This window comes from Mesorhizobium sp. M0998, assembly GCF_040318885.1.
GTDB lineage: Bacteria > Pseudomonadota > Alphaproteobacteria > Rhizobiales > Rhizobiaceae > Mesorhizobium.
Genome location: NZ_JAMYND010000011.1, coordinates 113,403 through 169,126 on the forward strand (window position 1 = coordinate 113,403; position 55,724 = coordinate 169,126).

Annotated in this window: 56 protein-coding genes (2 of these 56 cut by a window edge); 32 read left to right on the forward strand and 24 right to left on the reverse strand. The window is 62.6% G+C overall.

Annotation, left to right across the window (positions count from 1 at the left end; all coding sequences use genetic code 11):
- The 4 genes in view from NKH59_RS13140 to NKH59_RS13155 are tightly spaced (at most 37 nt apart) and all read left to right on the forward strand, a layout consistent with a single transcriptional unit that may run on beyond the window.
- Nucleotides 1-627 carry the 3' portion of an ABC transporter permease gene (locus tag NKH59_RS13140; RefSeq protein WP_352540617.1) on the forward strand. The gene continues 558 nt to the left of window position 1, outside the view, so only the last 627 of its 1,185 coding nucleotides appear in the window; the start codon falls outside the window, past its left edge; its stop codon occupies nt 625-627.
- Nucleotide 628: 1 nt separating this feature from the next.
- The gene (locus tag NKH59_RS13145) at nt 629-1,447 is read left to right on the forward strand and encodes an ABC transporter ATP-binding protein (RefSeq protein ID WP_352471729.1); all 819 of its coding nucleotides are present in this window, start codon (nt 629-631) and stop codon (nt 1,445-1,447) included.
- A gap of 13 nt (nt 1,448-1,460) precedes the next feature.
- A complete protein-coding gene (locus NKH59_RS13150) occupies nt 1,461-2,834 on the forward strand; it encodes an MlaD family protein (RefSeq protein WP_352540616.1) in 1,374 nt (457 codons plus the stop codon).
- 37 nt (nt 2,835-2,871) lie between these two features.
- Nucleotides 2,872-3,525 (forward strand): ABC-type transport auxiliary lipoprotein family protein, encoded by a 654-nt coding sequence (locus tag NKH59_RS13155; RefSeq protein WP_051406244.1) that lies wholly within the window; start codon nt 2,872-2,874, stop codon nt 3,523-3,525.
- A gap of 41 nt (nt 3,526-3,566) precedes the next feature.
- On the opposite strand, the gene NKH59_RS13160 is transcribed toward NKH59_RS13155, so the two are convergent.
- Nucleotides 3,567-4,022 carry a macro domain-containing protein gene (locus tag NKH59_RS13160; RefSeq protein WP_352471799.1) on the reverse strand — a complete coding sequence of 152 codons (456 nt, stop codon included), beginning with the start codon at nt 4,020-4,022 and terminating at the stop codon, nt 3,567-3,569.
- Nucleotides 4,023-4,153: 131 nt separating this feature from the next.
- Nucleotides 4,154-10,540 (reverse strand): apolipoprotein A-IV repeat region-like domain-containing protein, encoded by a 6,387-nt coding sequence (locus NKH59_RS13165; RefSeq protein ID WP_353022148.1) that lies wholly within the window; start codon nt 10,538-10,540, stop codon nt 4,154-4,156.
- 285 nt (nt 10,541-10,825) lie between these two features.
- Here NKH59_RS13165 and NKH59_RS13170 point away from each other — a divergent pair, with 285 nt between their 5' ends.
- The 3 genes from NKH59_RS13170 to NKH59_RS13180 all read left to right on the forward strand — a co-directional run bounded on the left by NKH59_RS13170 (nt 10,826) and on the right by NKH59_RS13180 (nt 12,723).
- The gene (locus tag NKH59_RS13170) at nt 10,826-11,194 is read left to right on the forward strand and encodes an Hpt domain-containing protein (protein ID WP_292660938.1); all 369 of its coding nucleotides are present in this window, start codon (nt 10,826-10,828) and stop codon (nt 11,192-11,194) included.
- A 97-nt stretch (nt 11,195-11,291) separates the two neighbouring features.
- On the forward strand, nt 11,292-11,612 hold the full coding sequence (locus tag NKH59_RS13175; RefSeq protein WP_023674833.1) for a 2Fe-2S iron-sulfur cluster-binding protein: 321 nt from the start codon (nt 11,292-11,294) through the stop codon (nt 11,610-11,612).
- Between the two features lie 82 nt (nt 11,613-11,694).
- Entirely contained in the window at nt 11,695-12,723 is a 1,029-nt protein-coding gene (locus NKH59_RS13180) for an NAD(P)/FAD-dependent oxidoreductase (protein WP_352540614.1), read from the forward strand.
- A gap of 26 nt (nt 12,724-12,749) precedes the next feature.
- Here the strand turns inward: NKH59_RS13180 and NKH59_RS13185 are convergent, their stop codons facing one another.
- Both NKH59_RS13185 and NKH59_RS13190 read right to left on the reverse strand, forming a co-directional pair.
- Entirely contained in the window at nt 12,750-14,231 is a 1,482-nt protein-coding gene (locus tag NKH59_RS13185; RefSeq protein WP_352540613.1) for an MDR family MFS transporter, read from the reverse strand.
- A gap of 201 nt (nt 14,232-14,432) precedes the next feature.
- Nucleotides 14,433-15,050, reverse strand: a complete 618-nt coding sequence (locus NKH59_RS13190) for a DUF922 domain-containing Zn-dependent protease (RefSeq protein ID WP_023674836.1) — start codon at nt 15,048-15,050, stop codon at nt 14,433-14,435.
- A 96-nt stretch (nt 15,051-15,146) separates the two neighbouring features.
- On the opposite strand from NKH59_RS13190, the gene folP reads away from it, so the two are divergent.
- Genes folP through folK form a run of 3 tightly spaced genes read left to right on the forward strand, consistent with a single transcriptional unit; the run spans nt 15,147 to nt 16,863 of the window.
- Nucleotides 15,147-15,992, forward strand: coding sequence for a dihydropteroate synthase (gene folP / locus NKH59_RS13195; RefSeq protein ID WP_352540612.1), 846 nt, complete (start codon nt 15,147-15,149; stop codon nt 15,990-15,992).
- Nucleotides 15,993-15,995: 3 nt separating this feature from the next.
- The gene (gene folB / locus NKH59_RS13200) at nt 15,996-16,355 is read left to right on the forward strand and encodes a dihydroneopterin aldolase (RefSeq protein WP_352471721.1); all 360 of its coding nucleotides are present in this window, start codon (nt 15,996-15,998) and stop codon (nt 16,353-16,355) included.
- The gene (gene folK, locus NKH59_RS13205) at nt 16,339-16,863 is read left to right on the forward strand and encodes a 2-amino-4-hydroxy-6-hydroxymethyldihydropteridine diphosphokinase (protein ID WP_352471720.1); all 525 of its coding nucleotides are present in this window, start codon (nt 16,339-16,341) and stop codon (nt 16,861-16,863) included. The genes folB and folK overlap by 17 nt, the downstream gene beginning before the upstream one ends.
- Before the next feature lie 24 nt (nt 16,864-16,887).
- Here folK and NKH59_RS13210 read toward each other — a convergent pair whose 3' ends face one another.
- A complete protein-coding gene (locus tag NKH59_RS13210) occupies nt 16,888-17,439 on the reverse strand; it encodes a DUF924 family protein (protein WP_502908700.1) in 552 nt (183 codons plus the stop codon).
- Nucleotides 17,440-17,456: 17 nt separating this feature from the next.
- Nucleotides 17,457-19,292, reverse strand: coding sequence for a monovalent cation:proton antiporter-2 (CPA2) family protein (locus NKH59_RS13215; protein ID WP_352682898.1), 1,836 nt, complete (start codon nt 19,290-19,292; stop codon nt 17,457-17,459).
- Nucleotides 19,293-19,426: 134 nt separating this feature from the next.
- Between NKH59_RS13215 and NKH59_RS13220 the strand changes: the two genes are divergently transcribed.
- Nucleotides 19,427-19,591, forward strand: a complete 165-nt coding sequence (locus tag NKH59_RS13220; protein ID WP_352471718.1) for a hypothetical protein — start codon at nt 19,427-19,429, stop codon at nt 19,589-19,591.
- Nucleotides 19,592-19,655: 64 nt separating this feature from the next.
- On the opposite strand, the gene NKH59_RS13225 is transcribed toward NKH59_RS13220, so the two are convergent.
- The 4 genes from NKH59_RS13225 to NKH59_RS13240 all read right to left on the reverse strand — a co-directional run bounded on the left by NKH59_RS13225 (nt 19,656) and on the right by NKH59_RS13240 (nt 23,433).
- Nucleotides 19,656-20,210: a hypothetical protein gene (locus tag NKH59_RS13225; RefSeq protein ID WP_023674843.1), complete on the reverse strand. Its 555-nt coding sequence runs from the start codon at nt 20,208-20,210 to the stop codon at nt 19,656-19,658.
- 87 nt (nt 20,211-20,297) lie between these two features.
- Nucleotides 20,298-21,392, reverse strand: coding sequence for a YcjF family protein (locus NKH59_RS13230; RefSeq protein ID WP_352471717.1), 1,095 nt, complete (start codon nt 21,390-21,392; stop codon nt 20,298-20,300).
- Nucleotides 21,389-22,867, reverse strand: a complete 1,479-nt coding sequence (locus NKH59_RS13235; protein WP_352540609.1) for a YcjX family GTP-binding protein — start codon at nt 22,865-22,867, stop codon at nt 21,389-21,391. Before NKH59_RS13235 ends, NKH59_RS13230 begins: the two co-directional genes overlap by 4 nt.
- Before the next feature lie 62 nt (nt 22,868-22,929).
- Nucleotides 22,930-23,433 carry a SixA phosphatase family protein gene (locus NKH59_RS13240; protein ID WP_352613780.1) on the reverse strand — a complete coding sequence of 168 codons (504 nt, stop codon included), beginning with the start codon at nt 23,431-23,433 and terminating at the stop codon, nt 22,930-22,932.
- 260 nt (nt 23,434-23,693) lie between these two features.
- Between NKH59_RS13240 and dksA the strand changes: the two genes are divergently transcribed.
- The gene (dksA, locus tag NKH59_RS13245) at nt 23,694-24,110 is read left to right on the forward strand and encodes an RNA polymerase-binding protein DksA (RefSeq protein ID WP_023674847.1); all 417 of its coding nucleotides are present in this window, start codon (nt 23,694-23,696) and stop codon (nt 24,108-24,110) included.
- An 82-nt stretch (nt 24,111-24,192) separates the two neighbouring features.
- Here the strand turns inward: dksA and NKH59_RS13250 are convergent, their stop codons facing one another.
- Nucleotides 24,193-24,951: a hypothetical protein gene (locus NKH59_RS13250; protein WP_353022150.1), complete on the reverse strand. Its 759-nt coding sequence runs from the start codon at nt 24,949-24,951 to the stop codon at nt 24,193-24,195.
- A gap of 203 nt (nt 24,952-25,154) precedes the next feature.
- Here NKH59_RS13250 and cckA point away from each other — a divergent pair, with 203 nt between their 5' ends.
- Both cckA and NKH59_RS13260 read left to right on the forward strand, forming a co-directional pair.
- Nucleotides 25,155-27,728 (forward strand): cell cycle histidine kinase CckA, encoded by a 2,574-nt coding sequence (gene cckA, locus NKH59_RS13255; RefSeq protein WP_352540608.1) that lies wholly within the window; start codon nt 25,155-25,157, stop codon nt 27,726-27,728.
- A gap of 83 nt (nt 27,729-27,811) precedes the next feature.
- Nucleotides 27,812-28,522: a purine-nucleoside phosphorylase gene (locus NKH59_RS13260; protein WP_352502496.1), complete on the forward strand. Its 711-nt coding sequence runs from the start codon at nt 27,812-27,814 to the stop codon at nt 28,520-28,522.
- 42 nt (nt 28,523-28,564) lie between these two features.
- On the opposite strand, the gene NKH59_RS13265 is transcribed toward NKH59_RS13260, so the two are convergent.
- Nucleotides 28,565-28,960 (reverse strand): hypothetical protein, encoded by a 396-nt coding sequence (locus NKH59_RS13265; protein WP_352502497.1) that lies wholly within the window; start codon nt 28,958-28,960, stop codon nt 28,565-28,567.
- A 301-nt stretch (nt 28,961-29,261) separates the two neighbouring features.
- Here NKH59_RS13265 and urtA point away from each other — a divergent pair, with 301 nt between their 5' ends.
- The 6 genes from urtA (at nt 29,262) to NKH59_RS13295 (ending at nt 35,450) form a co-directional block, all read left to right on the forward strand.
- Nucleotides 29,262-30,572, forward strand: a complete 1,311-nt coding sequence (gene urtA / locus NKH59_RS13270) for an urea ABC transporter substrate-binding protein (RefSeq protein WP_352540607.1) — start codon at nt 29,262-29,264, stop codon at nt 30,570-30,572.
- Between the two features lie 100 nt (nt 30,573-30,672).
- Entirely contained in the window at nt 30,673-32,289 is a 1,617-nt protein-coding gene (urtB, locus tag NKH59_RS13275; protein WP_352540606.1) for an urea ABC transporter permease subunit UrtB, read from the forward strand.
- Nucleotides 32,286-33,518, forward strand: a complete 1,233-nt coding sequence (urtC, locus tag NKH59_RS13280; RefSeq protein ID WP_023674854.1) for an urea ABC transporter permease subunit UrtC — start codon at nt 32,286-32,288, stop codon at nt 33,516-33,518. Before urtB ends, urtC begins: the two co-directional genes overlap by 4 nt.
- A 7-nt stretch (nt 33,519-33,525) precedes the next feature.
- Nucleotides 33,526-34,272, forward strand: a complete 747-nt coding sequence (urtD, locus tag NKH59_RS13285; protein ID WP_023674855.1) for an urea ABC transporter ATP-binding protein UrtD — start codon at nt 33,526-33,528, stop codon at nt 34,270-34,272.
- Between the two features lie 70 nt (nt 34,273-34,342).
- Nucleotides 34,343-35,038: an urea ABC transporter ATP-binding subunit UrtE gene (gene urtE / locus NKH59_RS13290; RefSeq protein WP_126041867.1), complete on the forward strand. Its 696-nt coding sequence runs from the start codon at nt 34,343-34,345 to the stop codon at nt 35,036-35,038.
- Nucleotides 35,039-35,249: 211 nt separating this feature from the next.
- Nucleotides 35,250-35,450, forward strand: a complete 201-nt coding sequence (locus tag NKH59_RS13295; RefSeq protein ID WP_353022152.1) for a hypothetical protein — start codon at nt 35,250-35,252, stop codon at nt 35,448-35,450.
- A 46-nt stretch (nt 35,451-35,496) separates the two neighbouring features.
- Here NKH59_RS13295 and NKH59_RS13300 read toward each other — a convergent pair whose 3' ends face one another.
- The 9 genes from NKH59_RS13300 to NKH59_RS13340 all read right to left on the reverse strand — a co-directional run bounded on the left by NKH59_RS13300 (nt 35,497) and on the right by NKH59_RS13340 (nt 43,162).
- Entirely contained in the window at nt 35,497-36,303 is an 807-nt protein-coding gene (locus NKH59_RS13300; RefSeq protein WP_352455697.1) for a DUF72 domain-containing protein, read from the reverse strand.
- A 28-nt stretch (nt 36,304-36,331) separates the two neighbouring features.
- Entirely contained in the window at nt 36,332-36,802 is a 471-nt protein-coding gene (locus NKH59_RS13305; RefSeq protein ID WP_353022154.1) for a GNAT family N-acetyltransferase, read from the reverse strand.
- Entirely contained in the window at nt 36,799-37,209 is a 411-nt protein-coding gene (locus tag NKH59_RS13310; protein ID WP_352872479.1) for a DUF302 domain-containing protein, read from the reverse strand. The genes NKH59_RS13305 and NKH59_RS13310 overlap by 4 nt, the downstream gene beginning before the upstream one ends.
- Nucleotides 37,209-40,130, reverse strand: a complete 2,922-nt coding sequence (gene uvrA / locus NKH59_RS13315) for an excinuclease ABC subunit UvrA (RefSeq protein WP_353022156.1) — start codon at nt 40,128-40,130, stop codon at nt 37,209-37,211. The genes NKH59_RS13310 and uvrA overlap by 1 nt, the downstream gene beginning before the upstream one ends.
- Nucleotides 40,131-40,826: 696 nt before the next feature.
- Nucleotides 40,827-41,225 (reverse strand): hypothetical protein, encoded by a 399-nt coding sequence (locus NKH59_RS13320; RefSeq protein ID WP_352682877.1) that lies wholly within the window; start codon nt 41,223-41,225, stop codon nt 40,827-40,829.
- Entirely contained in the window at nt 41,222-41,827 is a 606-nt protein-coding gene (locus tag NKH59_RS13325) for an ATP-dependent Clp protease proteolytic subunit (RefSeq protein ID WP_352455702.1), read from the reverse strand. The genes NKH59_RS13320 and NKH59_RS13325 overlap by 4 nt, the downstream gene beginning before the upstream one ends.
- Nucleotides 41,828-41,853: 26 nt before the next feature.
- Nucleotides 41,854-42,378, reverse strand: a complete 525-nt coding sequence (locus tag NKH59_RS13330) for an SRPBCC family protein (RefSeq protein ID WP_353022158.1) — start codon at nt 42,376-42,378, stop codon at nt 41,854-41,856.
- Entirely contained in the window at nt 42,375-42,689 is a 315-nt protein-coding gene (locus NKH59_RS13335; protein WP_353022159.1) for an ArsR/SmtB family transcription factor, read from the reverse strand. Before NKH59_RS13335 ends, NKH59_RS13330 begins: the two co-directional genes overlap by 4 nt.
- A gap of 83 nt (nt 42,690-42,772) precedes the next feature.
- The gene (locus NKH59_RS13340) at nt 42,773-43,162 is read right to left on the reverse strand and encodes a cupin domain-containing protein (protein WP_353022161.1); all 390 of its coding nucleotides are present in this window, start codon (nt 43,160-43,162) and stop codon (nt 42,773-42,775) included.
- Nucleotides 43,163-43,370: 208 nt separating this feature from the next.
- On the opposite strand from NKH59_RS13340, the gene NKH59_RS13345 reads away from it, so the two are divergent.
- Nucleotides 43,371-43,883 carry a single-stranded DNA-binding protein gene (locus NKH59_RS13345; RefSeq protein WP_352448761.1) on the forward strand — a complete coding sequence of 171 codons (513 nt, stop codon included), beginning with the start codon at nt 43,371-43,373 and terminating at the stop codon, nt 43,881-43,883.
- Nucleotides 43,884-44,005: 122 nt separating this feature from the next.
- A complete protein-coding gene (locus tag NKH59_RS13350; RefSeq protein ID WP_023674868.1) occupies nt 44,006-44,431 on the forward strand; it encodes an OsmC family protein in 426 nt (141 codons plus the stop codon).
- Nucleotides 44,432-44,439: 8 nt separating this feature from the next.
- Here the strand turns inward: NKH59_RS13350 and NKH59_RS13355 are convergent, their stop codons facing one another.
- A complete protein-coding gene (locus NKH59_RS13355; protein ID WP_023674869.1) occupies nt 44,440-45,069 on the reverse strand; it encodes a MarC family protein in 630 nt (209 codons plus the stop codon).
- A gap of 74 nt (nt 45,070-45,143) precedes the next feature.
- Entirely contained in the window at nt 45,144-45,674 is a 531-nt protein-coding gene (locus tag NKH59_RS13360) for a hypothetical protein (RefSeq protein WP_352455708.1), read from the reverse strand.
- Between the two features lie 86 nt (nt 45,675-45,760).
- Here NKH59_RS13360 and NKH59_RS13365 point away from each other — a divergent pair, with 86 nt between their 5' ends.
- Both NKH59_RS13365 and gyrA read left to right on the forward strand, forming a co-directional pair.
- Nucleotides 45,761-46,588: a helix-turn-helix transcriptional regulator gene (locus tag NKH59_RS13365; protein ID WP_353022163.1), complete on the forward strand. Its 828-nt coding sequence runs from the start codon at nt 45,761-45,763 to the stop codon at nt 46,586-46,588.
- A 148-nt stretch (nt 46,589-46,736) separates the two neighbouring features.
- Nucleotides 46,737-49,541 (forward strand): DNA gyrase subunit A, encoded by a 2,805-nt coding sequence (gene gyrA / locus NKH59_RS13370; protein WP_352979692.1) that lies wholly within the window; start codon nt 46,737-46,739, stop codon nt 49,539-49,541.
- 53 nt (nt 49,542-49,594) lie between these two features.
- Here gyrA and NKH59_RS13375 read toward each other — a convergent pair whose 3' ends face one another.
- Nucleotides 49,595-49,747, reverse strand: coding sequence for a hypothetical protein (locus NKH59_RS13375; RefSeq protein ID WP_352502504.1), 153 nt, complete (start codon nt 49,745-49,747; stop codon nt 49,595-49,597).
- 196 nt (nt 49,748-49,943) lie between these two features.
- On the opposite strand from NKH59_RS13375, the gene coaD reads away from it, so the two are divergent.
- From coaD to NKH59_RS13415, 8 genes are all read left to right on the forward strand, one after another.
- Nucleotides 49,944-50,444, forward strand: coding sequence for a pantetheine-phosphate adenylyltransferase (gene coaD, locus NKH59_RS13380; RefSeq protein WP_352448768.1), 501 nt, complete (start codon nt 49,944-49,946; stop codon nt 50,442-50,444).
- A 76-nt stretch (nt 50,445-50,520) separates the two neighbouring features.
- A complete protein-coding gene (locus tag NKH59_RS13385; RefSeq protein ID WP_352471695.1) occupies nt 50,521-51,111 on the forward strand; it encodes a peptidylprolyl isomerase in 591 nt (196 codons plus the stop codon).
- A 29-nt stretch (nt 51,112-51,140) separates the two neighbouring features.
- Nucleotides 51,141-51,653: a peptidylprolyl isomerase gene (locus NKH59_RS13390; RefSeq protein WP_254817363.1), complete on the forward strand. Its 513-nt coding sequence runs from the start codon at nt 51,141-51,143 to the stop codon at nt 51,651-51,653.
- Entirely contained in the window at nt 51,650-52,048 is a 399-nt protein-coding gene (locus NKH59_RS13395; RefSeq protein WP_352540594.1) for a hypothetical protein, read from the forward strand. The genes NKH59_RS13390 and NKH59_RS13395 overlap by 4 nt, the downstream gene beginning before the upstream one ends.
- 12 nt (nt 52,049-52,060) lie before the next feature.
- A complete protein-coding gene (queA, locus tag NKH59_RS13400; RefSeq protein WP_352540593.1) occupies nt 52,061-53,146 on the forward strand; it encodes a tRNA preQ1(34) S-adenosylmethionine ribosyltransferase-isomerase QueA in 1,086 nt (361 codons plus the stop codon).
- Nucleotides 53,136-53,405 (forward strand): hypothetical protein, encoded by a 270-nt coding sequence (locus NKH59_RS13405; RefSeq protein ID WP_352471691.1) that lies wholly within the window; start codon nt 53,136-53,138, stop codon nt 53,403-53,405. Before queA ends, NKH59_RS13405 begins: the two co-directional genes overlap by 11 nt.
- An 8-nt stretch (nt 53,406-53,413) precedes the next feature.
- On the forward strand, nt 53,414-54,544 hold the full coding sequence (gene tgt / locus NKH59_RS13410) for a tRNA guanosine(34) transglycosylase Tgt (RefSeq protein ID WP_352502505.1): 1,131 nt from the start codon (nt 53,414-53,416) through the stop codon (nt 54,542-54,544).
- Between the two features lie 221 nt (nt 54,545-54,765).
- Nucleotides 54,766-55,724 carry the 5' portion of a glycosyltransferase family protein gene (locus NKH59_RS13415; RefSeq protein ID WP_352682859.1) on the forward strand. The gene runs 421 nt beyond the window's last position, so 959 of the gene's 1,380 nt are visible here — the first part of the coding sequence; its start codon is at nt 54,766-54,768; its stop codon lies beyond the right edge, outside the window.

The following is a 55,724-nucleotide window of genomic DNA, read 5'->3' on the forward strand; positions in this document are numbered from 1 at the left end:
GGCGCTATACCGGTAGTCGTGCTGATGTCGGCCATCGTCGGTGCGATCGTCGCCCAGCAAGGCGCCTATCAGCTCAGTTATTTCGGCGCCGACATCTTCGTCGTCGACCTGGTCGGCGTGCTGATCCTGCGCGAGCTCGGCGTTTTGATGACGGCGATCATGATCGCCGGCCGCTCCGGTAGCGCGATCACCGCCGAGATCGGCTCGATGAAGATGCGCGAGGAGGTCGATGCGCTGAAGGTGATCGGCCTTAATCCAATCGGCGTGCTGGTGTTTCCGCGGCTCGTCGCGCTGGTCGTCGCGTTGCCTTGCCTGACGATCATCGCCAACTTTGCCGCACTGGGCGGCGGCATTTTGGCTGCATGGCTCTACTCCGATATTGCACCGGCAGCGTTCATCGACCGGCTGCGTGTCGCAATCGACCTCAGCACCATCTTTGCCGGCCTGATCAAGGCGCCGTTCATGGCCATGATCATCGGCATAATTGCCTCGGTCGAGGGCATGAAGGTTGGCGGCAGCGCCGAATCGCTTGGCCAGCATGTGACCGCCTCAGTGGTGAAGTCGATCTTCGTGGTTATTATCCTCGACGGGCTTTTCGCCATGTTCTATGCAGCGATCGAGTTCTGACATGGCGCTGCCGGGCACAAACACGACCAAGGTGGCGGCGAAGGCCAAAGAAGACGAGATCGTGCTGTCGGCGCACGACATCACGGTGTCGTTCGCCGACCAGGTTGTTCTCGACAAATTGTCGCTCGATATCTGGCGCGGGGAGATTCTCGGCTTCGTCGGTGCCTCGGGTGCCGGCAAATCTGTTCTCTTGCGCACCATCCTTGGCTTGACGCGCAAGCAATCGGGAACAATCAAACTGTTCGGCGTTGACGTCGAGAAGGCAACCGAAAGGGAGCGCCTTCGCATCGACATGCGGCTTGGCGTGCTGTTCCAGCATGGCGCCCTTTTTTCGGCGCTGACGGTCCTCGAAAACGTTCAGGTGCCTATGCGCGAATATCTCGATTTGCCGAAGAAGCTGATGGACGAACTTGCCATGCTCAAGGTCGAGCTGGTCGGATTGCCGCCGGATGCGGCGCAGAAATTCCCCTCCGAGCTCTCGGGCGGCATGATCAAGCGTGCTGCGCTGGCGCGCGCCCTGGCACTCGACCCGGACATCGTTTTTCTCGACGAACCGACGTCCGGGCTCGATCCGATCAGCGCGGCTGAGTTCGACGAATTGGTCGTCAAGCTGCGCGATACGATGGATTTGACCGTGTATATGGTCACGCACGATCTCGACACGCTGTTTACGGCGTGCGACCGCGTGGCGGTGCTTGGCAAAAAGAAAGTGCTGGTCGAGGGCACGATCGACGACATGCTCAGGAGCGAGGAACCCTGGGTAAAATCCTATTTCCGCGGAAAACGCGCCCGGCAACTTGATCTTGCGGCGCGCGCATAGCCATAAGTGAGCAATGGAAACCAGGGCCAACTACGTCATTGTCGGCATTTTCACGCTGGCCGCGATCCTCGCGGCTTTCGCTTTCGTCTATTGGACGGCGGCAATCGGCGAAAAGGGTGAGACGACGGTGCTGCGCGTGCGCATTCCAGGCTCCGCTTCGGGGCTCGGCCGTGGCAGTTTCGTGCTGTTCAATGGCGTCAAAGTCGGCGACGTGCGCCGTGTCTATATCGACGTCGACAATCCGACCGCTGCTATCGCCGACACCGAAATAGACCGGAATACACCTATCACCAAGTCGACGCAGGCCGATATCGGGCTTGCCGGCCTCACCGGCCAGGCCAACATCGAGCTCAAGGGCGCCGACCCCAAGGAGCCAAAACTTCTCGACGAGGCGGAAAAGGAAGGCCGTGTCGCCGAGATCGTCGCCAATCCGTCGGCGGTCACCAACCTGCTGCAGACGGCGCAGAACATCTTCACCCGCGCCGACAAGGTCCTTTCGGAGCTCGAAGGCTTCACCAAGGATGTTCGCGGGCCGCTGACGCAAACCGTCAACAATGTCCAGACCTTCTCCGATGCACTGGCCAGGAATGCGGACGGCGTCGACAAGTTCCTGGCCAGCGTCAGCTCGCTGGCGGACGAACTGAAGGGTGTTTCGGGCAAGCTCGACGGCACCCTGAAGGCGGCGGAAGGGCTACTCAACGCCGTCGACAAGGACCAGATCAAGAGCATCGTCGCCAATGTCGACACAGTCACTTCCAACCTCAAGGAAACCAGCAAGCAGTTCGACACGGTCATCAAGAACGTGGACACCGCGGTCGGCTCGATCAACGACTTCGCCCAGAAGACGCAAGGCACGCTGGCCAAGGTCGACGGCGTTCTCGACGGCATCGATCCGGCTGAGGTTCGCACCGCGCTTGCCAATATCCAGAAGGCCAGCGAAAACGCCAACGAGGCTGCCGCCGACATCGCCAAGGTGACCAACAAGTTCGCAAACCGAGCCGACGACATCGATGAAACCATCAAAGACGCGCACCAGCTCGCAGGACGCCTCAACGATGCCTCGGTGCGAGTCGACGGTATCCTTGCCAAGGTCGACAAACTGCTCGGCTCCGGTCAGGCCGACGGCGTCATGGCCGATGCCAGGGCGACGCTCAAATCGTTCAAGCAGGTCGCCGACACGCTGAACGCCCGCCTCGGCACCATCACCGACAATCTAGCGCGGTTCTCGGGACAGGGGCTGCAAAACGTCGAATCGCTGGTCCAGGACAGCCGTCGTTCGATCAACCGCATCGAAGAGGCGGTGACCGACCTCAGCCGCAATCCACAGCGGATCCTGTCCGGCGGCGAGGGTGAGGTCCGGCAGTTCGACGGCAGGGTGCGCCGTTGACTTCGGCCTGCGCCCACCGCAAGAACATAGCTTGCGGATGCGCGTTGTTTCCACGATCCGGGGGGGATCGCGTTTGAAGTCGATCAGTTCAGGCAGCGTCAGATCGAGTGGGTTCAAGGCCGGAGCGGCACTGCTGGCGCTTTCGCTCGCCGGCTGTGCGGCGCTGGGCGGCAAGCCGGCGCCGCTGGATACGTTCGAGCTTTCGGCGCCGTCGCTGGAAGCGCGTGCCCACAGCCGCCGCCAGATCCTCATCGCCCAGCCATCGGCGCTCAAGGCGCTGGACAGCCAGAACATCGTCATCAAGCCATCGCCGCGATCGATCCAGTATCTCAAGGGCGCGCAATGGGCCGACCGGCTGCCGATGATCGTACAGGCGCGGCTGGCAGAGACGTTCCAGCGCTCGGGCAGCTTCACCGGCGTCGGCAAGCCAGGCGAGGGGCTGGCGATCGACTATCAGGTGATCGTTGAGATCCGCTCGTTCGAGGTGCGTGTCGATGGGGGCGAACATGCCGAGGTCGAGCTGTTCGTGCGCCTATTGAATGACCGCAACGGTGAAGTGCGCGCTTCGAAGACGTTTAGCGCCATCGCGCCCGTTTCGGGCAATGGCAACCAGGCCTATGTCGGCGCGCTCGATGCCGCGTTCGGCGATGCGGCCGGGCAAATCGTCCGCTGGACGGACACCGTGATCTGAACCGGGCTAGCTGCTGTGAGGCGGCTGGAGACCGAAGCAGCTCACGGAGCGTATTCGACAAGCGTATGATCTTCGCCCGCGAGTTCATCGTTGATGATTGAGGCTATGGTTTCCCAATCACCTCCAGCCAGCCCTGCGCCAATTTTCGGGTAGCCGATTCTTTTGCCCGCGAATTTACCTTTGACGGCCTGCATGACTTTTCGAATTGCCTGGTAGTCGGCTTTCACGCCTTTGCCCTGCCAATGGAACTGAGTGTAGCCGTTGACAACATGGAAAATGCGGCTGCCTCGCTTGATTTCGGCAACGGATATGCTTCCCAGCTTGGCTGGGTCACCCTTCAATGTCGCGCAATCCGCAGCATATGCTTCGGGAAAAGGCTGCTTTATGGAAAGAGCAATTCCTTTGCCCATCTGGCACTGGCAGTTGCATCCATGCACAATGACATCGAACGTTCCGTCGAGCGCAAGCTGAAGCAGATCACCGCGAATTGTCTGCATTGCCACGAGATACCGGCCTCTGCTCTGGGCGCAAACATCCGACCAAATCAGGAGATTTGCGGACTATCTTTTTCAGTATCGGGTCTAAGCAGAAAGGGCAGAGTGCACTTTCTGTTTTCCTGTCCCGCCGCTTAGTGCAGGCGGCCGCTGGCGTGGGCCAGCATGGTGTAGACCTTGCCGGTATCCGACGTCAGGTAGGTCTGTGCCATGATGTTGTCGCGGTCGTTGCGCGACACGTCCTTGAGCAGCTTTTCGAAATCGTCACAGTAACGATCGACAGCAGCGCGGAACTCCGCCTCCGACTGATATTTGCGGCGGATCTCGTCGAACGTCTGCTGGCCCTTCAGCGTGTAAAGTCGGCGCGTGAAGACGTCGCGCTCGCCGCGCCGGTAGCGGTTCCACAGCTCGATCGAGGCATCGTGATCGATGGCGCGTGCGATATCGACCGAGAGCGAGTTCAGCGATTCCACGACATGAAGCGGCGACCGCGCAGCGGGAGCTGGGCGCGGCGCTTCGGCAGGCGCTGCCGGCTTGGCGTCGTCTTCGCGTGATGCACCGGTCAGGAGGTCACGCACCCAACCGCCCTGCGGCGTGCGGCCGTTGGGGTCGCGCTGGCGCGGCGCTTGGTCTGCCGGACGTTCGAGGTCGAGCGTGCCGCGCAGCGCCGTCTCGCCCGAAGGCGCCTGCGGTGCACGGCGCTGTTCGGGAGCCGGAGCCGGGCGACGTGGCGGTTCGGCGGGGCGTGCGGCAGGCGCTTGCGGCGCCGGACGCAGGTTGCGCTGTTCCGAACTGTCGGCGCTGCGGCCAGATTTCGCAACGATTTCAGAAAGTTCCTTCAGCGCGTTGATCTGCTCTGAAACGGCACGGCGGATAGCCGTGGTTGATTCCTTTGCCTCTTCCGGCATCTCGATGACGCCTTTCTTAAGCTCGGCCCGGGTGAGGTCGAGCTCGCTCTTGATCGAGCCGGCGGTACGCCGCATCTCCTCGGTCGCATCGGCAAAGCGCTTGGTTGCCGAATCGACCACTTCGGAAATCGCGGTACGGATCTTGTCGGCGGATTCCAGCGTCTTGCCCTCGGCGTTCTGCAGCGTCTGGCCGACCAAATTCTCGAACGAGCGCATGACCCTTTCGAGATCTTCCGACTTCTTGACAAGGCCGACGGCGAGGTCCTCCAGCGACGATTGCCTTTCGAGCGTGTGCTCAAGATTGCTCTGGGCCGAGCTCAACAGGTCCGAGGCACTGGAAAGCAACCGGCTGTGCTCGTCGAACTTGGTGGCGATTGAAGCAACCTCGCGTAAGGTCGACGACGACAGCTCGGTGAGCCGCGTCGTGTTCGAATCGACCAGACGCGCCGAACTGGCGAAGGTCTGCGCGGTCTTTTCCGTGGTCGCCGCGAAGCTTTGCGTGCTCCCGGTCAGGCGTTCGTCGACCTGGCCGAGATTGGTCGCCGCCTGCTCGATCAATTGACCGAGCTGCGAGCTGGAGGTGGTCATGCGGCCGATGAGGTCGGCAACGCTGTCGGCAAGCGTCGAGCGCGCGCCTTCGACGGCCGACAGGGTTTCGGCCGTGCGGCTGGCGATGGCGTCGACGAGGGCGGCGTTTTGATTGCGCAGCTTCTCGGTCGCACGTTCGGTGACCTCTTCCATGCTCTTTTGCAGCTCGGAGCCGCCCTGGGCGAAGCGCTCGACCAGAGGCCGCGCCGTCTCGTCCAGGATTTTCGATATTTCTGCCGAACGGGCCGCAAGCATCGTACTGAGCTCGCGAGTATTGGCACCGATGGTCTTTGCAGCGTCATTGGTGCTCTGACCGATATGCTGGCCGACCGCCGTAAAGGTCTCGGCGATGGTGTTGGCACGCGAGACCAGTTGCGCCTCGGCACCCGAGACTTGTTCGTTGAGCTTTTGGCCCATTGTCTCGGCGGAGTAGGCGAGCCGGTTCTCGACGCTGGCGACCTGCTCCTCGACGCGGGCCGCTGTGGCGGCAGCACTCGATGCCAGGCGTTCGTCGGCACCGGCAAGCAGTTGCTCGATTTCACGGGCATGGACGGCGAGTTCCTGGCCAGTCTGCCTGGCGCGTTCGGCAACCCGCTGCTCGGTGCTGGTGAAGGCACCGACAATGTTGTCGGCATGTTCGCCGATTGCGGTGCTGCTGTCAGCGATACGGGACACCAGGCGATGATCGGCCTCCTCGAAGATGCGGCCGATCTCGGACGCACGGGCCGAAAGTGCTTCGGAGCCTTCAGCAATGCGCGAAATAAGTTGCTGGTCGGCGGCATCGAAAATGCGACCGAGATCCGACGCGCGTGCCGCGAGCGCTTCGGCGGATTCACCGATGCGCACGCCCAGCCGCTCGTCGGCCGTTTCGAAATTGCGCAGGATGTCGCCGGCACGTGCCGCCAGCGACTGGGCCGTTTCGATGGCGCGAGAGACCAGCCTGTGGTCCGCCGCGTCGAAGGTGCCGGCAATCTCACTTGCTCTGGCTGCCAGCTGATCGGCCGTTTCCTGGGCACGCGCGAGCAAGCTGTTCGACGTGTCGTCGACGCGGGCAATCAGTGCGCTCGACGTATCCTCGGCGCGGGCGGCGAGGCGACGATCCGCCTCTTCAAAGGTGCGGGCGATGTCCTCCGCCCTGGCGAGCAGGGCGGCCGAGGTCTGCTCGGCGCGCTCGGCGATCTTGCGGTCGGCATCGCTGAATGCCGCGCCCGCCTGCTCATGCAGCGCGCTGGTAACTTCCATGACCTTCTCGCGCAGCGCGCCGGCGACGAAGACCGCGCTTCTTTCGAGCACACTGCGCACGTTGTCGACACCCGTCGACAGCGCCCGCTCCATTGTGCTGGCGCGCTCTTCAATGATGCCTGTCTGCCGGCTGAACGCCTGCTCGATCTTTTCTACGTCCGCAGCGATCGCATCGGAGATGTCGGTGCTCCTGGCGGCAATCTGGTCGATATGGCCGGACAGCGAACGGTCGACATCCTTGCGCGTTTCGGCGAGCCTGGAGAGATCGTCCTGCAGTGCGCGGGTCAGCATGTCGCGACCCTCGCTCAGCTTGCCGACATGACCGGCGACAATCTCGTCGACCTCGCTGCTGCTCATTGCAAGCCTCTCCAGGTCGGCTTCCAACGCGCGCCTGAGGATGTCGCGGCCTTCCGCCAGTTTCTCGACCTGGCCGGCAACCAGCCCATCGATGCTCGAGCGGCTTTCGGCCAGCTTGGCGAGATCGTCCTCGAGCGCCTTCGACAGGGTCGAGCGGTCCTGGACGAGCTTCTCTGCGTGGGTTGCGACAAGGCTGTTGACGTTGCCGAGATCGGCTTCCAGCGCACGCGAAAACTGCGCGCGATTATCGGTCAATAGCTGCGACTGATCGGCGATGGCGCCCCTGATCGTGTTGAGATCGGCCTCCAAGGCGCGCTTGAGGATATCGCGGCCTTCGGCCAGTTTCTCGACCTGGCCGGAAACCAGTCCGTCGATGCTCGAGCGGCTTTCGGCCAGCTTGGCAAGATCGTCTTCCAAGGCGCGCTTGAGGATGTCGCGACCCTCAGCCAGCTTCTCGACCTGGCCGGCGACCAGCCCGTCGATGCTCGAACGGCTCTCTGCCAGCCTGGCAAGATCGTCCTCGAGCGCTTTCGACAGGGCCGAACGGTCTTCGGCAAGCTTGTTCATATGTTCGGAGACGACGCCCCGCACGGTCTCGAGATCGGTCTCCAGTGCCCGCGACAGCTGACCACGGTCTTCCGCCAGCTTTTCGGACTGGCTGGCGATGACGCCCTTGACGGTGCTCAGATCGGCTTCGAGCGCACGCTTGAGGATGTCGCGGCCCTCTGCCAGCTTTTCGACCTGGCCGGCAACCATCACATCGATGCTCGAGCGGCTTTCGGCCAATTTGGCGAGATCGTCTTCGAGCGCCTTCGAAAGGGTCGAACGGTCTTCGGCGAGCTTGTTCATGTGATCGGAGACAACGCCCCGCACAGCCTCCAGGTCGCTCTCCAGTGCCCGCGACAACTGGCCACGGTCTTCCGCCAGCTTTTCAGACTGGCTGGCGATGACGCCCTTGATCGCGTTTAGGTCCGATTCAAGCGCGCGCTTGAGGATGTCGCGGCCTTCGGCCAGCTTCTCGACCTGGCCGGCAACCAGCCCATCGATGCTCGACCGGCTTTCGGCCAGCTTGGCAAGATCGTCTTCAAGCGTCTTCGAAAGCAGGCTGCGGTCGTCGGCGAGCCTGCCAGAATGATCGGCGATCAGGCTCCTGATGTCGGACAGGTCGTTATCGAGTGACTGGGAAAGCCCGCTGCGGTCTTGCGTCAATTTCGCCGAATGGGCCTCAATGAGGCCATTGATGCCGGCGATGTCGGCTTCCAGCGCACTGGCGAGTATGGCGCGACCCTCGGCGATCTTTTCGACTTGACCGGCGACGAGGCCGTCGATGCTGGCGCGACTCTCTGCCAGTTTGCCGAGGTCGGCCTCGAGCGCGCGCGAAAGGATGCTGCGGCCTTCGGCGAGCTTGCCGACATGCCCGGCAACCATTTCATCAATTATCGTGCGGGCTTGCACGAGCTTTCCAGAGTCTTCGTTCAAGGCCTGGGCAAGCCTGTTGCGACCCTCTTCAAGGCTTTCGAGATGGCTGCCCAGCGAAGCGTCGATCGCTGCGCGCGATTCATTGACCTTGCGCAGATCCTCTTCAAGGGCGCGCGAGATCAGGCCGCGGCCTTCGGCTAGCTTCTGCACCTGGTTAGCCACCGCTGCGTCGATTTCGGCGCGACCTTCGGCGAACTTCGCCAGATCGGCCTGCATTGCCGCCGCCATCCGGTCGCGGCTTTCGGAAAGCTTGCGGCTGTGGTTCTCGACGGCTTCCTCGATGCCGGCGCGAGCATCGGCAAGCCGCTCGATGTCCGTATCGAACGAACGCGATACGACATGGCGCGCCGCTTCCATGCGCCCGGCGAAATCGCCGGCGCGGGCTTCAAGCATGGTCGAGGTCGATGAAATGATGTCGGCCATGTCGGCGCCGATCTGGGTCTTGCCCTGATCGATCATCGCCGACAGCGTCTCCTTGCTATCCTGGAAGGTGTGGGCGATTTCGCGGGCGCGCTCGACCAGCGTCTCGTTGATCTGGCGTGCGCGAGCCTCCAGCGCGGCGTTGAGCTTCTGCGTGCCGGTGTCGAGCGCCTCGGCGCGGGTCTGGAACTCGCTGATCAGCGCCTGGCCACGTTCGGCAAGCGTCCGCTCGATGCCGTTGAGGCTGGCTTCGAATTCCGAATTGAGTGTGCGGGCGGCACCGCCGAGCAGCGACACCATGCCGCTCGTGCGGTCGTCGAGCAGGTCGGTCAGTGACCGCGTCAGGCCATCGGTGGTGTCCGTCAGCTTGGCGATCCGGGTGTCGAGCAGGCTGGCGAAGGCCTCGCCCGACGTCGACAGCCGATCGGTGATCGATTCGAGCCGGCCTTCCACCGAATCGAAGATCGACATCGAGCTTCCGTTGATCCTGTCGATCAGCGTGTCGCCGGATTCGTTGATCGTCATCGACAGCTTGGTCGAGGCGTTGAGAATGCTGTCGCGAATGATATCGCTGGCGGCGTTGATCTCGTCTTTCAGTGTCTCGTGGGCGCCGGTGATCGAGGCGCGCACGCGCTCGGCATGGGTGACGACCGCTTCGCGCTCGCTGCCCAGCCCGTCGACCAGCGAGCGGATGCGGGACTCGTTCTCTGAATAGGAGCGCTCGATCTGGTTCACCTCGCTGTGGACCAGCGTTTCGAGCTCGACGGCACGCGCAAGCGTGCGTTCGATGCCTTCGCCCATGGCTGCCACCTCGCGGCGAACCGCTTGGCCGATCATCATGACGCGATCCTGGGCAAGATTTTCCGGCTCGGCCAGACGGAAGGCCACCTCGGTCATCGACTGCGCGGCAAGGCGCATCTCCTGAGCGCGGCGAATCATCACTGCGAATGCCCAGAACAGGATGACGGGCACGATTGCCGCGACCGCCAGGCCGATCAGCTCCGGACGGGCGAAAAACTGATCGAAGGTGCGGATGTTCCAGATGCCAGGTCCGAACAACAGGTTCGCAAGGCCGCCAGCGCCGGCGATCCAGGCCAGCGAAACGAAAGCCACGACCCAGTAGATCGTGTTCGAGGCGCGCCGATTGAGGGTGTGCAGGAGCGTCTTATAGTCTTTTTGACGATCGTCGTTGGCCGGCGAGAAAGCTGCCGGCTGCGAGCCATTGCGCGTTGCGACAGGACGCAACTCAGCCGGCTTGGCCTTTGGCGCGGGATTTGCGATCTGGCTTTGATTGGCGGCAGGTGCCGCGTTCTGGGTCTGGTCCGGGGCAGGCGCTTCGTTCTGGCTGCGACCTTCGCGCGCCAGCTCGTCGGCGGCTTGCGATATTTGCGCTTCGAGATCTTCCATGGATGCAGCCATGTCGAAGTCGCCGCCGGCATCGCCGCTCAGATCGATATCAAGTGCCTTTTCAAGTTCCCTGGCTACGTCGCTGTCGAGCGTTCTTGTCGTCGTTGGTTTCTTCGCCATGCCTTCGCTACCCTGTACAAGCTGCCGCGGGACTTATGGTTCTGCTTATTGATTCTGCCTAGCGTGTCCCGCGCAGGAGGCTGAAAATGGACCTGTCGTATCGTAATGACACAGCCGGGTAAAGAAAACATGCATTCCGCCCGATACGTAAAACTTTAAATATAAGGTTAACACAGCCGTGATTCCGGCGCCGTTATCGCGACATTTTTCCGGGCCAATCATTAACCCGTTGTCCACCGGATACGCCTAGTTTTTGCGGCGGTCGAAGAACGGAGTCTCAAAGTGATACGTGGCGAAAACGGCATTGCCTTCTCGATGCCCGGCGGCGACGTGTCGGGGACAGCCGGGGCGCGGCCGATCGACCTGGCGCATCTTGCGCGCCAGACGATGGGCGATCGGAGCCTCGAGCAGGAGGTGCTGGCTCTGTTCGTGCAGCAGGCGCTGTCGGTGCGCGACAAGATCGTCGATGCGGATGTCAGGCAGCGGCTGCTATTGGCACACGGGCTCAAAGGCTCGGCGCGCGGGGTCGGCGCCTTCGCCATTGCCGATTGCGCCAGCGCGATCGAATGCCGGCCCGAAGACGCCAGCACGCTGAAGCGGCTTGGCTCGCTGATCGAAGAAGTGCGCGACTTCGTCGCCGCCATCAGCCGGTAGCGCTTATTCCCAAAACGCCACACAGCGGCGCTTTGGCGCCGCAGTTGACTTGTCCGGCAGAGTGATTATGTCGGCTCAGACTCCCTTCAGGTGACAAATGACCAAGCTGACCTTCATCGCCCATGACGGCACGCATTTTGACGTGGATGCCGAAAACGGCTCGACCGTCATGGAAAATGCGATCCGCAATGCGGTGCCGGGAATAGAAGCGGAATGCGGCGGCGCCTGCGCCTGCGCGACCTGCCATGTTTATGTCGACGAAGCCTGGACGGCGGAGGTCGGCGAGCCGGAAGCCATGGAAGAGGACATGCTGGATTTCGCCTACGAGGTCCAGCCGAACTCGCGGCTGTCATGCCAGATCAAGGTGCGCGACGCCCTCGACGGGCTGGTCGTGCGTGTGCCGGCCCGCCAGGGCTGAAGCCGATTTTTGCGGCTGCCGCTTGGCAGCGGACCAATGGTCATGCAGTGTCGCGCCGTTTTCCCATAAAGGCGCATGCTTCATGACCGCTATCACCAAGACGGACGTACTCATTGTCGGGGCAGGGCCTGTCGGCCTGTTTGCCGTATTCGAGCTCGGCCTCTTCGACATGAAGTGCCATCTGATCGACATACTCGACCGGCCCGGCGGGCAATGCGCCGAACTCTACCCGGAAAAGCCGATCTACGACATTCCGGCTTGGCCCTCGATCTCGGCGCAAGGCCTGGTCGACAAGCTGCTTGAGCAGATCGCGCCGTTCAAGCCCGAATTCACCTATAGCCGCATGGTTTCGAGCCTGGAAAGGCTGGACGACGGCAGCTTCCGCGTCATTACCGACGAAAACGAGGTGTTCGAAACCAAAATTGTGGTGATTGCCGCCGGCGGCGGTTCGTTCCAGCCGAAGCGGCCGCCGATTCCAGGCATCGAACCCTATGAAGGCAAGAGCGTGTTCTACTCGGTGCGCCGGATGGAGGACTTTCGCGGCCATGACCTCGTCATCGTCGGCGGCGGCGATTCGGCGCTCGATTGGACGCTGAACCTGCAGCCGGTCGCCAAGAGCGTGACGCTGGTGCACCGGCGGCCCGAATTCCGCGCAGCGCCCGACAGTGTCAACAAGATGTATGCCATGCAGGAGATGAAGCAGCTGGAATTCCAGGTTGGACAGGTGACTGGCCTGACCGGCAGCGACGGCCAGCTAGTCTCGGCCACGATCAAGGGGCCGGAGGGCGATGTCGAAGTGCCGTGCACGCGGATGCTGCCGTTCTTCGGCCTGACGATGAAGCTCGGCCCAATCGCCGAATGGGGGCTCAACCTCCACGAGAACCTGATCCCGGTCGACACCGAAAAATTCCAGACGTCGGTTCCCGGCATCTTCGCCGTCGGCGACATCAACTGGTACCCCGGCAAGCTGAAGCTGATCCTGTCGGGCTTCCACGAGGTCGCCTTGATGGCGCAGGCAGCCAAGCGCATCATCAGCCCCGGCGAGCGCATCGTATTCCAGTATACGACCTCGTCGACCAGCCTGCACAAGAAGCTCGGCGTGGTCGACTGAAGCTCGCCGGATTTCGCCGGACAGGTCTATTCGGCCAGGGTTGGGGCCACAGCCTCGGCATGGCCGCGAAGCGTTTTCTCCGGCATCAGCCAGAGCGTGATGAGCGACAACAGCAAGATCGCGGCCGCGGCAAGAAAGATCATCACGAACGGCATGGCCGAGGCGATATGGCCGGCCGGCTGCGTGCCTTCGCTGGCCAGCGGCAGCCCGTAACCAAGGGCGACGGCACCGAGCATAGCGACGCCAAGCGCGCTGCCCAGCGAGCGCAGGAAGGTGAGAACGCCGGTCGCCACGCCAAGGTGCATACGATCGACGGCGTTCTGGACCGAGACGGTGGCAACCGGAAAGGTCGTGCCTGTGCCCAGGCCTACGCAGGTCGTCAACACCTCGACGAGCAACAGTGAGGCATGCCCGGCGACCAGGCTGAGCACGCCGAGGCACAGGATCGAGAAAACAGTTCCGATCATGGCAATGCGTTTATAGTGAAAAAAGCGCGGGATCATTCGCGCGCTGAAGGTCGCACCGGCCACCGTGCCGAGCATCAGCCCAAGCAATGCGGTGCCCGATTGACTGACCGACAGGCCGACGACCGACTGCAGGTAGACCGGCAGATAGACCGACAAGCCGACATTGGCGGCCTGCAGCAGGAACATCGACAATGTGCCGGCGAGAACGATCGGATTGCCGAGCACTTCGAGCGAGATCAGCGGTTCGGCCGCGCGCATGAGCCGCAGCGCGAACGCGCTCCAGAACACCGCCGAGCAGGCGAGCAGTCCAAGGATTTCAGGCGACAGCCACGGATACTCGCTGCCGCCCCAGTTCAAGGCAAGCAGCAGCAGCGAGGTGGCCGCGACCAGAAGCAGCGCGCCGAGGCCGTCGATGCGGTGATGTTTTGCGGCGATCGGCAGCTTCTTGAGCGGGTTGTTGATGATCGCCATGGCCAGCAGGCCCAGCGGAATGTTGATCCAGAAGATCAGCGACCAATGCAGATGTTCGGCGAAGGTGCCGCCGAGCAGCGGCCCGGCGATGCTGGCGACGGCCCATGTGCCCGAGATCCAGGCGGCGTATCGGGCCCGCTCGCGCGGCGGCACGAGGTCGCCGATCACGGTCTGCGTCAGGGCGAACAGACCGCCGCCGCCGGCGCCCTGGATCGCCCGGCCGACAACCAGGACCAGCATGTTAGGGGCCGTGGCGCTGACCAGCGAGCCGGCGAGAAAGATCAGGATTGCAGCATAGACGGTCGGCCGGCGACCATAAATATCGGAGATCTTGCCGTAGAGCGGCGCCACGGCGGTCGCGGTCAGAAGATAGCCGGTCACGATCCATGGCAGATATTCGGCATGCCCGAGCAGACGTGCCATCGTCGGCATCGCCGGCGCGACGATGGTCTGGTCGAGCGCCGCCAGCAGCATCGACAAAAGCACGCCGCCGATGATGGCGTTTTTCTCGGTTTCGTTCAGCGGCGCGTTGGTTTCCACCATCGTTTGCTTGTCGACAGCCTGGTCCATATCCGTTCATCCATTATGCCTGCGTACACGTCCGCGACGGGCTGGGAAGCATCTAGTACGCCGATTGGCGTTTGCCGGAGGCTGATCCCTGCGAACCTGGCATATGTCGTTCGCTATAGGCCGATTTCGACAGCGGCTCGAAAGTTTTCCGAAGCTGGCACTATGTTTCGGCAAAATTGGCTTTGTCCGACGACGCGGAGTTCAGCCGGGAGCGAGCCGGCCGTTCTCAATGCGCTCGATGCGATAGTGCAAAAGCCGCAGGATGCGGCTTTGGAAATTGGCGCTTTCGACGCGATCGAAGCGCATCTGGTCCTGGTCGTGTTTGGCAAGCATGGCCGCAGTGATTTTTGCGGCCTTGGCCTTTGCCAGTTCGCAGGTCTTTTCCGGGTAGCTCGCCTTCAAGGCGTCTTCTAGTTCGCGGCCGTGGTTCTTGGCAATCTCGACGTGGCGTTCCTCATGGCGCTTGATGTCGGCGGACAACGTATCCCAGAACAGCCTGACGCCGGCATCGGCTTTGCGCGGGCGGCGCCACTCAGGAAGGATGACCTTGACCTTGACGGTGACGACAGCATCGGCAATCCAGCACGAGCCCGGCTTTTGCGCATAGCTGACGCGGGTGGTGAACGCCATCTGGGTAGCTCCCGGATGCCGCGACCCGGTGCTTTTCACCTGAGGGCCGAGTTTCGACAGCTGGGTCTCGATGTCGTCGAGCGTCCTGCCGCCGATCGGGAAATAACTATATGTCTTGACGAGAGTTGCAGCGCCGGCCGGGAATGCGGTCAGAGCGAGCATCAGGGCGCAAAGGAGGGATCGTTTCATCGTGTTGCCTCTTTCCCCACCTTGCTTTACCGCCGTCCTCGGCGCAACGGAATTGATCCCCCGCCACGCCGCGGGATCGAACATGGTTGATGGGCAATGATGACAGGGCGATGGCAGTTGGCGCACGGACGCCATCTCGACCTTGGCGGCAAGGCCGTGGTCGTCGGCATCCTCAACATCACGCCGGACAGTTTTTCCGACGGCGGCCTGTTCGATGCGCCGGAAAAAGCAGTGGCCCAGGCGCGCCGCATGGTCGAGGAGGGGGCCTCTGTCATCGACATCGGCGGAGAATCGACACGTCCCGGGGCGTCTGCGGTCTCCGCAAAGGAGGAACAAACCCGCATACTGCCCGTCATCGAGGCGCTGGTGAAGGCCGGCGGAACGCTGATCTCGGTCGATACCTATCGCGAGGATACGGCCCGGCTTGCCGTCCAAGCCGGCGCGCATATCGTCAATGACGTCTGGGGCCTGCAGCGCGAGCCGGGCATTGCCCGCGTCGCGGCCGAAACCGGCGCTGGCCTTGTCGTCATGCACACGGGACGGGACCGGCAGAAACTGCCGGACGTGATTGCCGATCAGCTCTTCTTCCTCAGGAAGTCGCTGGAAATCGCGCGGCGGAGCGGTGTTGCCGACGATCATATCGTGCTCGATCCGGGCTTCGGCTTTGCCAAGGAGACGGCAGCGGAAAATCTTGACCTGATGGCACGGTTTTCCGAGCTTCATGCGCTGGGTTTTCCACTGATGGCCGGCACATCGCGAAAGCGCTTTATCGGCACCGTCACCGGCCGCGACGCAGCCGCAAGAGGCGCCGGGACCGCGGCCACCAGCGTCATCCTGAGGCTCAAAGGCGCGCATCTCTTTCGCGTCCACGATGTCGCAATCAACGTGGATGCGCTGGCCATCGCCGATGCTATGCTGGCACGTGAGATCGGGGAAAGCTGAGCCATGTATGTCATCCGCATGAAGAACTGCGCCTTCTTTGCCCGGCACGGTGTGCTGGACGAAGAAGAGACGCTCGGCCAGCGCTTTTATGTCGATGCGGCACTCATGGTGGATCCCGGGCGGGCGCTGGTCGAGGATTCCATTGAGGACACCGTCAATTACGGCATCGCCTTTGCGGTCATCGAGAAGATCATTACCGGCGAACGGCGCTTTCTGATCGAAGCGCTGGCGCTCGAAGTGGCGAGGGCGCTGACGGCGCGGTTTCCGCAGATCAAGAAGGCCGAGATCACCGTGCGCAAGCCGAACGCCCCGGTGCCGGGTGTGCTCGATCATGTCGAGGTGACCGTTGTCTGGCCAGAATAGTAACAACAACAACACCGTCTATCTCAGCCTTGGTGGCAATCTCGGTGATCCGGCGAAGTCAATGGCTGCGGCACTGGGCATTCTGGATGCCAACGAGAGAACGCGCGTCGTTGCCGTTTCGTCGCTCTACCGCACGCCGCCCTGGGGCAAGCTCGATCAGCCGGATTTCCTCAACGCGGCGGCCGAAATCTCGACCGCGCTCGCGCCACGGGCTTTGCTCGACCTTTGCCTCGACGCCGAGCGAAAACTGAAGCGGGTGCGCGAGGAGCGCTGGGGTCCACGCCTGATCGATATCGACATTCTGGTGTTCGGCGACCGCATCATCCACGAGACCGGACTGGAGGTGCCGCATCCGCGCATGCTGGAGCGCGCCTTCGTGCTGGCGCCGCTGGCAGAAATTGCGCCGGAGCTTGTGGTCGACGGCAAGAGCGTATCGGAGCGGCTGGCCGCCGTCGACACATCGGGCATTGAACGGCTGGCGTCAGGCCGGGATTGGTGGAAAACCTGATGCTGTCGCCATCGGTGCCTGAAATCAGCCGGAGAACCCACCTCCGTCGAGGAACATTTGTTCGTCCGGTGTCGTCTCGCGGCCAAGCATCCTGTTTCGATGCGGAAAGCGGCCGAAGCGCTGGATGATGTCGCGATGCTCGATCGCATATTTCAGATAGATCGGGGCTTTGGCGGCGGTAAGCTCTACCGATTTGAGCTGATCGGCGAGGTCCTCCGAATGCTCATAGGGCAGATAGAGAAAAACGCGGAGCTCTTCGTCGAGTGCCAGGTCATGGCCGGCAGCGATCGCTTTCCCGGCGAAATGCCGCGCCAGCGGGTCCGTGGCGTACATGTGGCCGGTGGCGCGAAAGCAGTTTCGCGGAAACTGGTCGAGCAGGATCATCAGTGCCAGCGACCCTTCGGCGTGTTCGGACCAGCCGTCGCATTCGCGGCGGGCGGCGGCAAAGTGCAGATCGAGAAACCGGGTGCGGAAGTCGGCATCAAAGGCGTCGTTCTTCTCGAACCACGCGTCCTCCCCGGCGTCGCGCCAGAATCTGATGATGGAGACAGCGCGGTCGTCCAGTTCGTTCATCATTCGCGTCTTTCCAACGTTTAATCGGCCGGTTCGGATTTCTGCAGCACGCCGGCGGTCTCCTCGTTGAGCGCCTGGCCCACGCGCCGTGGCGTGCTGAGCGGCGTCGGGATGGGGGTGCCGATATTGCCTTTGAGGAAGCGCCGCCCGGCGCGGATGCCTTCTGCCTGTTGAAGTTCGAAACGGGCAGCATCGCGGCGGCGGACGTCCTCGACTACCTCGGCGACCTCTTCCGGATCGACGCCGAGAGCTTCCAGTGTCGAGCCGCCGAAGACAAGCGCCGATTCGAACGTCTCGCGGAGCTGATAGTCGACGCCGGCACGAATGAGCTGCAATGCCGTGCCGCGGTCGAAAGCCCGCGCCAGCACCGTCAGCAACGGAAACTCCGCCTTGATGAGCTCGGCGATGCGCACGGCGGCATCGGGCTTGTCAACGCAGATCAGGACGGCGCGTGCGCGCCCGGCTCCCGCGGCACGCAGAATGTCCAGCCGCGTGCCGTCGCCGTAATAGACCTTGAAGCCGAAATCGGCCGCCGCCTGGATCATCTCGACCTCATTGTCGATGATCGACACATCAATCCCGCGCAACAAAAGCGGCTGGCTGGCGATCTGGCCGAACCGGCCAAAGCCGATGATCAGCACGCTGCCGGTCAGGCCTTCGGCGACATCGACGCCTTCAAGCGACTGCTCGTCGCGTGGCGTCAGATACCGCAATGCTATGATCGCTAAGGGCGTCAGCACCATGGAAATGATGACGATGGCGGTCAGCATCGCATTGGCCTGGCTATCGATGATACCGACAGCCGCCGCTGCGGAATAGAGGACGAAGGCGAATTCGCCGCCTTGCGCCATGAAGACCGCGCGCTCGAGCGCTTCCCGGTGGCCGGTTTTGAGAATGCGGGCGACGATATAGATGCCGATCGCCTTCATCATCATGTAGGCGACGACATAGATGGCAATGAGCTGCCAGTTGACGACGACCACATGCAGGTCGAGCGACATGCCGACGGCGAGGAAGAACAGTCCGAGCAGAATGCCACGGAACGGTTCGATGTCCGCCTCCAGCTGATGGCGGAAGGTCGATTCCGACAAAAGCACGCCGGCCAGGAAGGCGCCCATCGCCATCGACAGGCCGGAAAGCTGCATGGCGAGCGCCGACCCGAGCACGACCAGAAGGGCGGCTGCGGTCATCACCTCACGGGCGCGCGCATCCGCCAGGATACGGAAGAACGGATTGAGCAGATAGCGTCCTGCAAGCACCAGCCCGACGATCGCGGCAAGGCCGATGCCGACCTCCGTCAACCGATCCGACAGGCTCATGTCGGCGCCGCCCGGCGCGAGGAAGGCGATCAGCGCCAGCAGCGGCACGATGGCCAGGTCTTCCAAAAGCAGGACCGAGACGATGCGCTGGCCCTTGGGCGTGGCCAGGTCGCCGCGTTCTTCCAGCAATTGCATGACGATTGCCGTCGAGGTGAGTACGAAACCGGCGCCGGCGACGAAGGATTGCGCGATCGGGAAACCTCCCGCCAGGCCGACGCCGGTCAGCAGGACCGCGCAGACGCCGACCTGCAGCGCGCCAAGCCCGAAGATCTCGCGGCGCATGCCCCATAGCCGTGACGGCTGCATCTCCAGCCCGATAATGAACAGGAACATGACGACGCCGAGTTCGGCGACATGAAGAATGGCTTCCGATTCGGAAAAAATGCGCAGCCCGAACGGACCGATCACGACGCCGGCCGTCAAATAGCCGAGGATGGAGCCAAGTCCGATACGCCTGAAGATCGGCACCGCAACGACGCCGGCGGCAAGCAGCGCCACCACCTGGATCAGATCGCCGTTTGATGCCTCTGCCGCCATGCCTGCCGTTCCGCTCTCTTGCAACAAGCGGCCAAGATAGGGGCTTCGGGGCGGATCGAACAGTGCGAATCCGGCGCGTTGTGAAGGCGATATTGCAGGCGCACTGAACAGGATAATGGGCTCCCGCGCGTTGCTTGTTCCAGCAATCCGGCGCTAAGGACCCGGCTTCGGCCAGTGAAGGGCGAGCGACGATCAAGTCGCGGCCCTTTCAGGCGGTGACAACCAAGTATCAGGGCGGCACGACAGCAGCCGCGGCCTGCAAGGCCTATGACGAGGTGATTGCCGCGATCAAAGGCTGAGCACTTATTTGCAAATCAAAAGAGGGCGGCGCCGTTTGGCCGCCGCCCTTCTCACGCTGAAAGCTCAGTTCGGAGTTATGGAGCCGACCTCGACTGCATCGATCCGCTTCAGCTTCATGCCGATGACCGGGACCAGCTGCTGGTCGACGCGCACGGCAACGGTCACTGTCATCGAATTGTCGTCGGGGACAAGCGCCTGCATCACGCCGCGCAACTGATTGCGATTGATGGTGAAAACCACCTTGTGCGCATCGACGACATTGCCGCCGATAATGTCGAGGCCGGAGCCGGCGGCCCCGCCCATAAAGCTACCCTTGTAGCCCTGCCGGCCCTTGTGTTCGATCGTTGCCGACATCTGCTGGGTGAACATGCCTACCCGACAGCCGCCGTCGAGCGACATGCCGACCTTGCCGTCAGGCGTCGAGCCGATGAAGCTGCAGGTGAATTTCGTGCCCTTGTATTTGCCGGCAACGATTTCCCCGGGGCCGACCCATTTGCCTTCGACCGACCGAAAGAACTGCTTGTCCGGTTCCGCCGCCGAGGTCTTTCCGGCAATGCCGACGGTTGCGACAAGCGCGAGCGCCACGGGCAGCCCGCTGGACAGAATAACGCTTTTCATCGACGACACCCGGCAACAAAGAGACTGGTTTGGACGCTTCCGACCATGGACAAGATTGGTTAATGCTTTGTCACCCCAAGGCAATAGTCACGTTCCGGAAGCGGATGTTTCTTTTTCTTTCTTTGCTGCAAAGGAGGTCAGCGCGGAGAGGAAATCGCCCAATCCGGGCCGCCTGACCGCGTAAAAGGGCAGGGGCCTTGCGGTTTCCATCGCTGCAATGCCGATGCGCGCAGTCATCATGCCGTTGACGACGCCTTCGCCGAGCTTGGCCGAGAGCCGGGCGGCAAGGCCGTGGCCGACGATCTGCTGGACGAAACTGTCGCCGACGGCGATCGACCCGGTGACCGCGAGATGGGCCAGAACGCTGCGCGCCAGGCGAAAAAAGCCAAGCGTGCCGGGGCGGCCGCCATAAAGTTCCGACAGCCGGCGAATCAACCGGCCGGCTTCGAACACGACATAAGCGACGTCGACCAGCGCGCGGGGGCTGACCGCGGTCACCAGGGAGACGCGCTTCGCCGCTTCGAGGATCATCACCCTGGCGCGGGCATCGAGCGGGCCGAGTATCTCGGTCTCGGCCAGGCGCACCAGATTGCCGCCGTCAATGATCTCGCCGCGCAATTCGGCCAGCGAGCGCCTGCCGGCCGCGGTTTCAGGCTTGGCCGAGACAAAGACCGACAACTCGTCGACCACGGCGCGGGCGGCCTTCGGATCGTCACGGGCAATTGCATCGAGCGCCCGCTTCTGCAACTTTTCGACCTCGGCAAGGCGGGCAATCGCCATGAATTCGCGCACGAGGATGATCAGAAGCGCCAGGATGGCGATCGCGGCCATAGCGGCAGCCAGCCAGCCCAGCCACTCGGCGCGCTCGAACAGGTCGCGAATCAGCTGGTCGGTCCAGAGGCCGACGGCGAGCGAAACCAGAACGCCCAGCGCGCCGAAGAACAGGCTGCCAAGCAGCGAACGTTTTCGCGGCGCAATCGCCGGCGGCGGTTCGGCGGCGACGATATCAGGCTCGTCGAAGACGTCGATCTCCGCCGGTGTGACCACGGCAAGATCCGCCGTCACGGTACGCGGCTTTCGCGCCGGCGCGGCCCCGGACGCAGTATGGTGAGCCGTCGAATCTTCCTTCTGCTGGGGCTCCGGCTCGATGCGAAAGGCCGCCGGTCTGCGGGGCGCACTCATGCGAGATGATCTCCGATCAGGAACTGCAGCGCGCGGTCGAGCCTGATATGCGGCAGCGACAGCGTGACGCCCTCGGCGGTGCGCTCGAGTTTCGGCGGGCGAAAGCGCACGAAGCGGATCGCGGGGTCGTCATCGTTCTGCCGGCGGGTCGATTCGGAAACATCGAACACCGCATCAACTTTCTCCGGCAAGTCACCGGGAAATATGGCTGTTTCTGTCTTTCCGTCAAAGGTTTCGCCATCGATTTTTTCGCCGCGCAACGGCATGCCGATAATGACCGGCAAAGTCTCGCGGCCCTGCTTGACCGTGCCTTCCCGGGTCGCGCGCATGGCAGCCATAGCGACGACGTTGACGTCGGCGCCGGTGAAATTCGCCCGCGCCACGGCTCGGTCGGCTAGCCGCCGCACGATCGCCTGCAGCCGGTCGTGGCTTTCGTGGTGCAGATGGTCGGCCTTGGTCGCGGCCACCAATATACGGTCGATACGCCTCGAAAACAGGTCGGTCAGGAAATTGCCCCGGCCGGGCCGGAAACAGGACAGGATTTCGGTGACCGCGCGCTCTAGATCGGCCATCGCACCGGGGCCGGCATTCAATGCCTGCAATGCGTCGATCAGCACGATCTGGCGGTCGAGACGCGTGATGTGTTCGCGAAAAAACGGTTTGACGACATGCGTCTTGTAAGCCTCGTAGCGCCGCTCCATCATAGCCTGCAGCGATCCCGAGCGGGCGCGCCGGCCGCCCAGATTCGGCAGCGGCGCGAAGGTGAGAGCGGGCGAGCCTTCAAGATCGCCGGGCATCAGGAAGCGGCCGGGCGGCAAGGTCGAAAGCGCCCGCTCGTCGAGTTTACAGGCCTTGAGATAGGCCGCGAAGCTCTCAGCGAGACGGCGCGCCGTCATCTCGTCGGCCTCGGCGTTGGGGTCGACCGGATCGGAGAGCGCCCGCCATTCCCGCGAAAGGTCGACACGCACCGCCAACACGGCCATCTCGAAGGCCTCACGCGAAAAATCGGCGTAGGACTTGCCGAGCAGCGGCAGGTCGAGCAGCCATTCGCCGGGATAATCGACGATGTCGACCGACAATTTGCCGGCGGAAAACATGCGGCTCCAGCCAGAGGCCGATTCGTATTCGATGGTGAGCCTCAGTTCGGAAATCGCACGCGTCGAATCCGGCCAGACGCGATCGTCGACAAGAGCTGCGATGTGATCCTCGTACTGGAAGCGTGGGACCGCGTCGTCCGGCTGCTCTTCGAGAAAAGCCCTGGCGATGCGCCCCGATTTTTGTGCCTCAAACAGCGGCAAGCGTCCGCCATGGACGAGATTGTGCACAAGGGCCGAGATGAACACCGTCTTGCCGGCGCGGGACAGCCCGGTCACGCCAAGACGCAGCGACGGAGCGAAAAGCCCGGCAGCGCGGCCTGACAACGTATCCAAGGCAATCTTCGCCTCGTCGGTAAAAGTCGTCAGCGATGATGCCAAATCTGTTCTCGCGGGCCGGTCAGGATCCGATATAGGCTTTGATGCGCGGCTTTGAAATGGCCTCAGATATCGGCAGGCGTCAGGAAGGCTTCGAGATAGCCGGTGCCTGGCGCAGCCTCGGCAAGTCTGCCGTTGAACCGGACCACCGCAAGTGCGGAGGTCGGGAAGCCGTGGTTCAGCATGGCCCGCGCGGTTTCGTTGCCGTCGCCTGAGAGCGCCATGGCGAGATCCTCAATCATCGGATTGTGGCCGATGACGAGCAAGGCATCCAGCCCGCCATTCTGCCGGATGGCAGTGAGGTACGCGGCGGCATCGTCGCTGTAGAGGGTGTCACAGAACAGCACCCGGCCCGTGTCCGTGTGGCCAGCCAGGCTTTCCAGCGTCTGGCGGGCGCGCTTGGCGCTTGAGCAAAGGGTGAGGGCCGGTGCGTATTTGCGGGAACGCATCAGGACGCCCATCGCTTCGGCATCGGCGAAGCCGGATGGATCGAGCGGGCGGTCGAAGTCAGCCACGCCAGGCAGCGCCCAGCCGGCCTTCGCATGCCTCAGCAGGTACAGTCTGGTCACCGGATCCCCGTTGTGCCGGGCACCGAACCCGTCAGCACGCCGCAGGATTTGCCATCAGAAGAGCTCCGTGCGCAATGGCAAGCGCCCCTCAAGCATAGCGAATCATGTACGGATTCGGTCGTATTCTTCGCAAAAAGGGCATCGCCGATGCCGTTTTGTCCGAGACTAACAATTGCGTGAAACTGTCGTCGATTGACCTTGTGCAGCTTTCGGTCCGCGAATATATAGGCGCCAAATTTGGGGTTTGTTGGGTGAGTCGAATGAACGACATCGTTACCGCCGATTACGTACCCTCCGAAGACGAGCCGTTCATGAACGAGCGGCAGAAATCCTACTTTCGCATGAAGCTCGTCACCTGGAAGAACGACATCTTGCGCGAAGCGCGCGAAACTCTCGAAATCCTGCAGCAGGAAAACGCCAACCACCCCGACCTCGCCGATCGCGCCTCCTCAGAAACCGACCGCGCCATCGAACTTCGCGCCCGCGATCGCCAGCGAAAACTCATCTCCAAGATCGATTCGGCCCTCCAGCGCCTTGACGAAGGCACTTACGGTTATTGCGAGGAGACGGGCGAGCCGATCGCGCTGAAGCGGCTCGACGCGCGCCCGATCGCCACCTTGTCGATCGAGGCACAGGAGCGCCATGAGCGGCGCGAGAAGGTCTACCGCGACGACTGAGTCGCCGGGAAAACAGCGGCATCGGTAAAGCGTTCACAATGGCCGGTTTTCCGGCCATTTTCATTGGCCGTTCGCTATCGGCCTATCTTTTCTGATTGGACAACTCGCCGAGGAGCTTCGTCATCTCGTCGTCGAGAGAGGGTGATGCCTTCGCCACCGGCTTGCTCGGCGTTTGGCTGAAGCGTGGCTCGTCGAGGGAAACCTCCAGCTCCTTCATCAGCGCATCGTCAATCGACTCGTGCTGTGCCGGCGGCTCGTATCTTGCCGGGGAGTCCTGTCTTGCCGGCGGCTGCGCATGCCGCGAGGCACTGGCGTTGACGGATCCATAACTTGGCAACGGCGTGACGTTCGATGCCGGTTTCGGCGCCGGCGCCGGCGCCGGCATTGTTGCCGGCATCGTCGCCGTCTGGCGGGCTCGGACAGGGGTCGCGGTTACGCTTGCCGGCTGCGGTGGCGCTTGCCTCACCGGCGCGGCTGTGGTCGAAGCAGACCTTGCTGCCGGCTGGTGGCCGTTGTCTCCGGTCAATGCCGGGCGCCGCAACGCCGAGAGCCTGATGTCGCGCTCGACGACGACGTCGGTCGGACCACCGATCAAGAGCAGGTGCTCGATATCGTCACGGCGCACCAGCACCAGCCGCCGGTGACTGTCGACCGCTGTGGCATCCATGACAGCCAGCCGCGTCTTGCGGTTCCTGCCGCCGGCGACGAATGTCCCGAACGTCAGGCTGCGGATCAGCCTGATGATAAGAAGAATGATGAGCAGAAGGACAAGTACTGCAAACGTCCATAGGATTGCTGCGGCATAACCAGGACCCGCCACGCCATCCAGCCATTGCAGCATTGGTTCCCCCAAAATCAGCTTTCGAAGAGAAGCGACACTAGACTGTTGCGGCAGGCCACCGCAAGTTGCCTTTCACGCTTCGTGAACAGCTTGAAACGCCGGGAGCCGAACGGCGTCATTTTTAGCGGACATCTGCAGCCGGGCCTTTTCCCAACCCTGAGAATATGATTCAACCGACACCGGAATTCACGAGCAGGGGGCACATGGCCAAGGAAGCGCGCGGCGATTTCTATCCGGTACCTATCGTCGACCAGAACACGCGACCGGGAGCGGTCACCCGGCTCATCGTCTTCATCGTCGTCCTGACTGGGGCAGCGATCGTCTTCGGCCTTTTCCGCGAGCGCCTTGGCGATCCATTCCTGCTTGGCATGCTTGGCGTGCTGGCGATGATCGGCGTCGGCTTTCTATTCGCCACTGCGATCGGCTTCGTGCACATCACGCCGCGCTCGACAAGCGACGAACTGTCGAAAGCTTTCGTCGATTCGATGTCGCAAGGTCTCCTGGTCACCGACACCAAAGGCCGTATCATCTACGCCAACCGGACCTATGCCGATATGACGGGTGCCGAGTCGGCCGCCGACCTCAAGACCGTCGAAGGTTTGCTTTCAGACGTTCCCGAGGCCTCGGTGACCATATACCGGCTGGCGTCCGGCCTGCGGGACGGCCAGCCGGGCGACGGCGAGTTTCGGCTCGCGCAGTCCATTCGGCCAGGCGCCGAACCGGGCGCGCGCTGGTACCGCGTTCGGGCTCGCGCCTTCAGCGTTCCCGGCCAGCGGCTGCCCATGCTTGCCTGGCAGCTTGCCGATATCTCGCGGGAACGGGCCGAGCAGGAGCGGTTCTTTCTCGACCTCCAAAAGGCGATCGATCACCTCGACCATGCGCCGGCCGGTTTCTTTTCGGCCGACCAGGAAGGCCGCGTAACCTATATCAACGCGACCCTTGCGGAGTGGCTGGGCATCGACCTGGCCAGCTTCACTCCCGGCGCCATCACGCTGCCGGAGATCGTCGCCGGCGACGGCATGGCGCTGGTCCGGTCGGTCAAGGCCGACGCTGGTACCACGCGCAATGCCGTTATCGACCTCGATCTGACAACAATGACCGGCGAGGCGCTGCCGGTGCGCTTCATGCATCGTGTCTCGGCCAGCCGAGAGGGTCTCAACGGCCCGACTCGCACCATCGTGCTCAACCGGACGCAAGGCGAGGACGCTTCGGCCGACCTCCGCGCATCGGAAATACGCTTCACGCGGTTCTTCAACTCGACGCCGATGGCGATAGCCGGCGTCGACCATGCCGGCCGCATCCTGCGCACCAATGCGCCATTCCTGTCGCTGTTTTCCTCGGTCGTCGACCGCGACGCGGTCGATCGGCGTGTGCGGCTGGATACGGTGATCCACGAGCGCGACCGGCCGGCTTTCGCCGCGGCCTTCGAAAAGGCACGCCAGCAACAGGCTGACATCGAGCCGATCGATACGGTGCTGCCCGGCAATGAGGAGCGTCACATACGCTTCTACGTCAACGCGGTCGCAGACGGTACCGGTGGCGAGGGCGCCGAGGAATCGGCCATCGTCTATGCCGTCGAGACCACTGAGCAAAAGGCCCTCGAGGGCCAGATGGCGCAGAGCCAGAAGATGCAGGCGGTCGGCCAACTCGCCGGCGGCATCGCGCATGATTTCAACAATGTGCTGACCGCCATCATCATGGCCTCGGACCTGCTGTTGACCAACCACCGGCCGTCCGATCCGTCATTCCCGGACATCATGAACATCAAGCAGAATGCCAACCGGGCGGCCTCGCTGGTGCGGCAGTTGCTGGCCTTCTCGCGCAAGCAGACGCTGCGGCCGGAGGTGCTCAACCTGACCGACGTGCTCGCCGATCTCAGAATGCTGCTTGCCCGGCTGGTCGGCAACGATATCAAGCTCAAGATCGACCATGGCCGCGACCTGTGGCCGGTCAGGGTCGATATCGGGCAGTTCGAGCAAGTGGTGGTCAATCTGGTGGTCAATGCGCGCGATGCGATGCCGGCCGGCGGCGACCTCACGGTGCGCACCCGCAACGTCAGCGCCGGAGAGTGCAAGACCTTTTCCTACCGCGAACTTACTCCGGCCGACTATGTGCTGGTCGAGGTCGAGGACAGCGGCAGCGGCATCGCGCCTGATGTGCTGAAAAAGATCTTCGAGCCCTTCTTCACGACAAAGGAGGTTGGCAAGGGAACCGGACTCGGCCTGTCCATGGTCTATGGCATCATCAAGCAGACAGGCGGCTTCATCTTCTGCGATTCCGAAGTCGGCAAGGGATCCGTGTTCCGCATCTTCCTGCCGCGGCACATTGCGGAGGCAAGGAAGGCGGGCGAGGCTGGAGAAGTGCCGGCCGCCCCTGCCAAGATCACCGACTCAGCCAAGGATCTGTCGGGCTCGGCCACGGTGCTGCTGGTTGAAGACGAGGACGCCGTGCGCATGGGCGGCATGCGGGCGCTGAAATCGCGCGGCTACACCGTCCACGAGGCGTCGTCGGGCGTCGAGGCGCTTGAAGTCTACGAAGCGCTCGGCGGCAAGGTCGACGTCGTGGTGTCGGACGTGGTGATGCCGGAAATGGATGGCCCGACGCTGCTTGGCGAATTGCGCAAACGGCAGCCCGACATCAAGTTTATCTTCGTGTCCGGCTATGCCGAAGACGCGTTCGCCAAGAACTTGCCGGCCGACGCGCATTTCGGCTTCTTGCCGAAGCCGTTTTCGCTCAAGCAATTGGCCACGATCGTAAAGGACATGCTGGAATCCTGACCCTTCCAACGCTCCGCTTGCGCAATGTCGTGAGACTGCCATGATTACAGGCGAAACGGGCGACGGGTTTTGGAAAGCATGCCGTGACGCCACACAACGAGGCTAGCAAAGGCGACTACGCAAGCACGGTGCTGCTGCCGGGCGACCCGCAGCGCGCTGAATGGATGGCGGAGACCTTTCTGGAAGCGCCGCGCTGCGTCAACCGCCGCCGCGGCGCGCTCGGCTTTACCGGGTTGTTTCGCGGCAAGCCTGTCAGCATCCAGTCCACCGGCATCGGCGTCCCGTCATTCCTGGTCTACGTGCACGAGCTGCTGGACTTCTACGGTGCGAAAACGTTGATCCGCACCGGCACCTGCGGTGGCCTGACCGCCGAGATGGCGCTGCGCAGCCTGGTGATCGCACAATCGGTGCGCGGCGAAAATGCGGAGAGCGGCCAGGTTTTTGGTCTCTATCGTGCCGATGCCGGCCCCGATCCTGCATTGTTGGCCCAGGCGTTGGCCCGCGCTTCGGAACTCGGCATCGACCATCGGGCCGGACTGACGATCTGCAGCGATATTTTTTATCATCCGCTGGGGCGCGAACGCTTTGCCGAAGCACAGGCACAGGGGGCGCTCGCCGTGGATATGGAAACCAGCGCACTCTACCGCATTGCGGCCGATTTCGGCGCCCGGGCGCTGTCCATCCTGACCGTCGTCGACAATGTGGCAACCGGCGAGCAGACCGACTATTCCGAACGCCAGGGGCTTTTCACCGATATGACCCGGCTGGCGCTCGACATGGCGGCGGAGAGCTAGGCGGCTTCTACTTCGGAGTACGGAACCTCGCCAGGTTCCTTTTCAACGCTTCGTGCAGGTCGAGGCGGTAAAGGCGCCGTCTGGCTGCTTCATGATGATGTCGAAGGACGGGGTGGTTCCGCTTTCCAGCGTCGCTTGCGTAAGCGAGATCGAGTTGCCACCGCTGGTGTAGCCGCCCAGCGGACCCAGCCAGGTAATCACCCCGTCTGCATCCATCTGGTAGTTATAACTCTGCGGCGCGGTGCCGAAGCTAACCGGACCGCTATAGACGTTTCCCTTGATGGTAATGTCGCCGAGGCTGAGGAACATGCCCAGCAGATAGACTTCGCAATGATAGGAGCCGTCCGGCAGCTTGCCGTCGCTGAAGCCGGCGCGCGCTACGGTCGTCGTCGCCAGCAGAAGCATGGTGATGAAAATGCAAGACGTTCGGAAGGCCATGGCGTCGCTCGTTTAAGGGTTCGAACTTGCCCCATTTCGCTGCGGCGCTGCAATCCTCGCCAGCGCTCATATGATGCTGCTCAAAATTCGGGCATTGGCCTGTATATGAGTAAAACTTAGGCTGATACGAGTGATCTTTTCTCATTTCAAACCTGGCAGGCGAGGTTCATCTCCTGCGGCTAATACATTAACCGACTGACAGGGCTGGGAAATCTCAAACCCTCCGATCTTTCGCCGGTGATTGGCACAGCCGTTGCATGGTCTGTTCCGATGCAGTTAACCAGCTTGGGAGTTTAAAAGTATGAGGGGCAGTTTCTCGACAATAACAAAAATGTTTTCGGCCGGCGTGGTCACCGCCGGCCTGCTGATGAGCGTTCCCGCCAAGGCGGCCGACGACACCATCAAGGTCGGCATCCTCCATTCGCTGTCGGGAACCATGGCGATCTCGGAGACGACGCTGAAGGACGCCATGCTGATGCTCATCGAAGAGCAGAATGCCAAGGGTGGCCTGCTCGGCAAGAAGCTCGAGGCGGTGGTCGTCGATCCGGCTTCCAACTGGCCGCTGTTCGCCGAAAAGGCGCGCGAGCTGATCTCCAAGGACAAGGTCGCGGCGGTGTTCGGCTGCTGGACCTCGGTGTCGCGCAAATCGGTGCTGCCGGTGTTCAGCGAACTCGACAACATCCTTTTCTATCCCGTCCAGTATGAGGGCGAGGAGAGCGAACGCAACGTGTTCTACACCGGTGCGGCGCCCAACCAGCAAGCCATTCCCGCGGTCGACTATCTGATGAGCGAGGACGGCGATTCGGTGAAGCGCTGGGTTCTCGAAGGCACCGACTACGTCTACCCGCGCACCACCAACAAAATCCTCGAGGCCTATCTGAAGGCCAAGGGCGTCGCTGCGGAAGACATCATGGTCAACTACACGCCGTTCGGCTTCTCCGACTGGCAGACCGAAGTTTCGGCGATCAAGAAGTTCGGCTCGGCCGGCAAGAAGACCGCCGTGGTCTCGACCGTCAATGGCGACGCCAACGTGCCGTTCTACAAGGAGCTCGGCAACCAGGGCATCAAGGCCGAGGACATCCCGGTCATGGCCTTCTCGGTCGGCGAGGAAGAGCTTGCCGGTCTGGACACTGCGCCGCTGGTCGGCCATCTCGCCGCCTGGAACTATTTCGAGAGCGTCGACACGCCCGAGAACGCGAAGTTCATCGCCGACTGGCACAAATTCATCAAGAACGACAAGCGCACCACCAACGACCCGATGGAAGCCCATTATATCGGCTTCAACATGTGGGTGAAGGCGGTCGAGAAGGCCGGCACCACCGATCCGGACAAGGTAATCGACGCCATGGTCGGCGTCTCGGTGCCGAACCTGACCGGCGGTTATTCGACGATGATGCCGAACCATCACATCACCAAGCCGGTGCTGATCGGCGAAATCCAGGCCGACGGCCAGTTCGAAACCGTTTCGCAGACGCCCGGCCTGGTGATGGGCGACGAGTGGTCCGACTATCTGCCTGACTCCAAGGACCTGATCTCCGATTGGCGCGCGCCTCTGTCCTGCGGCAACTTCAACGTTGCCACCGGCAAATGCGGCGGCAAGGGAACCAACTGATCCTCCCGGTCTGTCCTCCCAGACCCGCAAGCCTCCGGGCAGGCTCCTCCTCCAGCCTGCCCGGAGGCAACATTCAATCTTCAAGAGCCACCAGAAACCAATGATCCTGATCCGCGCGATTGGCCTGATGCTGCTCCTTCTCCTGGGGACGCTGCTGCCGTCGAACGCCAGCGAAGCAGATCTGCGCGTCGTCATCGCCAAATTCGCCACCGCCGCCAATTTTCCGGCGATAGAAGCCGTGGTGCGGGAGCTTGCGGCTTCCGGCGATCCGGCCGTAGAACGGCCGCTTGCCGCGCTTGCGGAGGGCAGCCTTTACGTGCGCAAGGCCGATTCACTGGTTTTTGTCGGCAAGGAGAGCGGCGACGGCATCGAGCTGCTCGATGCGCTTACCGGCGAAGGATCGGGCGAAGCTGCAAAGGCCGACATCACCAAGATCAAGGTCAACAACACGCTGCGCCGCGTCATTCGCGATGCGTTGGGCACGCTGACGCTCGGCTCCAAGGACCCGGCCGTGCGCATTACCGCCGCCGACACAATGTTCAAGACGCCGGACGCGGCAAACATCGAGCCGCTCGACACCGTGATCGCCAATGAGAGCGTGGCAAGCGTCAAGGCGCTGCTAGAACAGGCCCGCGCCGCGTCGATTCTCGTTTCCGACAGGCCGGAGGCCGACAAACTGGGCGCGATCGCGCTCATCAGTGCGCGCGGCGACCGCGATGCGGTGTCGCTGCTCACGTCGGTAGAGGCCAGTTCCGAAGGTGCGGTGAAGGACGCGGCGACCGCGGCGATCGCCGACATCAATTCGACGCTGGCGCTGTGGGATGCCGGCCAGAACATCTGGTACGGCATATCGCTCGGATCGGTGCTGCTGCTGGCGGCGATTGGCCTTGCCATCACCTTCGGCGTCATGGGCGTCATCAACATGGCGCATGGCGAGATGGTCATGCTCGGCGCCTACACGACCTTCGTCGTGCAGGAGGTTATTCGCAATTCCTTTCCCGGCCTGTTCGACTGGTCGCTGGTCATCGCCCTGCCGCTGGCCTTCCTGGTGGCGGCGCTCGTCGGCCTTGTCATCGAGCGCGGGCTGATCCGCTATCTCTACGGTCGGCCGCTGGAAACCCTGCTGGCGACATGGGGTGTGTCGCTGATCCTGCAGCAGGCCGTACGCACCATCTTCGGGCCGACCAACCAGGAGGTAGGCAACCCGTCATGGATGTCCGGCTCGTTCAATATCGGCCAGCTTGCCGTGACCTGGAACCGGCTCTGGATCCTGGTATTCGCGCTCGGCGTGTTCGCGGTGCTGCTCTACGTGATGAAACGCACGCCCTGGGGGCTGCAGATGCGTGCCGTCACCGCCAATCGCCGCATGGCTGCCTCGATGGGCATCAGGACGCCTTGGGTCGATGCGCTAACGTTTGCACTCGGCTCCGGCATTGCCGGCATCGCCGGTGTCGCGCTCAGCCAGATCGACAACGTCTCGCCCAATCTCGGCCGCGGCTACATCATCGACAGCTTCATGGTCGTCGTTTTCGGCGGCGTCGGCAATCTTTGGGGCACGCTGGTCGGCGCTTTCTCGCTCGGCATCGTCAACAAGTTCCTCGAACCTTATGCCGGAGCAGTGCTCGGCAAGATCGTCGTCCTGGTGCTGATCATCCTGTTCATCCAGAAACGCCCGCGCGGTCTGTTCGCGCTAAAGGGCAGGTCGGTGGAAGCATGATCACGGGACGCTTCTTTGCCGCCGGCGCCGACCGCCGCGTCGCCATCACCATCTTCATCCTGCTGGCGGTTGCAATCGTCGTGCCGCTGCTCAATCTTGCGGTCTCGCCGACAAGTGCGTTTTACGTGCCGTCCTATATCGTCGCGCTCACCGGCAAATACCTCTGCTATGCACTGCTCGCCTTGGCGCTCGATCTCGTCTGGGGCTATTGCGGCATCCTCTCGCTCGGCCACGGCGCCTTCTTCGCACTCGGCGGCTATGCGATGGGCATGTATCTGATGCGCCAGATCGGCTCGCGCGGCGTCTACGGCAATCCGCTGCTGCCGGATTTCATGGTGTTCCTTAACTACAAGGAATTGCCATGGTTCTGGTATGGCTTCGACCACTTCTGGTTTGCCGCGGTCATGGTGCTTGCGGTGCCCGGCCTGCTCGCCTTCGTCTTCGGCTGGTTTGCCTTCCGCAGCCGCGTCACCGGCGTCTATCTGTCGATCATCACCCAGGCGATGACCTATGCGCTGCTGCTTGCCTTTTTCCGCAACGACATGGGTTTCGGCGGCAATAACGGCCTGACCGATTTCAAGGACATTCTAGGGTTCAACGTGCAGGCCGACATGACGCGGTCGGCGCTGTTCGCGGCCAGCGCCGTCATGCTGGCGTTTGCCGTCTTCGTCACCTGGGCAATCGTCGGTTCCAAGTACGGCAAGCTTTTGATGGCGGTGCGCGACGCCGAAAGCCGCACACGCTTTCTCGGCTGGCGGGCGGAGAACGTCAAATTGTTCGCCTTCACCGTGTCGGCGGTGATGGCCGGCATCGCCGGTGCGCTTTACGTGCCGCAGGTCGGCATCATCAACCCTGGCGAATTCGAGCCGTCCAATTCGATCGAGGTGGTGGTGTGGGCGGCCGTCGGCGGGCGCGGCACCATCGTCGGGCCGATCATCGGCGCGCTTCTTGTCAATGCCGGTAAATCCTGGTTCACCGGCGTGCTGCCTGAATTCTGGCTGTTTGCGCTGGGCGGACTGTTTGTCGCCGTCACGCTGTTCCTGCCCAAGGGCATCATCGGCATGTGGGATTCCTGGCGCGGCAACGCCAAGGCGCTGCGGGCGGCCTCGGTTGCCGAAGAAGCCGGCATCGATCCCGATGCGCCGGTGCCGCCGAAAACCGACCGCTCGGCGGCGAGAAGGCCGGGCGACTGGTCGGCCTCCGGCGCCGAACCGCAGCCGGCGGAGTGATGGCCTGATGTCGAAGAGCAACACCATCCTCTATCTCGACGGCGTGTCAGTTTCCTTCGACGGGTTTCGCGCCATCAACAACCTTTCGCTGGTGCTCGACAAGGGCGAGATGCGGGCGATCATCGGCCCCAACGGCGCCGGAAAGACGACGATGATGGACATCGTCACCGGCAAGACGCGGCCCGACGCGGGTGAAGTTTTCTTCAACGGTGAGGTCGACCTAACCAAACACGACGAGGCCGAAATCGCCATGATGGGCATCGGCCGTAAATTCCAGAAGCCGACCGTCTTCGAAAGCCACACGATCGAGGACAATCTGATGCTGGCGCTGAAAGGCCCGCGCTCGATCTTCCCGGCACTGTTCCATCGTCGCTCGGCCGCGGACGTGCGGCAGATCGACGACATCCTCGGCATCATCCGGCTTGGCGACAAGCGTGACGAACTCGCCGCCAATCTGAGCCACGGCCAAAAGCAATGGCTCGAGATCGGCATGCTTCTGGCGCAGGATCCGAAGCTGCTGCTGGTCGACGAACCGGTTGCCGGCATGACCGACGCCGAGACCGAGGAAACCGCGCGGCTGCTCCGGGATATCGCGCGCGACCATTCTGTCATCGTCGTCGAGCACGACATGCATTTCGTGCGCGAGCTCGGCGTCAAGGTTACCTGCCTGCACGAAGGCTCGGTGCTTTCCGAGGGCAGCCTCGACTTCGTTTCGGCCGACGAGCGCGTCGTCGAAGTCTATCTGGGGAGATGAACATGGTCTGGCGCGTTCCGTTCCATCATTTCGACCTTTCGTTCTTCAGGCGTTGGAGAAAGCGCTGACCATGCTCGAAGTCTCCAATGCCACGCTGCACTACGGCGCTGCCCAGGCGCTGCGCGGCGTCTCGCTGAAGGCAGGCGCCGGCAAGATCACCTGCGTGCTCGGCCGCAACGGCGTCGGCAAGACCAGTTTGATGAGATCGATCGTCGGCCATCACCGGCTGACGAGCGGAAGCGTTGCCTTCGAGGGGAAGGCGCTCGACCGGAGCGCGGCGTATGATCGCGCCCGGTCGGGCATCGCATTCGTGCCGCAGGGCAGGGAGATATTTCCGCTGCTTACGGTGCGGGAAAACCTCGAATCGGGTTTTGCGCCGTTGAAGCGCGCCGATCGCAACATTCCCGGTCACGTCTTCGAATTGTTTCCGGTGCTGAAGCAGATGCTCGCGCGCCGCGGCGGCGATCTTTCCGGCGGCCAGCAGCAGCAGCTTGCCATCGGCAGGGCGCTGGTGATGCGGCCGAAGCTGCTGGTGCTCGACGAGCCGACCGAAGGCATCCAGCCGTCGATCATCAAGGACATCGGCCGCGCCATCCGGTATCTGCGCGACCAGGCCGGTATCGCCGTGCTTCTGGTCGAACAATATCTCGACTTCTGCCGGGAATTGGCCGACGAGGTCAACATCATGGACCGCGGACAGATCGTCCATACCGGCCCCGCCGAGGATCTCGACCGGGCGGACGTCCGCAAATTCCTGACTGTCTGAATTCTTATTGATTCCATTACTTTGCAACTCTGGCGCGCTGCAGATTGCGTGCTAGATTTTGCTTGGCCTTGGTGAGTCGGCCGCTTTCCGTAGCAGTTTCAACTTGGCAGATCAGGGGAAGGCGCGGCTGCGTCCGCACGCTTGCGCGCAAGCCCTTCCAGCGATCTGTTGTCGTCCAACATTTCGGGTGCTTGGGAGCCAGGGCCAGTCAATGGAGCGCTATGTCGAGGACTACCAGAAACGACGGCTCACGGAGCGCGTCGATATCCTGACAGCCATCAACATTCTGAAATCGCAGGGGTATGACCACGACGAACTCATCGCGGAGATCACCAAGGTCTTCTATATCGATCTCGATGCTTTCAACGAGATCGTCAGGGTTGATCGGCGTTCGGATGAACGCGCCGCATAGCCGGTAATTGAGGACCCGGCCAGGCAGATCACCGACAGCGGGGGCGTCAGCCTGCGACCCGCTTCATCAGCGCGATGGCGCCGAATGGAGCGCGGACCTTGCCCTCGGTGATGAAGTAGACGAACACGTCGCGTGGCTTGACCGGCGCGTCGGTTGAAGGAGCGACACGCGGCAGGTCGGCCGGCACCTTGCCTTCCGCCCAGGTTTTTGCGCGCGCCGCCCATTCATCGAGCGCCTTTGGCGTGTAGCAATCGGGATTGTCGTCGCTGCCGGTCTGCAGCCGGGCATAGATGAAATCGCCGGTGACGTCGGCAATCCCCGGATATTTGGCGTGGTCGGCATAGACGATGGCGGCCTTGTGCTTTCGCGCCAAGGCGGCGAACTCCGGCACGACGAAGCTGTCGTTGCGCACCTCGACCGCGTGGCGCAGCGCAACGCCGTCCTGCTTTTCCGGCAACAGCTTGAGGAAGGCCTCGAAATCGTCCGGGTCGAATTTCTTGGTCGGCGCGAACTGCCACAAGATCGGCCCGAGCTTGTCGCCAAGTGCCGCGACGCCCGACCCGAGGAAGCGCATGATCGATTCCCCGGCCTCGCCGAGCACGCGGCGGTTGGTGACGAAGCGGTTGCCCTTCAGCGAATAGACGAAACCATCCGGCGCCTCGTTGGCCCATTTGACGAAGGTCGGCTCCTTGAAGCTCGAATAATAGGTGCCGTTGACCTCGACAGTGGGCACCTGCCGGCTGGCATAATGCAGTTGCTTGGCCTTCGACAATTTGTCCGGGTAGAAGGACGTGTCCCACGGCTCGAAGGTCCAGCCGCCCATGCCGGCGCGGATTGTTCCTGATTGAGTCATGGTCGTCCTCCCGGTTTGCAGAAAAGGATCACGCGATGGCGGTCGTCTCGACGGCTTTCGCCATGTCGACGGCCGTCCATCCTGGCCGATATGGATTGGGCCGGCGACCCGTTTCGCGAAAGCCGTAGGCCTTATACAACGAAACGTTCCGTTCCATTCTGGCATTGGTGTAGAGTCGGATTTCAGGCAAGCTCCACAAGCGCGTCTGTTGCTCAGCCCAATTGAGCAGCGCGACACCGAAACCCTTGCCTTGAAAGGCGGGCGCAACGGCGACGCTGAAGATCATTGTATGGTCCGCATGTCGTTCGAGAACGATCAAGCCGGCCGGCTGTCCGTCCTGCTCCGAAAGCCAGACCTCGCCGCGTTCTATGCGCGGCACGTAGTCCTCGGTGACAGGGATCGGCGGTGCGCCGAGCAGGGCAGTGTAGGGCGCGTAGGCGTCGGTGGTGAGCGAGATCACCGTGGGGAGATCATCGGCCCGAGCGGCTCTCATGATCAAAACTGGCCCGCGCCGACAGCGGCCGCAATCACCTTGTCCATGCCGGCCGCTATCGCGGCGACGGCATTGCGACTGGCGTCGCCCAAGCCGTGGCGCTCAGCGAGCCAGTGCGCGTCATTGTAGGAGAGCCAGACCTTGCCTTGCTCGTCCTCCCAAGCCAGTGCCTTGACCGGCAGATCGATGCCGGCAAGTTGCCGGTCCTGCATCAGCGGCGTGCCGCCTTTCGGGTTGCCAAAAATCAGAAGCTGGGTCGGACGCAGGGAAGCTTCGACACTGCGCGCACCGGCGGCGTGGTCAATGCGGGCGAAGACCAGCAATCCTGCGCGTTCCACGGTCCCGACCAGGCGATCGATCGTTTCGGCCACGCCGAAGCGGCTTTGGACCGTGATGAGACCGTTCTTTACCATCACTCCGCCGCTTCGCGCTTGCCTCCGGGGCGCCGCTCCAGCAATTCCCTCAGGAACTGTCCGGTATAGCTGCGTTTTTCGCGGACGATGTCCTCCGGCGTGCCGGACGCCACCAGCTCACCGCCGCCGTCACCACCTTCGGGGCCAAGATCGAGTACCCAGTCAGCCGTCTTGATCACCTCGAGATTGTGCTCGATGACGACCACCGTGTTGCCCTGGTCGACCAGCTCGTGCAGCACTTCAAGCAGCTTGGCCACGTCGTGGAAATGCAGGCCGGTGGTTGGCTCATCGAGAATGTAGAGCGTCTTGCCGGTCGCCTTGCGCGACAGTTCCTTGGCAAGCTTGATGCGCTGCGCCTCGCCGCCCGACAAAGTCGTTGCCTGCTGGCCAACATGGATGTAGCCGAGGCCGACCCGTTTCAGCGTCTCCAGCTTGTCGCGCACGCCAGGCACGGCGGCGAAGAAATCGACGCCTTCCTCGACCGTCATGTCGAGAACGTCGGCGATCGACTTGCCCTTGAACAGCACGTCCAGCGTTTCGCGGTTGTAACGCTTGCCGTGGCAGACGTCGCAGGTGACGTAGACGTCGGGCAGGAAGTGCATCTCGATCTTGATGACGCCGTCGCCCTGGCAGGCCTCGCAGCGGCCGCCCTTGACGTTGAACGAGAAGCGCCCCGGCTGGTAGCCGCGCGCCTTGGCCTCCGGCAGGCCGGCGAACCAGTCGCGAATCGGCGTGAAGGCGCCGGTATAGGTGGCAGGGTTGGAGCGCGGCGTCCGTCCGATCGGCGACTGGTCGATGTCGATGACCTTGTCGAGGAATTCCAACCCCTCGATGCGGTCGTGCTCGGCCGGATGCTCGCGCGAGCCCATGATGCGGCGCGACGCCGCCTTGAACAGGGTCTCGATCAGGAAGGTCGACTTGCCGCCGCCGGATACGCCGGTGACGGCGGTAAACGTGCCGAGCGGGATTTCGGCGGTGACGTTCTTCAGGTTGTTGCCGCGCGCGCCGACGACCTTCAGCCGGCGGTTCTTCTTGGCCTCGCGGCGCCGTGCCGGCGTCGCCACTTCGAGCTCGCCCGACAGGTATTTGCCGGTGATCGAAGCGGGCGTCGCCATGATCTGCTGCGGCGTGCCCTGGGCGATGATGTGGCCGCCATGAATGCCGGCAGCCGGGCCGATATCGACGACATAGTCGGCATGCAGGATGGCGTCCTCGTCGTGCTCGACGACGATGACCGTGTTGCCGATGTCGCGCAGATGCTTCAGCGTGTCGAGCAGGCGGGCGTTGTCGCGCTGGTGCAGACCGATCGACGGCTCGTCCAGCACGTAAAGTACGCCGGTCAGGCCGGAGCCGATCTGCGAGGCAAGACGGATGCGCTGGCTCTCACCGCCTGAAAGCGTGCCGGAGTTGCGCGACAGCGTCAGGTAATCGAGACCGACATCGTTGAGGAAGCGCAGCCGCTCTCGGATTTCCTTGAGCACGCGCACCGCAATCTCGTTCTGCTTGTCGTTGAGCGAAGCGGGCAGATCGGTGAACCACTGGTCGGCCTTGCGGATGGACAGCTCGGTGACCTCGCCAATGTGCTTGCCGGCGATCTTGACCGCGAGCGCCTCGGGCTTCAGCCGATAGCCGCGGCAGGCCGGGCAGGGCGTGGCCGACATGAAGCGCTCGATCTCCTCGCGCATCCAGGCGGATTCGGTTTCCTTCCAGCGGCGCTCGAGATTGGGGATGACGCCCTCGAAGGTTTTCGTCGTTTTGTAGGAGCGCAGACCGTCATCATAATGGAAGGTGATTTCGCGCTCGCCGGTGCCGTGCAGGACGGCTTGCCTTGCCTCCTCGCTCAAATCCTTGAACTTGTCGCCGAGCTTGAAGCCATAGGCAATGCCCAGCGCTTCCAGCGTCTGCGCATAATAGGGCGAGGTCGACTTCGCCCACGGGCTGACGGCGCCGGCGCGCAGCGAGACATTCTCGTCGGGCACGACCAGGCTGGCATCAATGGCGCGTTGGCTGCCGAGCCCGTCGCAGGTCGGGCAGGCGCCGAACGGATTGTTGAAGGAGAATAGCCTGGGCTCGATCTCGGGAATGGTGAAGCCGGATACCGGGCAGGCGAACTTTTCCGAGAACAGCATGCGTTCATGCGTCTCGTTCTTCGATTTGTTGACCGAATCCTCGCCGGTCTGGCTGGCGTCGAGCGGCTTGTCGGCAAATTCCGCCACTGCCAGCCCGTCGGCCAGCTTCAGCGCGGTCTCGATGGAATCGGCGAGCCGCGTCGCCAGATCGCCGCGCACGACGATGCGGTCGACGACGACGTCGATGTCGTGCTTGTACTTCTTGTCCAGCGCCGGCACGTCGGCGATCTCATAGAAGACGCCATCGACTTTGACGCGCTGAAAACCCTTCTTCTGCAGCTCCAGCAGTTCCTTGCGGTACTCGCCTTTGCGGCCGCGCACCATCGGCGCCAGAATGAACAGCCGGGTGCCTTCCTCGACAGCAAGCACCCGGTCGACCATCTGCGAAACCGTCTGGCTCTCGATCGGCAGGCCGGTGGCCGGCGAATAGGGTACACCGACGCGGGCGAACAAAAGCCGCATATAATCGTAGATCTCGGTGACGGTGCCGACCGTCGAACGTGGATTCTTCGAGGTGGTCTTCTGCTCGATGGAGATGGCCGGCGACAGGCCGTCGATCTGGTCGACGTCAGGCTTCTGCATCATTTCGAGGAATTGCCGTGCATAGGCCGAAAGGCTCTCGACGTAGCGGCGTTGGCCCTCGGCGTAGATGGTGTCGAAGGCAAGCGACGACTTGCCCGACCCCGACAGGCCGGTCATGACGATCAGGCTGTCACGCGGCAGGTCGAGATCGACATTCTTCAGATTGTGTTCGCGTGCCCCGCGAATGGAGAGATATTTATGGTCGGCCATCGCCGGTCGCCGCCTCAGAATCTGGAATTCGTGGGATGGGCGGGTTTTCCCGACCACCCCCTATGTAGGTAATTTCGCCGCCTTTTCGAGAGACGCCACAACTCCCGACCAAAGCGTTTAACCGCCTTTCGCGCGAACGGGCAAGCGGAAAGAACAAAGGCCGAACACGCTCCTGACAAAAGCTGCCCGCGCAGCCGGCTTCACAAAGCGTCTCGCGATCACATTTTTCGGCAACCCGGCTATTCAAGGTTGACGTCCCCGCGTCATGGGGGCAGAATCCAATTGTCAACGAAGCCGGCCGTCTTTCGATGGCCTCGCGGCCTGGGGCTAGCCTGCGAGACGCCGCGGGTTATGCGATGAGCGCTTCGACGACAGTCGCAACGAACAGAAGGAGAGCAGAGGCATGACTCCACCGGATTGTTCCTTGAGGCTCCACGTGTCGCTGGAGCCGCGGCAGGTATAAGTAGCCAGGTCAGGCGTTTAGCGCTACCTGCCCGCGTTGACCTGCCGATCCCCACAACAATCAGAGACTGCTAGTCGGATCGTCGGCTGAACGCCGCGAAGCATCCGAAATAAAAAGCCGGCAGTACACTCCCGGCAATTTGGATTTCAGATCCAAGAAAGCCCCGTCAGTTGCAAAGCAATGGCGGGGCTGTTCGTTTGAAGCGCAATATTTGTGGTTCACACCAGGCGAACTTAGCGGCTGGAGGGCCTGATCCCGCCGGTAGCGACATCAATGGTGATGCTACCGGAAATCCGAACGTCGGTATCGCCAATCTTGAAGGTGCCGTTGCCGCTGCCTAGAGCCATATCGTCAGGCTCAGGCCGCGGCGCTGGCTCGGCGATGCGATAATCGCTGGTCACACCGGGCAGAGCGCGCTTTTGCGAAGACGTCGAATTATCTTGGGCAAGTGCCATACCCACCAGCATGTTCGTGCCGGCAACGGTAGCGATGGCAAGGCATAACAGGCTGGATGAGCGGCTGGCGGTCATCGCCGGACTATAGTGCCGCGATAGCGGCAAGACCAGACCGATGGCGCTGAAATTGCGGGCGCTCAATCGCCTCAGTTCCGTCCGCCGGCCCGGCTCGTTCATGCGGCCTGCTTGCGAGTGTCGAAAACATGGTCGACGAGGCCCCAATCCTTGGCCTCCTGCGCGGTCATGAAAAAGTCGCGGTCGAGCGTGCGTTCCACTTCTTCGTAGGTGCGGCCGCAATGGCGGGCGTAAAGATCGGTCATGCGCCGCTTGGTGCGAAGGATGCCCTCGGCATGGCGCTGGATATCGGAGGCTTGGCCCTGGAAACCGCCGAGAGGCTGATGCAGCACGATGCTGGTGTTGGGTAGCGCGATGCGCCGCCCCGGTGTGCCGGCCATCAAAAGGAACGAGGCCATCGAGGCGGCGAAGCCCATACAAACCGTGGAGACCGGGCAGCTGATATACTGCATCGTATCGTAGATGGCGAAACCGCTGGTCACCACGCCGCCCGGCGAGTTGATGTAGAGCGAGACCTCCTTGTCGGGATTGTCGGATTCCAACGACAGAAGCTGGGCGCAGACCAGCGCCGAGGTGCCGTCATCGATCGGGCCGTTGATGAAGACGATGCGCTCGCGCAGCAGCCGCGAAAATATGTCGAAGGCACGTTCGCCGCGGCTCGACTGCTCGATCACCATCGGCACCAGATTGGCAAGGCCGCTCATCGGTTGTCTCCGTTGACTGTTGTCGTTCAGGCCGCGCGCAGGAAGAGGCGCGGGGTGTTTGCGGCGATCTGTTTGTGCCTGGGAGTGCGCGCTTCAAAGGAAAGCCGGCAACCGGCGCTTGCCATCGCGATCTCTGGCACTGCTGCCCGAGCAAAACCGTCATGGACGATGCGTAGATGCGTGCCGCCGGAAACGGTGCGGTCGAGCGTAAAGGTGACGATGCTGTCCACTGGGCTGTCGTTCATTGCGCTGTCCAGGGGGCTGCCGGGCGGCACCTGCGTATCGCCGGGCGCCGGGCGCTCCCGCCAGGAATAGCGCAGCAGCCGTCCGGGATCCGCGTCGAGGATTTCGCACTCGATCGGCGCATTCGGCGCTTTAAAGGCAAAGCGGTTGCCGATTTCGGGCTTGATGTCGTTCGGCATCATCCAGGCCGCGAGCAGGTCCGGCACCGTCAGTGCCCGCCACACCTTTTCCGGCGGTTCGGGCAGCTCGCACTCGAACTCGATCTTGTCTGCGGCCATTTCGGCGCGTTCTTTGCCTCGGCTGGTCATTCGTCCATGTCCTTCAAAACCGTCTTGAGCCTTTCGATGCGCTCTGGCCAGAACGCACGGTAGCGTTCGATCCAGCTGAGCAGTGGCGCAAGCCCCTTCGGATCGACGCGGTAATAGGCGTTGCGACCGGCCCGGCGCTCCACCACGAGGCCGGCGCCGCGCAGCACTGCGAGATGTTGCGATACCGCCGGCTGCGATACCGGTATGCCAGTGCGCAGTTCCGACACCGTCATCTCGCCGTCGGCGAGCCGCTCATAGACGGCGCGACGCGTTGGATCCGCTAGTGCCCGAAAAATGTCTGCTTCGATCATGCCGAAAGCATAAGTCAATACTTATCGGTTTGGCAAGCCGTGTTTTTTAAGACAGGCGGTGTTTTTTAAGACAGGGCGAGGTTTTACAAACTCGCTGGAAGCCAGCGTCTCACCATGTCGGGGGATCCGTTGAACGTCGCCTCGAAAACTGGTGACGCGAGCACAGCATGAATATGAAGCAATTCGGAGCCGACGTTTCGGAAGCCATGTTGCTTGTGCGCGGCGACAACAAGCGACTGTCCGGCAGTCAAGACGAGATGCTCTTCGTCGATCCACATCTCGGCCCTGCCAGCGATGACGGTAAGCACTTCCTCGACCGGGTGCCAATGTGTCGGGGCGCCAACCGCCGGTTCGACCCATTGTTCAAACATGCAAAGTTGAGTTGCGCCGTTGCGGGCAGAGACATGCATGCGGGTCTTTACTCCCGTCCGCCATTCTTCTTGCGGCTGATCGTCATGCGCAACCATCTTCATGCGTTCGCCTCGATCCCATGGTCTGTGGAAATTCGACGCCGAGACACTACTTCTTACTGACAACTATTGACAGTGCAGGGCCTCTCCTATAGAACGAAAAGAGAACAAAAACCTTGTGGGAAAAGGCAGCGACGGCAGGCAGGGATTGTCCATCGCCTGTAAGGTGCGGCGACAAAAATTCGGTTTCGGATGAGCGCGGAGAAGTATCATGGCGGGTAGCGTCAACAAGGTCATTCTGGTGGGCAACCTCGGGGCGGACCCTGAAATCCGCCGCCTGAATTCGGGTGACCCGGTCGTCAACATCCGCATCGCGACGTCGGAAAGCTGGCGCGACAAGACGTCCGGAGAGCGCAAGGAAAAGACCGAGTGGCACAATGTCGTGATCTTCAACGACCAGATCGCCAAGGTGGCCGAGCAGTATCTGAAGAAGGGCATGAAGGTCTATGTCGAGGGCCAGTTGCAGACGCGCAAATGGCAGGACCAGACCGGCAATGACCGCTATACGACCGAAATCGTGTTGCAGAAATTCCGCGGCGAGCTGCAGATGCTCGATGCGCGGGGCGAGGGCGGCGGCCAGGTCGGCAACTATGCCGGTGGTGGTGCGAGCCGCGGTTCCGATTTCGGCCAGTCCGGCCCGGGCGAAAGTTTCAATCGCGGTGGCGCCAACAAGGGCGGCGGCGGTGGTTCGTCGCGCGAGCTGGACGACGAAATCCCGTTCTGATTTCTCGGGCGGACTGCCCTTGCGGCGAAAAGCGCCGGCACCTTGGCCACGAAATGGCGTCCCGAAAATCTGTCTTGGATTTTCGGGACGTTGTGCGTTTGAGCGGTGAAAGGACGTATCAGGTGAAGGCAAGGGTCAAATGGGTCGAGGAGCGCACTTTCGTTGGCGAGTCCGCCAATGGGCACAAGCTGGTGCTAGGCACTGCGTTCGGGCCGGAGGGCAAGACGCCGGGGCCGAGCCCAATGGAACTGGTGCTGATCGGCACTGGCGGCTGCTCGGCCTATGACGTGGTCCATATCCTCGAAAAGGGGCGCGAGGCGGTCGAAGATTGCGTGGTCGAACTCGATGCCGACCGTGCAGAAGCCGATCCCAGGGTGTTCACCCGCATTCACATGCATTTTGTCGTCAAGGGCCGGGCGCTGTCACACGACAAGGTAAAGCGGGCGATCGGGCTTTCGATCGAGAAATACTGCTCGGCCTCGGCAATGATGGCCAAGACTGCCGAGATTACCCATGACTTCGAAGTCATTGAAACGACAGCGAAGTAGGGCTGTCCCTACGTCGCCATCAGCGCCTTGATGCCGTCGGCGACGAACTGTACGGCGAGCGCCGCCAGGATGACGCCGAGCAGCCTTGTCAGGATCGAACGGCCGGTTTGGCCGAGGATACGGTCGATGCGCTCTGACAGCACGAACACCAGGTAGGTGATGACGAGGCAGATGGCGATGATGCCGACAAGGGCTGTCTGCGCGCCCAAACCCTGAAACGAGCTTGAGAGCAGGACGGTCGCCGAAATCGCGCCGGGACCGGCAATGAGCGGGATCGCCAGCGGAAAGGCGGCGATGTTGTGGATCATGTCCCTGGTGATGGCGACGTCGCCGATCTTCTCCTTGCGGTCCTGCCGGCGCTCGAACACCATTTCGAAGGCGATGAAGAACAGCAGAAAGCCGCCGGCGACGCGGAAAGCCGGCAGAGTGATGCCGAAGACTGACAGGATCGACGCGCCGGCGATTGCGAACAACGCCATTACCAGGAAGGCGATGACCGAGGCGCGCACGGAGACCTGGTTGCGCTCCTCGCGGTTCATGCCGCGGGTCACGGCGAGGAAGAGCGGCGCCAGGCCGGGCGGATCGATCGTCACCAGTATGGTGACGAAGGCGTTGAACAGGCTGTCGAAGCTCGGCATGCTGACCCTCCCCGCCGGCAAAGCCGGATAACGGGATTGGTAGAGCAAAGCGGAGCCAGTGGAAACCGTGCGGATCAGGGGCTGACGGCCCGGCGCGCCAGAAACTCGACTTCAAGACGCCAGGTAGCGCCGTCGTCCTGTGAGCGTTCGCCCAGCCAGCGGAACGAATTTTCGGTGATGCGCGAAAAGCTCCAGCGCACAGCAGATCCGGTGCCGTCTGCGCCTTGCTGGATGATGGTATCGCCCTCGGCACGGCCGAGCTGGCGGCTGTAGTACTGATTGCGCGGATCGCTCCAGAAGATGTGCCAGGCGTCAACGCCGGGATCGTAGACGCGCAACGTCGTGCCATAGAAGGTCCATTTGCCGAGCGAGGGCGAGGGGCCGGCGTCACGGGCAGGCAGGATCCATACGTCCTGGATCGCGCGGCCTTCGAGCACCCAGCCGAAATGCACTTCGCCGCGCCCGGTCAGCACCTGACCGTCCTCGAGATGGCGCGTGGCGTCGAACGTCCAGGCGCCGACGAAGCGGCCATAAAGATTCAGTTTCTCGGCAAGGGCCGGTACGGGCCCATCGCTGTGCAGGGCCTTGGCAAAGGAATTGGACATGGCTTCGCTCTCATCTTGTCAGGAGACCGGCAAGCATAGAGGCCGACAGGGGTTCTGCGCTTGGGAAAAGTTGCTATGTTTCGGCGATGACGACGAGCGCGTACAGGCTGGCGTCGGGCCGAGGCTGGCAGGTGTCGGATGTCATCTGCACCGCCAGCGCCGCCGACAGGCCATTCGAGGAGGAGCATCGGGATTTCTGCGTTGCCGCCGTAACCAACGGCACCTTCCGCTATCGTGCGCGCGAGGGCACGGCGATCCTGGCGCCGGGCGCGCTCCTGCTCGGCAATCCCGGCACATGCTATGAATGCGGTCACGAGCATGGCGCCGGCGACCGCTGCCTCTCCTTCCATTTCGGGCCGGCCTATATGGAGCGGATCGTCGCCGACGTGCCGGGCACGAAGACGCTCGATTTCGGCACGCCGCGCCTGCCGCCCTTGCCGGCGCTGGTGTCGCTGCTTGCCGAAGCGGAGGCGGCGCGCGAGATGGCCGACACCGGCGCGTTCGAGGAACTCGCCCTGCGCATTGCCGGTGCCGCGGTAACAGCGGCTTGCAGCGCTACGGATCGGGGACGGACGCCGAGCCGCCGTGACCAGAAGCGTGTCGCCGAAGCGGTGCGGCGCATCGAAGTCGATGCCGACCGGCCGATCTCGCTTGCCGAACTCGCCGACGAGACCGCCACCAGCCCTTACCATTTCCTGCGCACCTTCCGGCACGTTGCCGGCATGACGCCCTACCAGTTCCTGCTGAGAGCGCGGCTGCACAGGGCAGCCGTGCGGCTGCGGACGTCGGATCAGGCGATTTCGGCGATTGCCTTTTCGGCGGGGTTCAACGATCTATCAACCTTCAATCGCCGTTTCCGGCGGCTGATGGGCGAGGCGCCGGGTACTTATCGCGCCCGCCGGCGACGCCCGTGAAAGGGTGCCACGGCCATATCGTCGCAATTGGTTTATCCTTTTGAATTTGCCGCTAAAAACCACACTGGAAAACTGCCACGATTGTTGGAGTTTCGGGCCGGCTTCCTATATAAGCACCAAGTGATTCCTGATTAGATTGTGATCCGATTTGACCGACCAAAAGACACCGCGCGGCGCCGACGGCGGCCCCACCGGCATCGAGCCGATATCCATCATCGAGGAGATGCAGCGCTCCTATCTCGATTACGCCATGAGCGTGATCGTCAGCCGCGCGCTGCCGGACGTGCGCGATGGCCTCAAGCCGGTGCATCGCCGCATCCTCTACGCCGCCTATGAGAGCGGCTATCACTGGAACCGCAAATATGTGAAATCGGCACGCCCGGTCGCCGACGTGATGGGTAAATACCATCCGCATGGCGACGCCTCGATCTACGACGCTTTGGTGCGCATGGCGCAGGATTGGTCGCTGCGCGTGCCGCTGATCGACGGGCAGGGCAATTTCGGCTCGATCGACGGCGATCCGCCGGCGGCGATGCGCTACACGGAATCGCGGCTGACCAAGGTCGCGCATGAGTTGCTGGAAGACATCGACAAGGACACCGTCGATTTCCAGGACACTTACGATGCGTCGGGCAGCGAACCGAAAGTCCTGCCGGCGCGCTTCCCGAACCTCTTGGTCAACGGCTCCGGCGGTATCGCCGTCGGCATGGCAACCAACATCCCGCCGCACAATCTGGGCGAGGTCTGCAACGGCGCCATTGCCCTCATCGATAATCCGGCCATCGACCTTCCGGCGCTGATGGAGATCATTCCGGGGCCGGATTTCCCGACCGGCGGCATCGTGCTCGGCCGCTCCGGTATCTACAGCGCCTATTCGACCGGCCGCGGCTCCATCGTCATGCGCGGCCGCGTCAACGTCGAGGCGCGCGGCAACGATCGTGAATCGATCGTCATCACCGAGGTTCCCTATCAGGTGAACAAGGCGTCGATGATCGAGAAGATGGCCGAGCTGGTGCGCGACAAGCGCATCGAAGGCATTTCCGACATTCGCGACGAGAGCGACCGCCAGGGCTACCGCGTCGTCATCGAACTGAAGCGCGACGCGGTCGCCGATGTCATCCTCAACCAGCTTTACCGCTTCACCCCGCTGCAGACGTCCTTCGGCGCCAACATGGTGGCACTGAACGGCGGCAAGCCGGAATTGCTGACTCTGACCGACATGCTGAAGGCGTTCGTCGCCTTCCGTGAGGAGGTGATCAGCCGGCGCACGAAATTCCTGCTGCGCAAGGCGCGCGACCGCGCCCATGTGCTGGTCGGCCTTGCCATCGCTGTTGCCAACATCGATGAAGTCATCAAGCTGATCCGCAGCGCTCCGGACCCGCAGACGGCGCGCGAGCAGTTGATGGAGCGGCGCTGGCCTTCGGGCGACGTGGAATCGCTGATTCTTCTGATCGACGACCCGCGCCATCGCATCAACGAGGACGGTACCTACAATCTCTCCGAGGAGCAGGCGCGCGCCATCCTCGAACTGCGCCTGCAGCGCCTGACCGCGCTTGGCCGCGACGAGATCGCCGACGAGCTGAACACGATCGGCGACGAGATCAAGGACTACCTGGACATCCTCTCGTCGCGCGCCCGCGTCCAGCAGATCGTCAAGGACGAGCTCATCGCCGTGCGCGACGAGTTCGGCACGCCGCGCCGTACCGAGCTCGCCGAGGGCGGGGCGGACATGGAAGACGAGGACCTGATCCAGCGCGAGGACATGGTCGTCACGGTCAGCCATTCCGGCTACATCAAGCGCGTGCCGCTGTCGCTCTACCGGGCGCAGCGCCGCGGCGGCAAGGGCCGCTCCGGCATGTCGACCAAGGAAGAGGATTTCGTCACCCGGCTGTTCGTGGCCAACACGCACACGCCGGTGCTGTTCTTCTCCTCGCGCGGCATCGTCTACAAGGAAAAGGTCTGGCGCCTGCCGATCGGCAACCCGCAATCGCGCGGCAAAGCGCTGATCAATATGCTGCCGCTCGAACAGGGCGAGCGCATCACCACGATCATGCCGCTGCCGGAGGATGAGACGAGTTGGGGCGAGCTCGACGTCATGTTTGCCACCACGCGCGGTACCGTGCGCCGCAACAAGCTGTCGGACTTCGTCCAGGTCAACCGCAACGGCAAGATCGCCATGAAGCTGGACGAGGAAGGCGACGAGATCCTCGGCGTCGAGACCTGCACCGACAATGACGACGTGCTTTTGACGGCAAGTTCCGGCCAGTGCATCCGCTTTCCGGTTAGCGACGTACGCGTCTTCCAGAGCCGCAATTCGGTCGGCGTGCGCGGCATTGCGATGGCCGATGGCGACCGGGTGATCTCGATGGCGGTGATCGAGCATGTCGATGCGCCGCCGGCGGAGCGTGCCGCCTACCTCAAGCGGGTGGTGGCCGAACGCCGGCTCGCTGCTGACATCGCGGCCGGCGAGGAGGAAGAAATCCAGCTCACCAATGAAGAGGTCGGCGAAGAGGCAGAGCTTTCCGACGACCGCTATGAATTCCTCAAGGCGCACGAGCAGTTCGTGTTGACGGTGACGGAATATGGCTACGGCAAGCGTTCATCGTCCTACGATTTCCGCCTGACTGGCCGTGGCGGCAAGGGTATTCGCGCCACCGACGTCTCGAAAACGGCCGAAATCGGCCGCCTGGTGGCGACCTTCCCGGTCGGCAATGACGATCAGATCATGCTGGTTTCGGATGGCGGCACCGTTATCCGTGTTCCAGTGAACGGCATTCGTTTCGCCAGCCGCGCCACCAAGGGCGTTACCATCTTCAATACCGCAGAGGGCGAGAAGGTCGTTTCGGTGGAGCGAATTTCAGAACCGCAAGCGGATGAAGAGATCGAAGAGAATGCTGAAAGCGGCGCTGTTGCCGATACCGATGGTAGGGAGCCCGATACTTCCGTCGAGTGAGTTTGGCACGACGACGCCAGCCCTGTGGGCCGGCGTGTGAAGACACCCGCAATCTAGAAGCGGCGATAAGGCCTGCGGTTGCCGAAGCCTTCGAACCGCTTGGTATTGGCCTTGGCGCGGACGCGCTGTGCTTCCTGATGCAACCCGAATAGGGTGGCGATCAGCATGGCGACGGTCATTGCGGTGGCGAGCATGTAGATCAGCATGTGCGTGTTCTCCTGCGCCTAACAACGATTAGATGGGTGTTTGGTTTCATCTCCTGCAGCTGCAACTTTAGTGAACACTGCGTGAAGCTGTTGTGAGCGGCACATTCATCTGTCGTTCACGTCGGCCAAAAGGTTCACGGCGCGGGCTGGCGATCGGATTTGCCTTTAGGAGAGAGGCTCGCTAGAAGCACCTGCCATGACCGAACGCATCGCCCTTTATGCCGGCTCTTTCGACCCGCTGACCAACGGCCATCTCGACGTGCTGAAGGCGTCGCTGGCCGTGGCGGATACAATCTATGCCGCGATCGGCATCCATCCCGGCAAGAAGCCGTTATTTTCCTTCGAGGAACGGGTTGGCCTGATCGAAACGGCCGCGAAGGCGGAATTCGGCAGCGACGGTGCGCGTATCAAAGTAGTCGCCTTCGACGGGTTGGTAATCGACGCGGCCAGGAAGCATGGCGCCTCGATCATGATCCGCGGCCTGCGCGACGGCACCGACCTTGACTATGAGATGCAGATGGCCGGCATGAACGAGACCATGGCGCCGGAGCTGCAGACGGTGTTCCTGCCCGCCAGCCCTTCAGTGCGCACCATTACCGCCACACTTGTGCGCCAGATAGCTTCGATGGGAGGCGACATCCGCCCCTTCGTGCCGGCGGCCGTGGCCGGCGCGCTCACCGCCAAATTCGCGAAATAAAATGCATGTCACCCAAAAGTGGAACCCGGCTTTGGGTAACGACATGCATGAACGAAGATATTCGGAGAAAGATCCCATGCAGCTGAAAAAGCTTGCCTTCTTGCTTGCCGTGCTTGCCGGTCTTGTGACCGCATCCGTGTCGGCCTTTGCCGCCGATCCGGAAAACACCATGATCGTAACGCTGAAGGACGGCGACGTGACCATCGCGCTGAGGCCCGACCTTGCGCCGAAGCACGTCGCGCAGATCAAAAAGCTGGTGCGCCAGGGCGCCTACGACAACGTCGCCTTTCACCGCGTCATCGACGGCTTCATGGCGCAGACCGGCGACGTCAAGTTCGGCAACATGAAGAGCGGCTTCAATGCCGACGCTGTCGGCACCGGCGGCTCCGATCTTCCTGACCTGCCGGCCGAATTCTCCAGCACCGAGCACTACCAGCGCGGCGTGGTCGGCATGGCCCGCTCCGACGATCCGAATTCCGCCAATTCGCAATTCTTCATCATGTTCGCGCCGGCACCGCCGCTCGATGGCCAGTACACCATCGTTGGCAATGTCGTCAGCGGCATGGAGTTGGTGGACCACATCAAGAAAGGCGACGAGGCGCAGAACGGGACGGTGACCGACCCCGATCGCATGATCAAGGTGCGCATCGCCGCGGACGGCAAGTAACCCCAATTGTTCAAAAGGATATTTCTGACATGGCCGAAATCAAGGACCGCGAGAACGCGCTTATCATGGACACGACCAAGGGCAAGGTCGTCATCGAATTGTTTCCAGATCTGGCGCCCGGCCATGTCGGCCGTATCAAGGAGCTGGCGCGCGAAGGCGCCTATGACGGCGTGGTCTTCCACCGCGTCATCGACGGCTTCATGGCGCAGACCGGCGACGTGAAGTTCGGCAATTCCAACAAGCCGTCTTTCGCGCCATCGCGCGCCGGCACTGGCGGTTCCGACAAACCCGATCTGAAGGCCGAGTTCTCCAACGCCAACCACGGCCGCGGCACCTGCTCGATGGCGCGCTCGCAGAACCCGAACTCGGCCAATTCGCAGTTCTTCATCTGCTTCGACGATGCCGCCTTCCTCAACCGCCAGTACACGGTATGGGGCCAGGTCATCGAAGGCATGGACAACGTCGACAAGATCAAGCGCGGCGAACCGGTGCAGGATCCTGACAAGATCGTATCGCTCAAGGTCGCGGCCGACGTGAAATGACCAGCCGGGCTGTCGCGGCCATCGCAATTATGCTCGCCGCGGCGGCCACTCCGGCGCTGGCAACGGAATCGATCGTCTGCAGCGCCGACGGCGGCGCGGCATCGATTGATGTTTTGATGGGACACACGGCCGTCATTGCGGTGGCGCGTGTGTGGCTGGATGCCGGCGGCAAGACATGGACCACGGACGGACAGCCAGGCTCAACGAAAGTCATCGTTGGACAGGCATTCGAAGACGGCGAGCGCTTGCTGATCGATCTCACTGATGAGGGCCTCAGCTCGATCGTCGCCAAATTGCGGCTGGTCAAGGCCAGCGAGCAGTCCAGCTTCGCGATGGGCGGCACGTTGAGCATAGACGGTGTCGGCGCCTGGGCGGTGACCTGCCCGGAACCTTGAGGCGGGGATCTCTTGCGCGTCGACCTTTTCGACTTCGATCTGCCGGAGGAGCGCATCGCGCTTCGCCCAGCCGAGCCGCGCGACAGTGCCAGGATGCTGGTGGTCAGGCCGGGTGAGGGGCTCGAAGACCGGACGGTGCGCGACCTGCCGGCCCTGCTCAAGGCCGGTGATGTGCTGGTCTTCAACGACACCAAGGTCATTCCGGCACAGCTGAAAGGCATCAGGCGGCGCGGCGAGGCGGCGGCGCAGGTCGAAGCCACGCTGCATATGCGGATGGCGCCCGACCGCTGGCTCGCCTTCATGCGTCCGGGCAAGCGCATCGCCGCCGGCGATCGTATCCATTTCGGTCATGACGCCAATTCCTGCCTTCTCGGCCAGCTCGACGCGACCGTGATCGAGAAGGGAGAAGGCGGCGAGGTGCTGCTCGGCTTCGACCTGTCAGGTCCGTTCCTCGACGAGGCGCTGCATGCAGTCGGCCACATCCCGCTGCCGCCCTACATCGCCTCCAAGCGTGACGACGACGAACGCGACCGCAGCGACTATCAGACCATTTATGCGAGGGAGGAGGGCGCGGTCGCCGCGCCGACGGCAGGGCTGCATTTCACGCCGGAGCTGTTTGCGACGCTCGACGCCAAGGGCATAGAGCGCCGTTTCGTCACGCTGCATGTCGGCGCCGGCACGTTCCTGCCGGTGAAGGCGGACGACACCGCCGACCACAAGATGCACGCCGAAACCGGTTCGGTCAGCCCGGAAACCGCCGAGGCGCTGAATGCGGCGAAAGCAAAAGGAGGGCGCATTATCGCCGTCGGCACGACATCGCTGCGCTTATTGGAGAGCGCGGCTGGCGAGGACGGCAGGCTGGCCGCATGGTCAGGCCCGACAGACATCTTCATCACGCCCGGCTATCGTTTCAAGACCGCAGACTTGCTGATGACCAATTTCCATCTGCCGCGTTCGACGCTGTTCATGCTGGTTTCGGCCTTCTGCGGTTTGCAGACGATGCGGGCGGCCTATGCGCATGCCATCGAGAATCGCTACAGGTTTTATTCCTATGGAGACGCAAGTCTTCTGTTCAGGGAGGATACCGATGGACGATGACCTGGAAACCTTCGACCGGGAAGCCTTGATCGCCGAGGTCAGGAAACTGCGCGCCGGCATCCGCCAACACCGCGACGCCACCGGCCATGATCTGTGCTGGCACCATCCCGACCTCTGGTCACTTTTGCCCGAAAAGACCGACCCGGCGATTGCCGTGCCGCCGTGGCCGAAATTCATGCGCGGCTGCATCCGCTACCGGCAATCACTCGACAAGCAGGCCCCGGACGCGCCGGTATTCGACAAGGAGTTCGATGGCTAGGGAATTCAATGACTGACGCATTCACCTTCAAGGTGCTGGCGACCGACGGCAGGGCGCGGCGTGGTGCAATCACCATGCCGCGCGGGGAAATTCGCACGCCTGCCTTCATGCCGGTCGGTACCGGCGGCACGGTGAAGGCCATGTATATGGATCAGGTGCGCGGCGTCGGCTCGGACATTATCCTCGGCAACACCTACCACCTGATGCTAAGACCCGGCGCCGAGCGCGTGGCGCGGCTCGGCGGCCTGCATGAATTCGCCCGCTGGCCGCATCCAATCCTGACCGACAGCGGCGGCTTCCAGGTGATGTCGCTGTCGAAGCTGCGGAAACTGACCGAGAACGGCGTTACCTTCCGTTCGCATATCGACGGCGGCGCCTACGAGATGTCGCCGGAGCGTTCGATAGAGATCCAGGGGCTGCTCGATTCCGACATCCAGATGCAGCTCGACGAATGCACGGCTCTGCCGGCCAAGCAGAACGAGATCGAGCGTGCCATGGAGTTGTCGTTGCGCTGGGCCGAGCGTTGCAAGACGGCATTCGGCGAGCAGCCCGGCAAGGCGATGTTCGGCATTGTGCAAGGCGGCGACGTGCCGGATCTGCGGCTGCGCTCGGCGCAGGCGCTGAAGGCAATGGAGCTGAAGGGCTACGCGATCGGCGGGCTGGCTGTCGGCGAGCCGCAAGCGGTGATGCTGGAGATGCTCGACATCACTTGCCCGGAGCTGCCGGCTGACCGGCCGCGCTACCTGATGGGCGTCGGCACCCCGGACGACATTTTGAAGTCGGTGGCGCGCGGCATCGACATGTTCGACTGCGTGATGCCGACGCGGGCAGGGCGCCACGGCCTAGCCTACACACGGCGCGGCAAGGTCAATCTGCGCAACGCCCGCCATGCCGACGATCCGCGTCCGCTCGATGAGGCAAGCGACTGCCCGGCCGCACGCGACTATTCGCGGGCCTATTTGCATCATCTGGTGCGCTCGCAAGAGGCGCTTGGGGCGATGCTCCTGACCTGGAACAATCTGTCCTATTACCAGCAGCTGATGCGCGACATTCGTGAAGCGATCGAGGCTGGCAGGTTCGCCGAAGAAGCCGAGATCATCACGCAGCAATGGGCAAACGGTGACCTCGCCGTCCGGTAGGCATGCTCGCCAGGAATCCGGCTCCAGGGAGGAGTTGTCCCTGCCATGAACTGTTTTGAAACGACTGCCCAATAAGCATTGCCGGACGACATCGGGCGAGGATCAAGAACCTGTTCGTTTCGCGGCAAGTTTCAGTTCCTGGCACGACGGTGCGGACGAACGGCATCGCCGAGCCTTCGCCTTCGACCCCCATCGCGGTTCAGCGATGGACGGCTGGGTCGTTGCTTGCGATTCTGGCGATCGCAGTGACCGGCCTGGTCTTGCGCTTGCTTGGCGCGCGCGGCGACCTTTGGCTGGACGAGATCTGGAGCTTTGCGCTGATCGAGCCGCTGACCTCGATCGACCAGATATTCTGGCGCGTCAATCACGACAACAATCATTTCCTCAACTCGGTCTATCTCTATCTCATTGGCCCCGATGCTTCGCCGCTGATCCAGCGAGGTCTGTCGATAGCATTAGGTGTTGCCACGATCGGTGCGGCGGCAGCGAGCGCCGCATCGCGCGGACGACAGGCGATGATTGCCACAAGCCTGTTGTTTGCCGTGAGCTACCCAATGGTCCATTACGGCTCGGAGGCGCGCGGCTATGCCGGCCTTGTGCTGTTCACGCTGCTCTCGGTGGTTTTTCTGGAGCGCCGGCTCGACAATAGACGGTGGTCTGGCGCGGCCTTGGCAGCGGCGATCCTTTTCGGCTTCCTGTGCCATCTCACAATGATCGGAATGGTGGCGGTCCTCGCAATCTGGACCGCCTGGCTCGCCTGGCAGCGTACGGCGAAGGTCGGCCGCGTCGTTGCGGACCTGGCGTCGATCTTCCTGCCGGGCTTGCTTGCCGTGCTGCCGCTGGCTGTCGGCGTGTTTGTCGGCTGCAGGCTGTTCGGCTTCAGTGTCGGTGGTGTTTCGCCATTCTCGATTGCCGCCTTCGCGCAGGGCTATGGCGGGATGATCCGCTCTCTGTTCGGCCTGCCACCCTGGTTTGGCGACGGGCCCTATATCGTTGCCGCCTGCGGTCTTGTCGGCCTCTCCGCCGGTGTCTGGCGCGGTCGTCGAGCCAGCCTTTATGCCATCGGGATTATCGGACTGCCTTTGCTCATGGCGGCGGCGCATCTGCCCAACCTTGAGTTCCCGCGCTATTTCATCATCAGCGGAACATTGCTGCTGCTCTGGGCCGGCGAGATGATTGG

Bases quoted from the DNA above. Each gene is read 5' to 3' on its own strand.
- NKH59_RS13145 (WP_352471729.1), top strand. From the start codon at position 629: ATGGCGCTGCCGGGCACAAACACGACCAAGGTGGCGGCGAAGGCCAAA.
- NKH59_RS13150 (WP_352540616.1), top strand. From the start codon at position 1,461: ATGGAAACCAGGGCCAACTACGTCATTGTCGGCATTTTCACGCTGGCC.
- NKH59_RS13155 (WP_051406244.1), top strand. From the start codon at position 2,872: ATGCGCGTTGTTTCCACGATCCGGGGGGGATCGCGTTTGAAGTCGATC.
- NKH59_RS13160 (WP_352471799.1), bottom strand. From the start codon at position 4,022: ATGCAGACAATTCGCGGTGATCTGCTTCAGCTTGCGCTCGACGGAACG.
- NKH59_RS13165 (WP_353022148.1), bottom strand. From the start codon at position 10,540: ATGGCGAAGAAACCAACGACGACAAGAACGCTCGACAGCGACGTAGCC.
- NKH59_RS13175 (WP_023674833.1), top strand. From the start codon at position 11,292: ATGACCAAGCTGACCTTCATCGCCCATGACGGCACGCATTTTGACGTG.
- NKH59_RS13180 (WP_352540614.1), top strand. From the start codon at position 11,695: ATGACCGCTATCACCAAGACGGACGTACTCATTGTCGGGGCAGGGCCT.
- NKH59_RS13185 (WP_352540613.1), bottom strand. From the start codon at position 14,231: ATGGACCAGGCTGTCGACAAGCAAACGATGGTGGAAACCAACGCGCCG.
- NKH59_RS13190 (WP_023674836.1), bottom strand. From the start codon at position 15,050: ATGAAACGATCCCTCCTTTGCGCCCTGATGCTCGCTCTGACCGCATTC.
- folP (WP_352540612.1), top strand. From the start codon at position 15,147: ATGATGACAGGGCGATGGCAGTTGGCGCACGGACGCCATCTCGACCTT.
- folB (WP_352471721.1), top strand. From the start codon at position 15,996: ATGTATGTCATCCGCATGAAGAACTGCGCCTTCTTTGCCCGGCACGGT.
- NKH59_RS13210 (WP_502908700.1), bottom strand. From the start codon at position 17,439: ATGATGAACGAACTGGACGACCGCGCTGTCTCCATCATCAGATTCTGG.
- NKH59_RS13215 (WP_352682898.1), bottom strand. From the start codon at position 19,292: ATGGCGGCAGAGGCATCAAACGGCGATCTGATCCAGGTGGTGGCGCTG.
- NKH59_RS13225 (WP_023674843.1), bottom strand. From the start codon at position 20,210: ATGAAAAGCGTTATTCTGTCCAGCGGGCTGCCCGTGGCGCTCGCGCTT.
- NKH59_RS13230 (WP_352471717.1), bottom strand. From the start codon at position 21,392: ATGAGTGCGCCCCGCAGACCGGCGGCCTTTCGCATCGAGCCGGAGCCC.
- dksA (WP_023674847.1), top strand. From the start codon at position 23,694: ATGAACGACATCGTTACCGCCGATTACGTACCCTCCGAAGACGAGCCG.
- NKH59_RS13250 (WP_353022150.1), bottom strand. From the start codon at position 24,951: ATGCTGCAATGGCTGGATGGCGTGGCGGGTCCTGGTTATGCCGCAGCA.
- cckA (WP_352540608.1), top strand. From the start codon at position 25,155: ATGGCCAAGGAAGCGCGCGGCGATTTCTATCCGGTACCTATCGTCGAC.
- NKH59_RS13265 (WP_352502497.1), bottom strand. From the start codon at position 28,960: ATGGCCTTCCGAACGTCTTGCATTTTCATCACCATGCTTCTGCTGGCG.
- urtA (WP_352540607.1), top strand. From the start codon at position 29,262: ATGAGGGGCAGTTTCTCGACAATAACAAAAATGTTTTCGGCCGGCGTG.
- urtB (WP_352540606.1), top strand. From the start codon at position 30,673: ATGATCCTGATCCGCGCGATTGGCCTGATGCTGCTCCTTCTCCTGGGG.
- urtC (WP_023674854.1), top strand. From the start codon at position 32,286: ATGATCACGGGACGCTTCTTTGCCGCCGGCGCCGACCGCCGCGTCGCC.
- urtD (WP_023674855.1), top strand. From the start codon at position 33,526: ATGTCGAAGAGCAACACCATCCTCTATCTCGACGGCGTGTCAGTTTCC.
- urtE (WP_126041867.1), top strand. From the start codon at position 34,343: ATGCTCGAAGTCTCCAATGCCACGCTGCACTACGGCGCTGCCCAGGCG.
- NKH59_RS13295 (WP_353022152.1), top strand. From the start codon at position 35,250: ATGGAGCGCTATGTCGAGGACTACCAGAAACGACGGCTCACGGAGCGC.
- NKH59_RS13300 (WP_352455697.1), bottom strand. From the start codon at position 36,303: ATGACTCAATCAGGAACAATCCGCGCCGGCATGGGCGGCTGGACCTTC.
- NKH59_RS13310 (WP_352872479.1), bottom strand. From the start codon at position 37,209: ATGGTAAAGAACGGTCTCATCACGGTCCAAAGCCGCTTCGGCGTGGCC.
- uvrA (WP_353022156.1), bottom strand. From the start codon at position 40,130: ATGGCCGACCATAAATATCTCTCCATTCGCGGGGCACGCGAACACAAT.
- NKH59_RS13320 (WP_352682877.1), bottom strand. From the start codon at position 41,225: ATGAACGAGCCGGGCCGGCGGACGGAACTGAGGCGATTGAGCGCCCGC.
- NKH59_RS13325 (WP_352455702.1), bottom strand. From the start codon at position 41,827: ATGAGCGGCCTTGCCAATCTGGTGCCGATGGTGATCGAGCAGTCGAGC.
- NKH59_RS13330 (WP_353022158.1), bottom strand. From the start codon at position 42,378: ATGACCAGCCGAGGCAAAGAACGCGCCGAAATGGCCGCAGACAAGATC.
- NKH59_RS13335 (WP_353022159.1), bottom strand. From the start codon at position 42,689: ATGATCGAAGCAGACATTTTTCGGGCACTAGCGGATCCAACGCGTCGC.
- NKH59_RS13340 (WP_353022161.1), bottom strand. From the start codon at position 43,162: ATGAAGATGGTTGCGCATGACGATCAGCCGCAAGAAGAATGGCGGACG.
- NKH59_RS13345 (WP_352448761.1), top strand. From the start codon at position 43,371: ATGGCGGGTAGCGTCAACAAGGTCATTCTGGTGGGCAACCTCGGGGCG.
- NKH59_RS13355 (WP_023674869.1), bottom strand. From the start codon at position 45,069: ATGCCGAGCTTCGACAGCCTGTTCAACGCCTTCGTCACCATACTGGTG.
- NKH59_RS13360 (WP_352455708.1), bottom strand. From the start codon at position 45,674: ATGTCCAATTCCTTTGCCAAGGCCCTGCACAGCGATGGGCCCGTACCG.
- NKH59_RS13365 (WP_353022163.1), top strand. From the start codon at position 45,761: ATGACGACGAGCGCGTACAGGCTGGCGTCGGGCCGAGGCTGGCAGGTG.
- NKH59_RS13375 (WP_352502504.1), bottom strand. From the start codon at position 49,747: ATGCTGATCTACATGCTCGCCACCGCAATGACCGTCGCCATGCTGATC.
- coaD (WP_352448768.1), top strand. From the start codon at position 49,944: ATGACCGAACGCATCGCCCTTTATGCCGGCTCTTTCGACCCGCTGACC.
- NKH59_RS13385 (WP_352471695.1), top strand. From the start codon at position 50,521: ATGCAGCTGAAAAAGCTTGCCTTCTTGCTTGCCGTGCTTGCCGGTCTT.
- NKH59_RS13390 (WP_254817363.1), top strand. From the start codon at position 51,141: ATGGCCGAAATCAAGGACCGCGAGAACGCGCTTATCATGGACACGACC.
- NKH59_RS13395 (WP_352540594.1), top strand. From the start codon at position 51,650: ATGACCAGCCGGGCTGTCGCGGCCATCGCAATTATGCTCGCCGCGGCG.
- NKH59_RS13405 (WP_352471691.1), top strand. From the start codon at position 53,136: ATGGACGATGACCTGGAAACCTTCGACCGGGAAGCCTTGATCGCCGAG.
- tgt (WP_352502505.1), top strand. From the start codon at position 53,414: ATGACTGACGCATTCACCTTCAAGGTGCTGGCGACCGACGGCAGGGCG.